The sequence below is a fragment of the Gemmatimonadaceae bacterium genome (assembly GCA_020851035.1).
Taxonomy (GTDB): Bacteria; Gemmatimonadota; Gemmatimonadetes; order Gemmatimonadales; family Gemmatimonadaceae; genus JACMLX01.
In genome coordinates this window covers 1-57,134 of the sequence record JADZDM010000010.1, presented here as the reverse complement: position 1 = coordinate 57,134, position 57,134 = coordinate 1, and the positions used below count along the sequence as shown (strand labels likewise).

51 protein-coding genes (1 of these 51 running past the window's edge) are annotated in these 57,134 nt (G+C 70.1%); 17 read left to right on the top strand and 34 right to left on the bottom strand.

Annotation, left to right across the window (positions count from 1 at the left end):
* On the bottom strand, positions 1-743 hold the 5' portion of the coding sequence (locus IT355_08145; protein MCC7053227.1) for a pyridoxal phosphate-dependent aminotransferase. It extends 472 nt beyond the left edge of the window; only the first 743 of its 1,215 coding nucleotides appear in the window; its start codon is at positions 741-743; the stop codon falls past the left edge of the window.
* Positions 744-912: 169 nt separating this feature from the next.
* On the opposite strand from IT355_08145, the gene IT355_08140 reads away from it, so the two are divergent.
* A complete protein-coding gene (locus tag IT355_08140; GenBank protein MCC7053226.1) occupies positions 913-3,498 on the top strand; it encodes an amidohydrolase family protein in 2,586 nt (861 codons plus the stop codon).
* A gap of 51 nt (positions 3,499-3,549) precedes the next feature.
* Positions 3,550-3,930 carry a hypothetical protein gene (locus IT355_08135; GenBank protein ID MCC7053225.1) on the top strand — a complete coding sequence of 127 codons (381 nt, stop codon included), beginning with the start codon at positions 3,550-3,552 and terminating at the stop codon, positions 3,928-3,930.
* Positions 3,931-3,948: 18 nt separating this feature from the next.
* On the opposite strand, the gene IT355_08130 is transcribed toward IT355_08135, so the two are convergent.
* The 3 genes from IT355_08130 to IT355_08120 all read right to left on the bottom strand — a co-directional run bounded on the left by IT355_08130 (position 3,949) and on the right by IT355_08120 (position 5,700).
* Complete coding sequence (locus IT355_08130) at positions 3,949-4,365, bottom strand: hypothetical protein (protein ID MCC7053224.1); 417 nt, start codon at positions 4,363-4,365, stop codon at positions 3,949-3,951.
* A gap of 161 nt (positions 4,366-4,526) precedes the next feature.
* A complete protein-coding gene (locus tag IT355_08125) occupies positions 4,527-5,432 on the bottom strand; it encodes a DUF808 domain-containing protein (GenBank protein MCC7053223.1) in 906 nt (301 codons plus the stop codon).
* A 58-nt stretch (positions 5,433-5,490) separates the two neighbouring features.
* Complete coding sequence (locus tag IT355_08120; GenBank protein MCC7053222.1) at positions 5,491-5,700, bottom strand: DUF4287 domain-containing protein; 210 nt, start codon at positions 5,698-5,700, stop codon at positions 5,491-5,493.
* A 726-nt stretch (positions 5,701-6,426) separates the two neighbouring features.
* Between IT355_08120 and IT355_08115 the strand changes: the two genes are divergently transcribed.
* A complete protein-coding gene (locus IT355_08115) occupies positions 6,427-7,830 on the top strand; it encodes a vanadium-dependent haloperoxidase (protein ID MCC7053221.1) in 1,404 nt (467 codons plus the stop codon).
* Between the two features lie 59 nt (positions 7,831-7,889).
* Here the strand turns inward: IT355_08115 and IT355_08110 are convergent, their stop codons facing one another.
* The 4 genes from IT355_08110 to IT355_08095 all read right to left on the bottom strand — a co-directional run bounded on the left by IT355_08110 (position 7,890) and on the right by IT355_08095 (position 11,579).
* Positions 7,890-8,546, bottom strand: coding sequence for a hypothetical protein (locus tag IT355_08110; protein ID MCC7053220.1), 657 nt, complete (start codon positions 8,544-8,546; stop codon positions 7,890-7,892).
* Positions 8,547-8,740: 194 nt separating this feature from the next.
* On the bottom strand, positions 8,741-9,127 hold the full coding sequence (locus IT355_08105; GenBank protein MCC7053219.1) for a nuclear transport factor 2 family protein: 387 nt from the start codon (positions 9,125-9,127) through the stop codon (positions 8,741-8,743).
* A gap of 119 nt (positions 9,128-9,246) precedes the next feature.
* A complete protein-coding gene (locus IT355_08100) occupies positions 9,247-10,095 on the bottom strand; it encodes a methyltransferase domain-containing protein (GenBank protein MCC7053218.1) in 849 nt (282 codons plus the stop codon).
* Positions 10,096-10,616: 521 nt separating this feature from the next.
* A complete protein-coding gene (locus IT355_08095; GenBank protein MCC7053217.1) occupies positions 10,617-11,579 on the bottom strand; it encodes a ketopantoate reductase family protein in 963 nt (320 codons plus the stop codon).
* A 407-nt stretch (positions 11,580-11,986) separates the two neighbouring features.
* Here IT355_08095 and IT355_08090 point away from each other — a divergent pair, with 407 nt between their 5' ends.
* Entirely contained in the window at positions 11,987-12,496 is a 510-nt protein-coding gene (locus tag IT355_08090; protein ID MCC7053216.1) for a hypothetical protein, read from the top strand.
* Positions 12,497-12,623: 127 nt separating this feature from the next.
* Here IT355_08090 and IT355_08085 read toward each other — a convergent pair whose 3' ends face one another.
* From IT355_08085 to IT355_08065, 5 genes are all read right to left on the bottom strand, one after another.
* Positions 12,624-13,010 carry a RidA family protein gene (locus IT355_08085; GenBank protein MCC7053215.1) on the bottom strand — a complete coding sequence of 129 codons (387 nt, stop codon included), beginning with the start codon at positions 13,008-13,010 and terminating at the stop codon, positions 12,624-12,626.
* 72 nt (positions 13,011-13,082) lie between these two features.
* Positions 13,083-13,535, bottom strand: coding sequence for a phage tail protein (locus tag IT355_08080; protein MCC7053214.1), 453 nt, complete (start codon positions 13,533-13,535; stop codon positions 13,083-13,085).
* 238 nt (positions 13,536-13,773) lie between these two features.
* Positions 13,774-14,124 (bottom strand): hypothetical protein, encoded by a 351-nt coding sequence (locus IT355_08075; GenBank protein ID MCC7053213.1) that lies wholly within the window; start codon positions 14,122-14,124, stop codon positions 13,774-13,776.
* 197 nt (positions 14,125-14,321) lie between these two features.
* Positions 14,322-14,771 (bottom strand): hypothetical protein, encoded by a 450-nt coding sequence (locus IT355_08070; GenBank protein MCC7053212.1) that lies wholly within the window; start codon positions 14,769-14,771, stop codon positions 14,322-14,324.
* 245 nt (positions 14,772-15,016) lie between these two features.
* Positions 15,017-15,583 (bottom strand): CZB domain-containing protein, encoded by a 567-nt coding sequence (locus tag IT355_08065; GenBank protein ID MCC7053211.1) that lies wholly within the window; start codon positions 15,581-15,583, stop codon positions 15,017-15,019.
* A 125-nt stretch (positions 15,584-15,708) separates the two neighbouring features.
* On the opposite strand from IT355_08065, the gene IT355_08060 reads away from it, so the two are divergent.
* Positions 15,709-16,812, top strand: a complete 1,104-nt coding sequence (locus IT355_08060) for a S9 family peptidase (GenBank protein ID MCC7053210.1) — start codon at positions 15,709-15,711, stop codon at positions 16,810-16,812.
* 33 nt (positions 16,813-16,845) lie between these two features.
* On the opposite strand, the gene IT355_08055 is transcribed toward IT355_08060, so the two are convergent.
* The 4 genes from IT355_08055 to IT355_08040 form a co-directional block, all read right to left on the bottom strand.
* Complete coding sequence (locus tag IT355_08055; GenBank protein ID MCC7053209.1) at positions 16,846-17,178, bottom strand: EamA family transporter; 333 nt, start codon at positions 17,176-17,178, stop codon at positions 16,846-16,848.
* A complete protein-coding gene (locus tag IT355_08050) occupies positions 17,171-18,637 on the bottom strand; it encodes an L-2,4-diaminobutyrate decarboxylase (GenBank protein ID MCC7053208.1) in 1,467 nt (488 codons plus the stop codon). Before IT355_08050 ends, IT355_08055 begins: the two co-directional genes overlap by 8 nt.
* 36 nt (positions 18,638-18,673) lie before the next feature.
* Entirely contained in the window at positions 18,674-19,207 is a 534-nt protein-coding gene (locus tag IT355_08045; protein ID MCC7053207.1) for a DUF1801 domain-containing protein, read from the bottom strand.
* Between the two features lie 61 nt (positions 19,208-19,268).
* Positions 19,269-19,760, bottom strand: a complete 492-nt coding sequence (locus IT355_08040; protein ID MCC7053206.1) for a GNAT family N-acetyltransferase — start codon at positions 19,758-19,760, stop codon at positions 19,269-19,271.
* A gap of 420 nt (positions 19,761-20,180) precedes the next feature.
* Here IT355_08040 and IT355_08035 point away from each other — a divergent pair, with 420 nt between their 5' ends.
* Positions 20,181-22,898, top strand: coding sequence for an HAD-IC family P-type ATPase (locus IT355_08035; GenBank protein ID MCC7053205.1), 2,718 nt, complete (start codon positions 20,181-20,183; stop codon positions 22,896-22,898).
* A gap of 96 nt (positions 22,899-22,994) precedes the next feature.
* Here the strand turns inward: IT355_08035 and IT355_08030 are convergent, their stop codons facing one another.
* Positions 22,995-24,125: a hypothetical protein gene (locus IT355_08030; GenBank protein MCC7053204.1), complete on the bottom strand. Its 1,131-nt coding sequence runs from the start codon at positions 24,123-24,125 to the stop codon at positions 22,995-22,997.
* A 181-nt stretch (positions 24,126-24,306) separates the two neighbouring features.
* Between IT355_08030 and IT355_08025 the strand changes: the two genes are divergently transcribed.
* Entirely contained in the window at positions 24,307-25,233 is a 927-nt protein-coding gene (locus IT355_08025) for a branched-chain amino acid transaminase (protein ID MCC7053203.1), read from the top strand.
* Positions 25,234-25,395: 162 nt separating this feature from the next.
* On the opposite strand, the gene IT355_08020 is transcribed toward IT355_08025, so the two are convergent.
* The 3 genes from IT355_08020 to IT355_08010 all read right to left on the bottom strand — a co-directional run bounded on the left by IT355_08020 (position 25,396) and on the right by IT355_08010 (position 29,007).
* Complete coding sequence (locus IT355_08020; GenBank protein MCC7053202.1) at positions 25,396-26,142, bottom strand: hypothetical protein; 747 nt, start codon at positions 26,140-26,142, stop codon at positions 25,396-25,398.
* 56 nt (positions 26,143-26,198) lie between these two features.
* The gene (locus IT355_08015) at positions 26,199-27,920 is read right to left on the bottom strand and encodes a M36 family metallopeptidase (protein MCC7053201.1); all 1,722 of its coding nucleotides are present in this window, start codon (positions 27,918-27,920) and stop codon (positions 26,199-26,201) included.
* Positions 27,921-28,020: 100 nt separating this feature from the next.
* The gene (locus IT355_08010) at positions 28,021-29,007 is read right to left on the bottom strand and encodes a hypothetical protein (GenBank protein MCC7053200.1); all 987 of its coding nucleotides are present in this window, start codon (positions 29,005-29,007) and stop codon (positions 28,021-28,023) included.
* A 244-nt stretch (positions 29,008-29,251) separates the two neighbouring features.
* Here IT355_08010 and IT355_08005 point away from each other — a divergent pair, with 244 nt between their 5' ends.
* From IT355_08005 to IT355_07990, 4 genes are all read left to right on the top strand, one after another.
* Positions 29,252-29,869 (top strand): PEP-CTERM sorting domain-containing protein, encoded by a 618-nt coding sequence (locus IT355_08005; protein MCC7053199.1) that lies wholly within the window; start codon positions 29,252-29,254, stop codon positions 29,867-29,869.
* Positions 29,870-29,986: 117 nt separating this feature from the next.
* Entirely contained in the window at positions 29,987-31,360 is a 1,374-nt protein-coding gene (locus IT355_08000; GenBank protein ID MCC7053198.1) for an APC family permease, read from the top strand.
* Between the two features lie 172 nt (positions 31,361-31,532).
* A complete protein-coding gene (locus tag IT355_07995) occupies positions 31,533-32,861 on the top strand; it encodes an MFS transporter (protein MCC7053197.1) in 1,329 nt (442 codons plus the stop codon).
* Between the two features lie 270 nt (positions 32,862-33,131).
* A complete protein-coding gene (locus IT355_07990) occupies positions 33,132-36,260 on the top strand; it encodes a choice-of-anchor D domain-containing protein (GenBank protein ID MCC7053196.1) in 3,129 nt (1,042 codons plus the stop codon).
* A 73-nt stretch (positions 36,261-36,333) separates the two neighbouring features.
* Here IT355_07990 and IT355_07985 read toward each other — a convergent pair whose 3' ends face one another.
* The 6 genes from IT355_07985 to IT355_07960 all read right to left on the bottom strand — a co-directional run bounded on the left by IT355_07985 (position 36,334) and on the right by IT355_07960 (position 41,081).
* Positions 36,334-36,816, bottom strand: coding sequence for a DsrE/DsrF/DrsH-like family protein (locus tag IT355_07985; protein ID MCC7053195.1), 483 nt, complete (start codon positions 36,814-36,816; stop codon positions 36,334-36,336).
* A gap of 32 nt (positions 36,817-36,848) precedes the next feature.
* Positions 36,849-37,157 carry a TusE/DsrC/DsvC family sulfur relay protein gene (locus IT355_07980; protein MCC7053194.1) on the bottom strand — a complete coding sequence of 103 codons (309 nt, stop codon included), beginning with the start codon at positions 37,155-37,157 and terminating at the stop codon, positions 36,849-36,851.
* A 38-nt stretch (positions 37,158-37,195) separates the two neighbouring features.
* Positions 37,196-38,443, bottom strand: coding sequence for an NAD(P)/FAD-dependent oxidoreductase (locus IT355_07975; protein MCC7053193.1), 1,248 nt, complete (start codon positions 38,441-38,443; stop codon positions 37,196-37,198).
* 124 nt (positions 38,444-38,567) lie between these two features.
* Positions 38,568-39,206 (bottom strand): hypothetical protein, encoded by a 639-nt coding sequence (locus IT355_07970; GenBank protein MCC7053192.1) that lies wholly within the window; start codon positions 39,204-39,206, stop codon positions 38,568-38,570.
* On the bottom strand, positions 39,203-40,474 hold the full coding sequence (locus IT355_07965; GenBank protein ID MCC7053191.1) for an ankyrin repeat domain-containing protein: 1,272 nt from the start codon (positions 40,472-40,474) through the stop codon (positions 39,203-39,205). Before IT355_07965 ends, IT355_07970 begins: the two co-directional genes overlap by 4 nt.
* Before the next feature lie 127 nt (positions 40,475-40,601).
* Positions 40,602-41,081, bottom strand: coding sequence for a DinB family protein (locus IT355_07960; protein ID MCC7053190.1), 480 nt, complete (start codon positions 41,079-41,081; stop codon positions 40,602-40,604).
* Positions 41,082-41,353: 272 nt separating this feature from the next.
* On the opposite strand from IT355_07960, the gene IT355_07955 reads away from it, so the two are divergent.
* Positions 41,354-42,997, top strand: coding sequence for a D-aminoacylase (locus IT355_07955; GenBank protein MCC7053189.1), 1,644 nt, complete (start codon positions 41,354-41,356; stop codon positions 42,995-42,997).
* Between the two features lie 232 nt (positions 42,998-43,229).
* Here the strand turns inward: IT355_07955 and IT355_07950 are convergent, their stop codons facing one another.
* The gene (locus tag IT355_07950; GenBank protein ID MCC7053188.1) at positions 43,230-45,161 is read right to left on the bottom strand and encodes a hypothetical protein; all 1,932 of its coding nucleotides are present in this window, start codon (positions 45,159-45,161) and stop codon (positions 43,230-43,232) included.
* A 272-nt stretch (positions 45,162-45,433) separates the two neighbouring features.
* Between IT355_07950 and IT355_07945 the strand changes: the two genes are divergently transcribed.
* Positions 45,434-46,135 carry an aspartate/glutamate racemase family protein gene (locus IT355_07945; GenBank protein MCC7053187.1) on the top strand — a complete coding sequence of 234 codons (702 nt, stop codon included), beginning with the start codon at positions 45,434-45,436 and terminating at the stop codon, positions 46,133-46,135.
* Here IT355_07945 and IT355_07940 read toward each other — a convergent pair.
* Together IT355_07940 and IT355_07935 are read right to left on the bottom strand one after the other, a co-directional pair.
* Positions 46,047-46,853 (bottom strand): endonuclease/exonuclease/phosphatase family protein, encoded by an 807-nt coding sequence (locus tag IT355_07940; protein ID MCC7053186.1) that lies wholly within the window; start codon positions 46,851-46,853, stop codon positions 46,047-46,049. The genes IT355_07945 and IT355_07940 overlap by 89 nt on opposite strands.
* A complete protein-coding gene (locus IT355_07935) occupies positions 46,854-47,351 on the bottom strand; it encodes a DUF1801 domain-containing protein (protein MCC7053185.1) in 498 nt (165 codons plus the stop codon).
* Positions 47,352-47,566: 215 nt separating this feature from the next.
* On the opposite strand from IT355_07935, the gene IT355_07930 reads away from it, so the two are divergent.
* Positions 47,567-49,654 carry a S9 family peptidase gene (locus IT355_07930; GenBank protein ID MCC7053184.1) on the top strand — a complete coding sequence of 696 codons (2,088 nt, stop codon included), beginning with the start codon at positions 47,567-47,569 and terminating at the stop codon, positions 49,652-49,654.
* A gap of 234 nt (positions 49,655-49,888) precedes the next feature.
* On the opposite strand, the gene IT355_07925 is transcribed toward IT355_07930, so the two are convergent.
* A complete protein-coding gene (locus IT355_07925) occupies positions 49,889-51,154 on the bottom strand; it encodes a FecR domain-containing protein (GenBank protein ID MCC7053183.1) in 1,266 nt (421 codons plus the stop codon).
* 396 nt (positions 51,155-51,550) lie between these two features.
* Between IT355_07925 and IT355_07920 the strand changes: the two genes are divergently transcribed.
* Positions 51,551-52,051, top strand: coding sequence for a hypothetical protein (locus tag IT355_07920; protein MCC7053182.1), 501 nt, complete (start codon positions 51,551-51,553; stop codon positions 52,049-52,051).
* Positions 52,052-52,114: 63 nt separating this feature from the next.
* On the opposite strand, the gene IT355_07915 is transcribed toward IT355_07920, so the two are convergent.
* The 3 genes from IT355_07915 to IT355_07905 all read right to left on the bottom strand — a co-directional run bounded on the left by IT355_07915 (position 52,115) and on the right by IT355_07905 (position 55,181).
* On the bottom strand, positions 52,115-53,506 hold the full coding sequence (locus IT355_07915) for an ankyrin repeat domain-containing protein (GenBank protein MCC7053181.1): 1,392 nt from the start codon (positions 53,504-53,506) through the stop codon (positions 52,115-52,117).
* A gap of 176 nt (positions 53,507-53,682) precedes the next feature.
* A complete protein-coding gene (locus IT355_07910) occupies positions 53,683-54,720 on the bottom strand; it encodes a creatininase family protein (GenBank protein MCC7053180.1) in 1,038 nt (345 codons plus the stop codon).
* On the bottom strand, positions 54,648-55,181 hold the full coding sequence (locus tag IT355_07905) for a DUF5110 domain-containing protein (protein MCC7053179.1): 534 nt from the start codon (positions 55,179-55,181) through the stop codon (positions 54,648-54,650). Before IT355_07905 ends, IT355_07910 begins: the two co-directional genes overlap by 73 nt.
* A gap of 463 nt (positions 55,182-55,644) precedes the next feature.
* Here IT355_07905 and IT355_07900 point away from each other — a divergent pair, with 463 nt between their 5' ends.
* Positions 55,645-56,004: a helix-turn-helix transcriptional regulator gene (locus IT355_07900; protein MCC7053178.1), complete on the top strand. Its 360-nt coding sequence runs from the start codon at positions 55,645-55,647 to the stop codon at positions 56,002-56,004.
* Positions 55,988-56,941: an SRPBCC domain-containing protein gene (locus IT355_07895; GenBank protein ID MCC7053177.1), complete on the top strand. Its 954-nt coding sequence runs from the start codon at positions 55,988-55,990 to the stop codon at positions 56,939-56,941. The genes IT355_07900 and IT355_07895 overlap by 17 nt, the downstream gene beginning before the upstream one ends.
* Positions 56,942-57,134: the final 193 nt, after the last annotated feature.

Sequence of the window (57,134 nt, the reverse complement as noted above, 5' to 3'; positions counted from 1 at the left end):
CCCATGATCGTGATCAGCGCCTCCGGCTGCGGGTCGCAGGCGCGGAGGTGCGTGTAGCTTTCGCCGGTGTAGAGCAGGCGGGAGTAGAGCTGGTCCACGATCAGCGTCACACCGTGCGTCGCGGCGAGTGCGGCGATCGCACGGATCGCATCGGCGGAGAACACGACCCCGGTGGGGTTGTTGGGCGTCGAGAAGACGAATACCGACGTCCCGCCCCGGAACGCCGCCTCGATGCGATCGAGATCGGGGCCGTTCTCCGAGGTCGCGCCGGTGTACCGCAACGGAATCGGCACCAGCTCACCACCGAAGAACGCCACCAGCTTGCGGTTGGCGAAGTAGTCGGGCTCCACCACCGCCACCTTCGTGCCGTGCGTGACGGTTGCACCAAGTGCGAGGAAGAGCGCACCCTGCGTGCCGGGCGTGATGATCAGCTCACTGCCCGCCGACACCGGGCGTCCGGTGAAGGCACCGAGCCGATCGGCCAGCCGCTCACGGATCCGTGCGGCGCCGCGATACTCGGTGTACGCCTGCTGCGCCCCGCGCGAGAATCCGTCGTTCCAGCACTCGGCCGAGCCGGGCGTGGGCGGGAAGGCATCCACGTCGCCGTGCGAGAAGTCCACCGGCACGCCGCCCAGCGTCTCGCCGCGCATGATGGTGTCGAGGTCGCCGACCCGCTGCCGGACTTCCTGACCGGGGGCGTTGTCGGTGGCAAGGGCCCGGAACTTCGCGTCGATCGTCTGCATGGTTCTCCCCGACTGGTGTCTCCGTCGCACGCCAGGGCGCGCAGATTCCGTACGAAACATACCTCCGGGTTGTGCGGAGGCGGCCCACCGGGCAGCGTCATTCCCAGCAGGCCGCATCGGCCCCGATGGCCGTGCCCGACGGCCGCTTCACCGTCATCGCACCTCCCCCATGCCCGCCTCTCGTCTGCCACACGCTGCCGTCCGCCTGGTGGTGCTCGCCCTGGTGGCGGCATGCCGCACCGCACCCGAGGCCGCGCCGGACCGGATCGTCTACAACGGGCGCATCTGGACCGGTGACTCGACGCGTGCCGAGGCCAGCGCACTGGCCCTGCGCGGTGACCGCATCCTGGCCGTGGGATCGGATTCCGCCATCCGCGCCCTCGCCACACCCGCCACGCGACAGGAGGACCTGCGCGGTCGCCGCGTCGTCCCCGGGTTCCATGACGCGCACTGGCACCTCCCCACGCGCCGCAGCGCCGACCTCACCGGCGCGAAGGATCCCGCCGAACTGGTGGCGCGGCTCCAGGCCTTCGCGGCCACGTTGCCTGCGGGCACCTGGGTCCTGGGTCGCGGCTGGACGCCGGACATGTTCCCACGGAATGCCGCACACCGGCGCTACCTCGACGCGGCCTTCCCCGATCGCGCCGTGCTGTTGACCGATCGCGACGGGCACCAGACACTCGCCAACCAGGTGGCGCTGTCGCGCGCCGGTGTCAGCGCGTCCACGCAGGATCCTGCCGGTGGTGCGGTCGGTCGCGATCCCGGCGGCGCGCCATCGGGATTGCTGCAGGAGACGGCGAGTGCCCTCGTGCGCACGCATCTCCCGGAGCCGACGACCGACGAGGTCTACGCCGCGCTGCGCTACGAGATGCACCGCGCGGCGGCACTCGGCCTGACCTCGCTGCAACTCGCGAACGGACTCGATCCGGCGGAACACGCCGCGTTCGTCCGGGCACTGGCCGACGATTCGCTGCTCGTGCGGTTCCGGGTGGCGGTGCCGTTCGAGCCGGGTGTCAGTGACTCCGTGCTGCGCGAATACCGTGCGCTCTCGACGACCTGGTCGGGGCCACTGCTGCGCGCGGGCATCGCGAAGGGGATGCTGGACGGGACGGTGGATGCCGGCACGGCGGCGATGCTCGCACCGTACGCCCGCGGCGGCGGGCAGGGGCTGCCGCGATGGACACCCGCCGAGCTCGCGAGTGCCGTGGCACGCTACGACAGTGCGGGGCTCCAGGTGGAGCTGCACGCCATCGGTGATCGCGCGATCCGCATGGCCCTCGATGCCTTCGAGCAGCGCGGATCACGCACCGCCCGGCATCGTGTCGAGCATATCGAGGTGCCGGATCCTGCGGACATCGCACGCTTCGCCCCGCTGGGCGTGATCGCGTCCACGCAGGCCATCTTCGCTGGCCCCGACAAGACCGCGCTGCAGAACTACGTGCCGATGCTGGGCGCGGAGCGCAGCGCACGGGCGATGCCGTTCAAGGCGTTCGACGATGCCGGCGCGATCCAGGCCTTCGGGAGCGACTATCCGGTCTTCCCGATGGATCCGCTGCTCGGCATGTTCATCGCCGTCACGCGACAGATGCCGGATGGCACACCCGAGGGCGGCTGGTTCCCGCAGCACCGCCTGACGCTGGAGGCGGCGCTGCGGCACTACACCTGGGGGTCCGCGTACGCCGCGTTCCGGGAGCGCGAACTGGGGGTGCTGACGGAGGGCATGCTGGCGGACTTCGTGGTGCTGTCGGAGGAAATCGTCGGTGCCGACCCGCGCGCGCTGCTGCGTGCGAAGCCGGTGCTGACCGTGATGGGTGGGCGTGACACGTACCGCGCGGCACCGGATCCTGGCGCCACCACCGCCGCCGCCACGACGACCGCGACCTCCGCCTCCACCGCGGCGGCCACGTGGTGTGCCGCGCTGCCGCGCGCGGCCAACGCCGCGTTCGAGGTGGTGGACACGGGCAGCGACTGGTTCACGGTGTACCGCGTGGAGCCCGGCCTGTTCGCGCTGGTGGAGTCACGCCAGTTCCAGGAGGCGATCTCGTACCTGCTCGTGGGCACGCGGCGCGCGCTGCTCTTCGACACCGGGATCGGGCTGGTGCCGATGGCGCCGGTGATCGCGACGCTCACGTCGCTGCCGGTGACGGTGCTGAACTCGCACACGCACTTCGACCATGTCGGGGCGAACGCCGAGTTCCGCGACATACTGGGGATGGACACGCCGTTCACGCGGGAGAGCGCACGCGGGCGTCCACACACCGACCTGGCTGACGAGGTGGCGGCAGGGAGCTTCTGCGGCGCCCCGCCGTCCGGCGCCGACACGGCGGCGTTCCGCGCGCGGCCCTTCACGGTGACGGGTCGTGTGGCGGATGGCGACAGCATCGACCTTGGCGGGCGTACGGTGGTGGTGCTCGCCGCACCCGGGCACACGCCGGATGCCATCGCGCTGCACGAGCCCGCGCGTGGCCTGCTGTTCACTGGCGACTCGTACTACGACTCCACACTCTGGCTCTTCTCGCCAGGCACCGACCTGGCCGCGTACGAGCGCTCGATGGCGCGGCTCGCGGCACTGGTGCCGGGGCTGCGCCGGTTGCTGCCGGCGCACAACACCGTCACAGCCGAGCCGACGCGGTTGCTGGCGGTGCTGGATGGCGTGCGGACGATGCGTACGGGTGGCGGCACGCGGACGGCGGAAGGCGGGGGACGCGTGTCGGTGCGTGTGGGCGATGTGACGTTCATGATCAGGGGCGAGTAGCCGGCGTCGCGGGCTCGTGGCACGCGGGATGCGCACAACAACCGGACCCAGATGGATCTCACGAGACTCAGGTCGATCCTGTTCAGCGCCGCGCGGGAGGTAGGCGGGCGCGTGACCGACATCGTCGAACCGGGCGTGACGCCGAACTTCGTGGCGGTGCGCCTGGAGCTGCCGGTGGGACACTGCTGGGTGCTCCGGTCGCACGCCGGCGACGTGGCCTTCGCCGCGGCGATCGAGCCGGCGCTGGCGCCGTTGCGGTTCGTGGACTGTCCCGCGCTGGCGGACGCGCTCGAGCGCGTGGGTGGCCTGCAGCCGCTCGGTGTGGTGCGGCTGGAGGAGCCGTTCGCGGGGCAGGCTGTCATCGCCGACGCCGACCTGCGCATCTGGAAGCCGCAGCGGCTGGGTGACGCGTTGTTCAACTGGTGGGATTGACGCCGTCGCCGCGCGTGGTCAGCGGGTTGGGCGACGCGCCCGGAGCAGCGCGACGAGGAGCAGCACCCACACGCCCGTCCGGAAAGCCATGGCCCGGACGCTGTCGATGGCGACGGTGCCGCCGTCGGACGAGTGGAGGTACGCGACGAAGAGCAGCACGAGCAGGTTCGCTCCCGCGATGCCGGCGGCGGCCGCGCGGTCCATGCGGGCGCGTCGCCAGGCCACGACACCGGCGCCGATGTACAAGGCACCCATCAGCGTGTTGAAGACCACCAGCGGGCGATACACCAGGTAGCCGGGATCACGTCCGGCGAGCACCGCACCGCCGGCCGCGAGCGTGGCGACACCGAAGACGACGGCGACGACGGCAACGACGGCAACGACTCGGGGGATCAGGGTGCGCGTGGCCTGCTGGTGCGGTGACACGGCCGCCATCGGTCTCGTGGGAAGCGGAGGACCTGCCCGGACGATGGATCATGTCATGGCGGCGGTGTTTGCGGTGCCGGGGAATCGTGAAGCATGCCGCGGTGATCGCCGGAGTGGGGCTGCGTGATCCGCCCGGGGCGCCGCAGTGGGCGATCACACACCGCGCGGCGTCAGTGGCCCTTCCTGCCCGCCACCAGGTGGTGCCCCCACACGATCACCGCACCCAGCGCCAGTCCGAACACGCCGCAGAGCGCGGCGTCCGTGATCCAGGCGATTGCACCACCGGTCAGGCCGAGCAGCTTGGCCGGGTACACGTGCAGCCCATGCAGGATGATCTGCCCGCCCACCCAGAGCATCGCTGCCGTGCCGATGGTCGAGAGCAGGTTGAACAACATCGGCATCCCGGTCACCAGCGCGCGACCGACGCCCCGTGCAGCACCACTCCTGCGCCGTGCCAGGCGCAGTCCGACATCGTCCATCTTCACCAGCAGGCCGACCACGCCGTACACGGCCGCCGTGATGCCGATCGCCACCGCGAAGAGGCTGCCGGCCTGCAGCGCGATACTCTTGTCCGACACCTCGTTGAGCGCGATCGCCATGATCTCGGCCGACAGGATGAAGTCGGTCCGCACGGCGCCACTGACCATCGTCGCCTCGTGCTCGGCGCTCGTCAGCGTGGCGACTTCCTGCGTCACGCTCTCCGCCGGCGCACCGCGGGCCTCCGCCAGGCGCTCGAGCACCTTCTCGGCCCCCTCGAAGCAGAGGTAGGCCCCGCCGAGCATCAGCAGCGGGGTGATGGCCCCCGGCAGGAAGGCGCCGAGCAGCAGCGCCACCGGCATGATGAACAGCACCTTGTTCCGGACCGACCCCTTGGCGATGCGCCAGATGATCGGCAGCTCGCGATCGGGGGTGAAGCCCGTGACGTACTGCGGCGTGACGGCGGTGTCGTCGATCACGACACCGGCGGCCTTGGCACCGGCCTTGCCGGCGGCCGCGGCCACGTCGTCCACCGACGACGCGGCCAGCTTGGCGATCAGGGCGATGTCGTCGAGGAGGGCGGCGAGGCCGGAGGGCATTGGTGCGTGGTGGCGGGGTCGGTGGGCCGTGCGGAAATATGCACTGGCGCCGGTCGACTCAGGCCTTCGCGAGGAAGGCGGCCACCAGCGCGTTGGCGTGCCCGTGCCCCAGGCCGTGATCGGCCTTCAGCATCGTGACCAGTTCGCCGTGTTTCCGCGGACCGGCCTGCCGGAGGATGTCCATCCAGTGCGAGATCGGCTGGCCATAGCGCTTCTCGATGGAGGGAAAGTAGGACGCGGGGCCCTTGACCTTGGGAGCGTCTGGCATGGACGTCGTGGCGGGAAGATGGGAACCGGAGCGTCACCGACCGCCGGTGACACGCATGGCAATGTGCACGCAACACGCATCGTCTCGCGGATGGGAGGGTCGTTGCGGACCATGCCCGTGCCGCTCCTGACAGGTGTGTCTGCAGTCCTCCGTGCCGGCAGGAATACGGCTGATCTATATCAGGAACGTCCCGATCCCGTCAACACTGCGTTCGCAGCTCCAGAACTGGCAGGGAGGGATGGGACAGTTCGGCCAGCATCCGAGATACGACGACAGCGCGATGCGCGGGGTACCTCGGCAACGAGGCGAACGTGATCTTCGTGCCACTGCGCGATCGCTTCCACGGTGTTGCCGCCTCCCCCGGCTGAAGGATGCTCGCGCATGTGCCGTGACGGGTTCCACGATCGGACGACTGGGGCTTCCTGCGGGTGCGCACCGCGATGAAAGGAGAACCCGCCACCCCGACGCGCGGACTGTGCACGCTGCCGGAACTGCTGGGGTAACTCCTCCGCATCGCGTTCCGCCCTGCCCGTATCGTTTCACGGGATAACGACCTCCACTGTTGTGGGCGCCCGCGCCGCACTCGCGTCCGGCACCTCGTCACGCACGGTTGAAGATCTGCACATGACCTCGGCAGCGGCATTCGCGCACGGCGCGCATGCGGCGCATATATGGCCCTGCACGACACCACCCGACGGCACTCCCCACCCCACGCAGGAGCACGCGATGAAGCCGCCCGACACGATCGTGAACAAGTGGAACGACACGATACTCCTCTCGCTGGAGATCGGCACCAACACCGCCGCGCTGCAACTCGGGCCGCCGATGGTGGCGCGCCTCGTGGCGATGACGTATTCGGCGGCGTTCCAGGCGTGGGCCCCGTACAGCGACACCGCGACGGCGCTGCTGCCGGGCGGCCCGCCGCGCCGGCCGGCGGGACAGCGCACGCTCGCGAACAAGAACATCGCGATCAGCTACGCGATCTATCGCGTGACGACGGCGCTCTTTGCCGACGTGCGGATCCGGGCGCTGCTGGATGCCCAGATGGCCGAGCTGGGGCTCAGCGTGACGGACAACACCACGGCCGGCAACTCCCCCGTCGCGATCGGCAACTCCGCCGCGCAGATGGTGCTGGCCTCGCGCACAGCGGACAACTCCAACCAGGCCGGCACGATGCCGGGATCCACCACACCCGGCAAGCCGTACGGTGACTTCACCGGCTATGTCCCCGTCAACCCGCCGGCGCTGGCGTTCGGCGACACGCACCGGCGGCACGTGGTCGATCCGGGGCGCTGGCAGCCGTTGTCGTACATCAACCCGAACGACGGCACGGTGGCCACGCCGGGGTTCATCGCACCGCACTGGGGACAGGTGACGCCGTTTGCGCTCACCAGCGGTGACCAGTTCCGGCCGTCACCCCCCGAACCGTTCACGTCGCAGGCGTTCCTGGACCAGGCCCGCTTCGTCATCGACATCCAGCAGCGGCTGACGACGGAGCAGAAGATCATCGCGGAGTTCTGGGCCGACGGCCCGAAGTCGTGGCTGCCGCCCGGGCACTGGTGTGAAGTGGCCGGCCTCGTGTCGCGCGAGCGGTTCCACACGGTGGACCAGGACGTGAAGCTCTTCTTCGCGCTGTCGAATGCGATCCTCGATGCGAGCATCGCGACCTGGGACGCGAAACGGCACTACGACTACGTCCGGCCGATCACCGCCATCCGGTGGCTCTACGACCAGTTCGGCTTCGCCGGCTTCAGCGGCAACGGCTTCGGCGCTGTGGAGGGCGAACGCTGGCGCCCCTTCCAGAAGGACACGTTCCCGACGCCGCCGTTCCCGGAGTACTCGTCAGGCCACAGCGCCTTCAGCATGGCGGCTGCGGTGGTCCTGAAGCGTGCGACGGGGAGCGACATGTTCACGCTGCGTCACACGCAGGAGGTGCCGCTGGCCGCACAACCCGACATCGCGGGGCTGCCGGTCACCATCACCTGGAACAGCTTCTCTGAGGCGGCCTTCAGCGCCGGTGAATCCCGCCTGTTCGGTGGCATCCACTTCTACCAGGGCAACGTGGCCGGCCTGGAGCTGGGCCGGAAGGTTGGCGAGGCCGCCTGGACGAAGGCGCTCAGCTTCTTCTGAGTATGATCGTGGGCGTCCGCGTCGGGGCGGGGGAGTGGGTCACCGCCCCGGCGCGTCGATCATGGTGCCTTGGTCGCCCCGTCCGGCCATGCGCAGAGGCAGACGCGGTTCCCCGCCGTGTCGGAGAGAGTCCAGTGCTGCGGTGCGTGCGACTCGTCGACGATGCGACCGCCGGCGGCGACGGCTGCGGCCAGTCGCGTGCCGATGTGCTCACGCGCCACCGACACGTCCACATGCATCGCGTGTCGCAACGGCCGGCTCTCGTCCAGCGCCTGCATCCAGACCGTTGACCCGTGCCCGAGCGGGTCGACCGCGTTGTCCTCCGACATCGGGGCATAGCCGAGCACCGCGCGCCAGAAGCCGACGTCGATGGTGGATGGCTTGGCGGCGATGGCGAGCTGCACCTCCTGGATGGCGGCACGATCGGGCACGGCGCCCTGTGCCCGCGCGGCTGACGACACCGCGCGAGCCAGCGCGATGTGGCTGGACTCCAGCGCCCACAGGTCACGCGTCAACCGGATGGTGACGCGTTCGTCCGCGAGCGTGAGGAGGATGCCGGCGCCCGCAACGCCGGCTGCGTTCGAGATCGCATCGGCCACCCGCACCGCGTCGCGAAGCGACGGGACCCGAAAGGTCGCTGTCGCCCCGCCATGCAACACGGCCCAATCGTCCACACCGTCCGCAGCCAGAAACTCGCGCCATCCCGTCTCGCTCATGTGCTCCTCGTCGCCGGTCGTGTGGAATGAGTGGCCGCAGGGGCACCGGCAGGTGAGCCGCGAGCCCCCCACCGGTCCACTCGCCCATGGACGGCAACCCGAGGAGCGCTGCATGGAGACGCGATGGCTGCCGGCACGTCCGTCAGCACCACTCCGCGCCCGGCGGCTGATTGCGGCGTCGCGGCGCGTGACATTCAGCTGCGGTCGGTGAGCCGGCCGATCCGCGCACCAGTGAACCCGAACTCCGACTCGCCGGTCAGTTCCAGCACCGTGCCGGCCGGCGGCCCACCAGGCACGTCCACGGCCAGCACCCCGCGGTACGCGATGGCAGCCACCGCCACACCGTCACGGAACACCACTCCCGTCACCCGCTGCTCACGCTCCCGGAACAGCGCCGTGGCCTGCTCGGCCAGCGCCCGGAACTCGGCCGCCCCGGACGCGGACGCCGTCACCACGCCTGCGGACAGGTTCTCGAAGCGCACGTCGTCGGCAACGAGGGCGAGCATGCCGTTCACGTCGAAGCGGTTGTACGCCGCGACGAACCGGGCGATCAGGTCCCGCTGCTCGGCTTCACCCATCATTGCGCCCTCCCGGATTCGAACGAACGGACCATGGTTCCACGGCAGCCCCTTCGGCTGCGCGCGCGTCGGTCCACACCGCACGGGCCGCGGTCGCGGCGGCATCCGGCGTGGCCAGGTGCCTACGTTCGCGGCGGCTCACCTGTCGCGAGCGGACGTCGGATGACGGCAAGTATATGCGAACCCGCATCGAGGCAGCCAGCCTGCCGGGTCGCCTCGACCTCCATCGCAAGCAGCTCGTCCCACCGGCGTGCGTCGGCGCGAATTGTTTCGAGCGGCGCACCCCACACCGTGGACAGGCAATTGGATGCGGAGATCGCGAGCAGCTCCCAGCCGGTGGCACCGAGCAGCGCGCGGAACTCGTCCGCCCGGAACAGGTGACACTGGTGGCGGTTGCCTTCCGTCGTGGCGAAGCGCAGTTCGCCGGTGGCCACGATCCGCGCGTTGTCGGTGGCGTCCGTCGTGAAGACGCCGGGCAACTTCTCGTGGATCGAGCCCCACAGCGACATCACGCTCATGAGGACGCATCCCCCTGGCTTCGTCACGCGGCACAACTCGCCGAGGGCATCGTCGCGGCGCTCGAACACGTAACTCAGCGGCCCCCCGTAGCAGACCACGGCGTCGAACGCGGAGTCGGCATACCGCGACAGGTCGCACACGTCCGCCTCGGTCCACTCGGTGACGGCGGCGGCGAACCCGTACGCGGATGCGTACGTCCGGTTCAGCGCGAGCTGCACGGGCGAGACGTCCGCGACCGCGATCGAGGCACCGAGTGACGCGAGCACCTGCGTGAAGCGGCCGGCTCCCGCGCCGATGTCCAGCACCCGCGCGCCGGTCGCGACGTATTGCCGCAGGTAGTGCGACTGGACATGCAGCTTGACTTCCGCTGCCGGGCTTTCCTGCAGTCGCGTCCATTCCCGGTCGCCGAACTCGTCGAAGTAGCTGGCGATCGACGCGCGGTCGTATGACATGACAACACCTCCGGCGAGGGGAACCGTGACGCGCGCTGGACTCTGGAAATGCGGAGGCGGCTCACGAGTGCGGTGCCGCTGGCTCTGCGATCAGCGGCCGGATCATGTCGAGACACGCGCGGCCATCCCCGTTCACGAAGCGCGGCGTCGCGCGGAATCCTCTCGATACTATAGTACCGACCGGCGCGCTGCTTCGCCTCGTCAACCCCACCCCAGCGCAGCACAGGCGTACCTCCGAGCTGGCCGGCAATCGCGAACGGGAGCGAGCGCCTGAATCACGCGGCGGGCGCTTCACACGAAATGTGATGGTGACTCACCCATATCCACGACCCGTGACGAACGGGCGAAGCGGGCCACGTGGTGAGGTCCGGTGACCTGGCTCCTCCGCGTTGATGACGACCACCACGGGCACGGGCAAGACTGAGGGACGGGATCACGAGTCGAGGGCCGCCGGGTGAACGGAATACGCCGCGGACCGGCCGCGGCGCCGCGGCGGCGCACTGCGATCCACTGCAACGTCGTCAGGCGCTGGCGTCGATCTGTCCCGCTCGAGGGATGAATGACCGCAGTTCATCGATCGCGGGAGTCGCGATCGATGCCGCCACGGTGAGGGCGCGGAACTCGTCTGCGAGCTGGCGCATCTCGTCGATTGCGGCCGCCGTGTGTTCCACCGCAACGACCCTGAAGTGGTTCGTGTCAGCCCAGAGCATCAGGGTCCGAACGAGCACGCCCATTGGTATCCATTCCCACAGTCGCAGCCTGGCCGGAGTGACCGAGAGCCCCAGCGTGCGCAGCACACTGAAACCTTCACGTACAGCCCGTACCGCCAGCCGCACGACGTGCGGGCTGCGTGCCAGCACATGGTTGTCGCAGTTGACCATGTAGAGTGCGTTCGCGAGTGGACTGACCCACCCGACATGCGTCTTCTGCCAGGCATCCATGCTGGAGGTCGACGACGTCGGGAATCCCGCCTCGCGAAACACCTGCATGAGTTCCCTCAGTCGGGGAGAGGTCGAGCCATCGAGTTCACCAAAGGTCGTCGGCTGGAGGAGGCGGGAGACCACCACATAGCGCACGACATGGCCGACCCGCGTTCCACCAGCCCCCGCGAAACCCAGCACAAGCCGATCGGATCCGACGGCCTTCTCCCAGTCGGCATAGCCGGACGGGTTGTTGACCATGAAGAGAATGCTCGGCGTGGCGGTGTGTGATGCGAGCATGGGCAACACCGACGCCACCTGGTTCTTCCGTACCAGGACCACGATCAGGTCGTAGCCATCGGTCTCGTGCAACCGTTCGATGACTGGCACCGTCACGACCTCCCGCATGCCGCTGAGCGCGTGCTCGAGCACGATGCCGTACTTCTTGATGTCCGCCAGTCGCGTGTTCCGGGCGAGCAGCGTCACGTCCCGTCCGGATTGCCTCAGTCGCGCCGCGTAGAGACTGCCGAGGACTCCAGCGCCAAGAACGAGAATCCTCCTCATGGGTGCTCCCTCGGATGGTTCGACGTACAGTGGCGCTGGCCCGCGGTCTCCCCCGGGGCGCGCTCACGGAACAGTCTGCGGTCGCGCCTGCTGCGTCACCGGAGTCACGTGACAGATGCGTCGCGTGAACGCCACCGTCCACGCGTCCACGAACGGTAGCCGGTGCGCTCCACCGAGGTACGATTCCTGACGGCTCGTTCGTGAGCACCGCTCCGAGCCGCCGCCGCCGGCAGCCCATGATGGCGCCACCCATGAACCCTGGTGCCCTTCGAATGACTGCGGCCTCGTGCGGCGGCGGACCCCCCGCGCGCTCGCGAGCGCGCGGGGATCAGCGTGCCGGTATGGCGACCGTCGGTCGCGGGCGGTGTATGATCCGGCGCGGCCGTCCCGCCCTCCAGCGTCACGCCATGCTGACTCCGATCACCCGGTACACCCTGGCCACGCACGACGGCCCCTATGCCGACTGGCCGCTGGAGACGCCGCTGCTGTGCGACGGCGTGCCGACGGGGTGCAGGGTGCCGGGCTTCGTGATCGAGGGGCAGTACCGCTGGGGCGACCACGTGTTGCTGATCAACTCGTGGGACTGCCCGTTCGAGGAGTCCTACGACTTCCTGCTGCTCGACACCGCACACCGCGTGGTCGCGCGCACGTCACTCGGCGCGCCATACGCAACGTACCTGCTCCATGCGCACTGGCCCGTGGACGCCAACTCGGTGCGGCTCCACTTCCAGGAGCGGTTCTGCTGTACGATCGTGATCGACGCGCCGTCCGGGTGGCTGCGGCGCCGGCATCGGGTGCGGCTGGTGCGTCACCTGACGGCGCCGTCGGACGAGCGGACGCAGGCGTCGATCAGGGCGTTGCAGGCGAGCCTGGAGGCGATCGCGCGGGTGACGGGGCCGGCGGCGCCTGACCGGTGATCGGGTGCACGCGGTCGGCTCCGGCGACAGCAGCGCCGCCGCTTCATTTGCCCGCGCCAGGCGGAATCACACGAGCCGGGCCACCGTCGGCGCGGACCGCTCCGACGCTGTCGCCCGCCGGGTGACGTCAGGGGACGTAGGCGATGCAGTCGATTTCCACCCGCAGCCCCACCCCAGGCAGGCCTGCCGCCTGGATCGTCGTGCGTGCCGGGCGATGGTCGCCGAACATCCGTTCATAGACCGCGTTCATGGCCGGGAACTCCGCCATGTCGAGCAGGAACACGCCGCAGCGCAACACGTGCTGCAGGTCGGTGCCGGCCGCCGTGAGGATCGTCTCGACGTTCCTGAGGCATTGCGCGGTCTGGGTGGCGGCATCGCTGCCGGCCAGCGCGCCGGTGGCGGGATCCGTCGCGCCCTGGCCGGAGACGAAGACGAGGCGTTCGAAGCCCATGCCGGGTGAGTACGGGCCGACGGGCTTGGGGAGGTTCGGGGCGTGGATGGGGCGATGGCTCATGGCGACAACGGGGCGATGGGTTGGCAGGTCCGTGTGCGGAACGTCCCGGCACGGTCGGTGGAGACAGTGGACTCAGCGCTCCCGGGTGCGCCGCGAGAAGGTGATCTCGATTCGCTCGACCAGCACATCCTTCGTCATCGACTGCGTCTGGCCCACGTCGAGCGCCACCGGAACGGCCTTCTCGAACACCCACGTGAAGACCGGGGCTCCCGTGTCACTGACCAGGGAGACGCGCACGGTCTGCGCGGTGATCGGTGCGCCGAGTGGAGCGTTGAGCGTCGTCGTGCACCAGCGCAGCAGCGGCGATGTCAGGGCAAGCACGCCGCGCTGGAGCACGAGGGTGGAACTCACCGCCGAGGGCCGTGCGTACGAATACGTGGTCTCACCGCCGAGGGGTAGCGTTTCCGTCGTGATCTCGGCGTCAAGGCCGCGGACCTCGTGGAACAGCGCAGACGCGCCGTCGGGTGCGGTTCCGATGGAGACACGGAAGGCGAAGGCCGCTGGCGGGTCTGGCGCGTGTGGCATGCGGACCGGGGGTGGGCAGGTGACCGCCGACGCGGATCGGGGAGCCGTGCACAGGGAGGGCGGCGGGGGGCGTGACGGGCCGTGGGAAGGTGCATGCGTGTGCACACGACCGCGAGGGCGGTCGTGGGGCGATGCGGCGTTCCGGATGCCGGGAGTCGGCAGTTCGATGGTCTTCGGATGTTCGTGCACCGAGTGTCACCGATGACCCGGTCTGGTCGGGCCCGCCTGACCAGAACTGTCAGCCAGTGCCCGGGCGCTGGGCGCCGAATGGCGCGCGTGCGAACCATGCGGCACCCAGCATCGAAACAAGCGATCCCCAGAACGAAGCCTCGACGACGACCTGGACCCACTGCGGTGCGGGCAGCCAGACTTTCGGCACTCCGACGCTGACACCCGTCAGCATCACGTACAATCCCATGAGCGTGGTCACGCGGCGATCAGGTGTCGCGCGGGACGCGAGCAGGATGACGCCCATCATGACACACGGCGCGAGTACCAACCAGCCACGCAGCGGACCGGTCGCGAGCAGCGTGCCTGCGAGCGCGACGAGTGCACAGACTACGCCAATGACATCTGCGCGCTTGCTCATCCCTCTCCTCCGAACGAATGAAGGGACTTCAGAGAATCGAGGTGCATGCTGCACCGCGGCCACCGGCACGATATACTGCTCACCACGCTCCGGCCCTGCTGTGCGCAGCAACCGGCGCCGGGTGACGCAGGCGAGGATGCCGGCTGCGGCACCGTGAGACTGCAGCACACGCCGGCCCTCCGCCAGCCCGCACGCCACTAGGGCAGTCGCACGGACCGGCGACCGAGGACCCTTTCGACCGTCGCCTGCTGCGGCGGAGCGATCCTCCGGCGATACTCGACACGGTACTCGCCCCTGGGGAGCAGGCGCACCACGGCGCGCACCGTCGCCGGAGTCTCGACCAGCAGGCAGAGGCGATTGGAGGGAATCTCGATCACCGTGATGACGAGCGTTCCCTTGACCTGGCCCGCCACCACGCTGTAGTCCATGCAGCCACTCGTGCCGAGCAGGGCGGAGGCGCTCACCGAATCACCCGACGCGGCAATGGCCAGGGTGTCTGCAGCGTCACTCGGCGGCGGCAAGATCTGCAGGGCAACGGGCAGGCCTGCCGGCGGGGCGGCCTTCGTCGCGTAGAACGGGCCTGTGGTTGCCTCGCCGCAGGACGCGGCGCACAGCGCGAGGGCCAGGGCACGGACGGTGTTGCGCATGTGACCTCGCGGGCGTGGTGCGTGGGTTGGTCTCAGCGTGAGTACTGGAAGATGCGTCACGGCGTCCCACGCGACCGTCGGGCTGCGGGGAGGCCGGTCAGCCCGGCAAGTGCCACGAGCGGCAATGCGACGCGAGTCATCGGTCGTTGCGGAATCGGGCTCGGCACCCTGCGGCCGCCAGCGGACGGCCCGGCGGGTGTCAAACCCGAGCCTGGTCGCCCGCCACGGCCGGACCCGCGCGAGGGTCAGACCCCCGCCGTCCTGCCCGCAGACTGCTTCACCCGCACGATCGCGACGCCGACCTCCTTCGACGCCCGCACGAAGGCGGAGTCCGCGCCGATCTGACGCTCTGCCTCGTCGAAGCGCTGGGCGTTGATCAGCGTCGCGACCTTCGCGGCTTCCGTGTGGAACCGCGCATGCGTCGCGACGAGGTGTGCAAAGCCGTCGCAGTTGCCGCAGGCGGCCCGTGCGCCGGTGTGCAGCCACTTGCCCAGCTCGCAGGCGTTGTCCTTGCCGATCGTCGCGACGTCCATCGGCTCGCGCCGCGCAATGGCGGTGCGAAGCTTCATGCGCCACTGTGCGTGCGCCTGAATGGCCTGTTCCAAATCCATGCTTTGCTCTCCAGGGTGTTCGGATGGGCCGTGCGGAGCGCGCGTCCGGGTTTCCGGACCGCGCTCCAGACGGATATTCGATTGAATGTCGGACGGAAGCGGATCGGGCTTGAGCCGCCAGGCAGCTCCCGGACGTCGTGCCAGGCAGGAGAGGCACGCGAGCGCGCCGGCGCTGCGTGATCGGATGCGCGATCGATCCACCCCCGCCAGCTCTCAACGGAGACGATGCGCCGCGCATAGAGCAGCAGGTGAGGCCTGGCGTCGGTATCCACCGTCCGCCCGACGCCCGCGCGCGGTTCCTCCAGCACCATCCCACCGGTCCCTTCATGCGCGTCCCCCTCGCCCCCCGTGTCCAGATCGTGCTCCTCCGGGCAGCGCTCCTGCAGTGCACGATGGCGGGCCTGCTGCCGGGGCAGGACGAGCGCGCCCGCCCGCGCCCGCGCGCTGCGGTGGATTCGGCACGCGCCGCCGCACTCTACGTGAGCAACGACCCCGCCGATCACCCCGTAGCCAACTACGCGCGCGCGATCGCCGCCAAGGCGGCCACCGACAGCATCTTCGCCGCCCGGAGTGCGGGGGTGATGAAGTTCTCCAAGGTGACGTACACCAGCCCCGTGGATGGCCTCGAGATCCCGGCCTCGCTGTTCGAGCCGCTCACCGCGCGCGGCCCGCGCACCCGGCCGGCCCTGGTCTGGGTGCACGGCGGCGTGCACGGGAACTGGGACCAGAACTACCTGCCGTTCATCATCGAGGCGGTCCGGCGCGGCTACGTGATCATCGCCCCGGATTACCGCGGCAGCACGGGGTATGGGAAGGCGTTCCACGAACGCATCGACTACGGCGGCACGGAAGTGGACGACGTCCTTGCCAGCGTGCAGGTGCTGCGCGCGAACGCGAACGTGGACACCACACGCATCGGCGTGATGGGGTGGAGCCATGGTGGCTACATCACCGCACTGCTCATGATGCGGCACGCCCGCGAGGTGCCGTTCCGGTCGGGCGCCGCGATCGTGCCCGTCACGAACCTGCTGTTCCGGCTCTCCTTCAAGGGCCCGTCCTACCAGCGCTCCTTCGCCACCCAGGCGGGACTGCGCGGCCTGCCCTTCGAGAACCGCGCCGAGTACGTGCGGCGCTCACCGTACTACTGGGTGGACAGCCTCCGCCGCCCGCTGCTCGTGCACGTGGCCACGAACGACGAGGACGTGAACTTCGAGGAGGCCCGTCCACTCGTCGACGCGCTCGTCGCCCGGAAGCCGCACCTGGCCGAGACGAAGGTCTACGTGAATCCCACGCCGGGGCCGGCCAGCGTCGGCCACACCTTCAGCCGCCGCGTGAACCGCGTGACGCTGCTGCGAGAGGATTCGCCGGAACAGGTGGACTCGTGGAACCGCGTCTGGGCCTTCTTCGCGCGCACCATGCCGTCTCGCTAGCGGCCCGTCGTGTGCGGGGCCTCCGCAAGGGCGTCACTCACCGGCCTTGAGCACCACGATCCCCGCCACCACCAACACCGTCCCAAACAACTGTGGCGCGTTCACCCGCTCGCCCAGCAGCACCACCCCCAGCGCGACCGCCAGCACGGCTTCCAGCCCGAGCACGATCACGTACGCCACGCTCATCTTACCGCCTGCCATGCCGAGCGCCTGCAGGCCGGCGCCGGCAATGAAGGCCACGAACACCAGCGCACCCGGTCGCCACAGCGTGAGCCCGGCGGACTGCTGCATCGCCACCCCGCCCAAGGCGTAACACACCGCTGCGGCACCCAGCAGCAGCAGCGGACGCAGGGCAGCGCTATCCACGCGACGACGCCCCGTGCGCCGCCGCCACCAGCGCATCACCGCGCGCAACCACCAGGTCCAGCACGGCATGCAGGTCGGACACGGAGGCCTCGGGGTGCAGGAGGGTGAGCTTGAGCGTGGCACGACCCGACACGCGTGTCGTGCCGATCACCGCCGTGCCGTCGGCCAGCAGGGTGTCACGGATGGCCTGGTTCAGCGCGTCTGCCACACGGTCGTCCGCACGATACCGGAACAACACGCTGGTGAGGTGCACGGGGGCATGCACCAGCTCAAGCGCCGGACGCGCCGCCACCGCCCGCGCGACCGCGCCCGCCAGGTCACAGGTGGCATCGATCATGCCGCCCAGCCGCCGGCGACCGAGTGCCTGGAACGTCAACCATACCTTCAGCGCGTCGAACCGGCGCGTGGTGGCGAGCGAGCGGTTCACGAGGTCTGGCACCCCCTGCTCGAGGTGCGACACGGGGTTCAGGTAGTCGGCATGCGTTGTGATGTGCGCGTACTGTGCGGCATCACGCAGCAGGAACACCCCGCAGCTCACGGGCTGCCAGAGCAGCTTGTGGAAGTCGAGGCCGATGGAATCGGCCCGCTCGATGCCGGCCAGCGCATGCCGGCGCGTGTCGGAGAAGAGCAGGGCTCCCCCGTACGCGGCGTCCACGTGCAGCCACGCGCCACACGCCTGCGCGGCATCGGCCAGCGCCGGCAGCGGATCGATCGCACCATGGTCGGTGGTGCCCGCCGTGGCGCAGAGCACGAATGGGATGCGCCCGTCGCGCCGCAGCGCCGCCAGCACCTCGCGCAGCGCCGCGGGATGCATCGCGAAGCCATCATCCACGGGCACCTTCACGACACTGTCGGTGCCGAGTCCAAGCTGCATGGCCGACTTGTCCACCGTGAAGTGCGCGACCTCCGAGCAGAGCATCACCAGCCGCCCCGCATCCGGCGGCAATCCGCGCGCTCGCACCGGCCAGCCGCGCGCGGCGAGGTGCGCATCACGCGCCAGCCAGAGGCCCATGGCGTTGGACTGCGTACCCCCGGACGTGAAGGTGCCGCCGGCGCCCGCCGGCAGCCCCGCACGGGCACAGAGCCAGGCGCACAGCTGCTCCTCGACCATCGTCGCTGCCGGCGCCTGGTCGAACGAGTCCATCGACTGGTTCAGCACCGACAGCACCACCTCGGCCGCCAGCGCCGGAATCAGTGGCGGGCAGTGCAGGTGAGCCGCGGTGCCGGGCAGGCCGACGATGATCGAATGCCGCACGATGGCGTCCATGCCGGCCACGGCCTGGTCGAGCGGCATCCCCTGCTCGGGGCAGGGATCGGCGGGCAGCTGCGCTGCGATGGTCGCGGGGCTCGCACCACTGTAGGGCGCACGGGGACGTGCACGCCGGAACAGGGCGGTGGCCGCGTCGATGGCGCGCGCCCAGGCGTCGTGACTGGCCGGGTCGTTCGAGAGGAAGTCCACGTGATGCGTGCGCCTGGGCCTGGGCAGGAACTGGGGCTACGACGCCGCGGGCGGCCTGCGTGCGGCAGAGCCCCTCTTCACCGCCGCTTTCTTCACCGCCGCCTGCTTCACCGCCGCCTGCTTCACCGCCGCTTTCTTCACTGCCGCCTTCTTCATCGCCACCTTCTTCACCGTCGTCGTCTTCCCGCCGGCATTCAGCGCGATCGCCGCCCGCACCAGCGCCGTGAACGCCACCGCGTCGACGACCTCGCCCTCCCGGATGTCGATCGCGCGGCGCGCGTTGCCTTCCAGGCTGGCGTTGAAGAGCCGCGCCGGATCGGCGAGCGACGCACCCTTGTGGAAGGTGAGCTTCACCACGGACTTGTAGGTCTCGCCGGTGCAGAGGATGCCGTGATGCGAGAAGACGGGGGTGCCCATCCACTTCCACTCCTCCACGACCCCGGGGTCGGCGTCGTGGATCAGTGTGCGCATGCGGCGCAGGGTCTCACCGCGCCAGTCGCCGAGGTCGGCGATGCGCTTCGTGATGAGGTCCGAGGCGGACGGGGTGCCGGGGGGCGTGGACGGTGTCACGGTGCCTGTCTCCGTTGTCCGGTGGAAAGCCTGGCGACCCACATCCGGTTGCGGGCCGGCCTCACGTCTCGCGGGCGCCGAGCACCCGCTCGAAACACAACGTGTCGGGCAGGAGGCCCGGCTGGTAGTGCGGAATGGGCTCGAAGCCAAGCCGCCCGTACAACGCGCGCGCGGCCAGCAGCTCGGGGGCGGTGTCCAGCCGCACACGATCGTAGCCCAGGTGCGCCGCCCGGTGCAGCAGCGCCCGGAGCAGCGCCTCGCCCACGCCGCGGCCGCGGGCGGCGGGGCGCACGTACATCCGCTTGATCTCCACGATGCCGGGCTCGAAGTGACGCAGGGCACCGCACCCCAGGGCACCACCGTCGTCCAGCGCCACCAGCAATGCGCCACGCGGTGCCACGAACGGCTGGGGGAGCGCCGCGATGTCGGCCGCGGCGTTCGACCAGCGCCCGACGGTGTGCGGCAGCGCCGCGTACTCGGCGACGAGCGCACGGGCGACCGCCAGCAGGGGCGCGCCGCCGTGTTCGGGGACGGTCTCGATTCGGACGCTCATGGTCCCTCAACAGTAGGCCGGAGGCCGCCCGCCCGGGCACCCCGTCGGGCGGGGGACCGGCGCTCTGACGGGTCATGAGCCGTTTCCGCCGCGTTTCTCGCTTTAGTGTGTGGGGAGGCAGCATACCGGGCTGCCGTCCCGCCCGGACGACCCCGCGCGGGGTTGCCGGACCCTCCCGCTGGACCCGGCCGGACGTCCCGGCCGGTATCGCTGGACCGAAGTGAATGGCCGCCGGTCGTGGGTGTGTGGCTGGGACACCGGCGGCAGGTCCGATGCTGTGCTGCGACGCGGCAGTGCAGCATCGAACGCGGGGGTGGCGCACGGCGTGCGTCGCCCCCGCGGATGCGCTTGCCGCAATCGCACGCGCTCGAGTTCGTCCCGTGGTGATGCAGGGGTACACTGCACGCAACACGGGAGACGATGACCGCACGAACCCGCATGCCAGCGGCGCCGGACAGCGCAGGCAAGGGACTCACCGCCGCGAAGGCGGCCGAGCTGCTGCAGTCGCACGGCCCGAACACCCTGCCGCCGGCCCGCCAGCGCTCATCGCTCGCGATCCTCGCCCACCAGTTCCGCAGCCTGATCGTGCTGCTGCTCCTGGTGGCCAGCGGGATCGCCTTCGCCATGGGCGACCTGAGCGAGGGGATCGCGATCCTGGTCGTGATCCTGCTCAACGCACTGATCGGCTTCGGCACCGAGTGGAAGGCGGGGCGTGCGCTCGATTCGCTGCGCAGCCACGAGGTGCCGGTGGCGCGGGTGCGCCGCGATGGCCACGAACGCCAGGTGCCGGCCAGCGAGCTGGTGCCGGGTGACGTGGTGCTGCTGCATGCCGGCGATCGCGTGCCGGCCGATGCGCGCGTGCTGCACGCCACGGGCCTGCACGTGGACGAGTCGTCGCTCACCGGTGAGTCGGTGGCGGTGCTCAAGGTGCATGCGCCGGAACCCGACGCGGGTGCCGCCCTCGGCGACCGCACGGGGATGGTGCACATGGGGACGACGGTGATGGCGGGACGCGGGTCGGCCGAGGTCACGGCCACCGGCGCCGACACGGAGCTGGGACACGTGGGCAGGCTGATCGCCGATGTCGCGGATCGCGCCACACCGCTCGAAGCGAAGCTGGCGGAGCTCAGCCGCGCGATGCTGGTGCTGGTCCTGGTGCTCTGCGCGGTGATCGTGGTGGCCGGCTGGCTGCGTGGCAACGACCTGCTGCGCATGCTGGAGGTGGGGGTGTCGCTGGCCATCGCGGCGGTGCCGGAAGGGCTGCTGGCGGTGACGACCATGACGCTGGCCGTCGGCATGCAGCGCATGGCGCGGATGAAGGCGCTGGTGCGGCGGCTGCCGGCGGTCGAGGCCCTCGGCGCCACCACGGTCATCTGCACCGACAAGACGGGAACACTCACGCAGAACGAGATGACGGTGCGCGTGCTGCTGGCCGGCCCGCGCCGCATCGAGGTCACGGGCCAGGGTTACGCGCGCGACGGGGTGCTGCACGACGCCGGCCACGAGGCGACCGTCCTCGCCGGCGCCACTGCCGGTGATCCGCTCGCGATCGCCCTCCGCATCGGCGCACTCTGCGGCGACGCCACCGTGCAGCGCACCGGTGACGCCGTCACGGTGCTCGGTGACCCCACGGAGGTCGCGCTGGTGGTGCTGGCCGAGAAGGCGGGGCTCTCGCGGGCGGCGCTGCAGGCGGCGTGGGTGCGCACGGCGGAGAGTCCGTTCGACAGCGCCACGAAGCGGATGCACACGGTGCACCAGCGGGCCGACGGATCGCGGGTGGTGTTCGCGAAGGGGGCCCCGTCGTCGATCCTCGCCGCGAGCGGGTGGGAGTTGACTGCGGAGGGCCGGTCCCCGCTCACCGATGACGCGCGGGCAGCCTGGGTCGATCGCAACAACGTGCTCGCCGGCCAGGCGCTGCGCGTGCTGGCGCTGGCATGCCGCGAACTGGACGCCGGCGACGACGCGCCGGTGGAGACGTTGGCGCACGACCTGACGTTCGTGGGCCTGGTGGGGATGATGGACCCGCTCAGCGACGGGGTGACCGAGACGGTGGCCGTCTGCCGTCGCGCCGGCATCCGGGTGGTGATGATCACCGGCGACCAGCTCGTGACCGCTGCCGAGATCGCGCGGCAGCTCGGCATCGACCACGCGGCCGACGGGCGGACGCTGCGGGTGGTGCACGCGCGCGAGCTGGCCGGCCTGGATGCGTCCGGCTGGGAGCGGGTGGTGGCCGACGCGGCGGTGTTCGCGCGGGTGACGCCGGAGCACAAGCTGCAGATCGTCGCGGCGCTGCAGCGCGAGGGGGCGGTGGTGGCGATGACCGGTGACGGCGTGAACGACGCGCCCGCACTCAAGGCGGCCGACGTGGGCATCGCGATGGGCATCCGCGGCACCGACGTGGCGAAGGATGCGGCGGACATCGTCATCACCGACGACCACTTCGCCACCATCGTCGCGGCGGTGGAACAGGGGCGCGTGATCGTCTCCAACATCCTGCGCTTCATCCACTACCTGTTCGCCTGCAATTTCGCCGAGATCCTCACGGTGTTCGCCGCGATCATGCTCGGCTGGCCGCTGCCGATCGGGGTGCTGCAGATCCTCTGGCTGAACATGGTGACGGACCTGTTCCCGGCGCTGTCGCTGGCGATGGAGCCGGCGGCGCCGGGCGTGATGCAGCAGCCACCGCGCGACCCGGGCGAGGCGCTGCTCACGCGCGGCTTCGCGTGGCTGATCGCGTGGCAGGGGATGCTCCTGGCCGCGAGCACGCTGGTCGCGTTCGCGGTCGGGATGCGCTGGCACGGGCGCAGCGGCACGGAGCTGGCCCATGCCGTGACGGTCGCGTTCATGACGCTCTCGATGGTGCAGATCGTGCACACCTTCAGTGCGCGGTCGCGCACCGCGTCGATCATCGGCGCCGGCTTCCTGGGCAACCGCTGGCTCTGGGGTGCGGTGCTGGGCAGCGCGGCGCTGCAACTGGCGGCGGTGGAGGTGCCCTTCCTGCGCGGGGTGCTGGACACCGTCTCGCTGACGTGGGCGGACTGGGGCCTGGTCGCGGCCTGCTCCGCCGCGCCGGTGATCGTGATCGAGCTGGTGAAGGCGGTGGGGCGCCGTCGCAGCGCGGTGCCCTGGCGGCGTTGAAAATCCTCGCAATACCGCCGGTATTGCTGCGGTTTTCGCCTGGCCAACCAGGCGCCCCATCCAGCTGTGTGCCATCCGAACTTCGATGACACGCCACTAGAACGGATACCGCACCACACACTGCCCCGTGCCGCTCATCGTCCCGGTGTAGCCCGCGGCGTTGCCGGCGGTGGTGAAGCTGAACGTGAGGAAGTCGGCGCCGTCGCTCTGCGTCAGCACGGAGCTCACGGTGAGCGTGATCGAGTTGACACCGGAGACCTGAGGCATGGACAGCGCGCCCGGCGTGGTGGCCGGCGTCGCGCCCTGCACGAACACGTCACCCGCCTTCACGCGGACGTTGCGCGGGGCGTAGAGGGTGACGTTGAACTGCAGGAAGGTCGAGAGCCGGACGGGGAACAGGTTCTGGTACACGCAGCTCACCTGCTCGGCGCCGGTGCCGGCATTCAGGTCCACGCGACCGAGCCCTCCCCCAGGCGACGTGTAGGCCCCGTTGCCGTAGTTGTTCTGGGCCCAGAGCGTGTTGGCGCCGGTGTTGGCCCACACCAGGCCGGGGAACACGAGCACTGGTGTGGAGGCCATCGCCACGACGGCACCCGACGCGTTCCGCACCTCGACCCGCACGGTGTCGGTGGTCGCACCGGCCGGCGAGACGTACGTGGCGTTGTTGACGGTCGTGGTCGCGGTGGTGGCGCTGCTGCCGCTGAAGAGGCCCGTCGTGGCACCGGCACCGGTGATCGTCCACCGATAGCTGCCCCCGACCGGGATCGTGCCGGTGGTGGGGGTCACGACGAGCAACTGGGTGCCCGCCCCCGTCTGGGACTCCACATGCGGAGAGACGGGACTGATCGCGACGGCCAGCGCGGTGCCGCTTGCCGTCCGCACGGGCGTCGCCCCGCCGCCCACGGGGGTGCTGCTGGCATCGAGCACCTGCACGGTGAGGGTATCCACGCCATCCGCCGCCGGCGCGACGTAGGTCACGCTGTCGCCGGCGGCCCCCGAGAGCGTGCCGCTGCCGAGCACCGCCCAGACGAGCCGGCCGCCAGCCGGCACGCTGCCGCTCACCGCGCTCGCCCTGAACACCTTGCGCTGGCTGCGGCTCAGGGTCGTCGAGTCGGGGGCGATCTTCATCGTCACGCGCGGCGTGGCGGGATCGGTCGGCGCGCCATCGCCACAGCCCGCGAGGGTGAGCAGGGCGGCGGTGACGAGGACCAGGAGTCGGGTGGACATCGCAGCTCCGCGGCTGAGGGAGACGGGTGAGAAGGGCCGGCGGGTGGGCCGCTCTCCCCTCACGCGCAGCGGGCGCCGGTTTCCTCTCATCGGCCGCCGCGGCCGGGCCGGCGGCGCCGGCAAGGCCCTACCTTTCCCCCATCCCCGCGCCGCACCGCACCAGCCGATCCCCGACCACGCCATGACCCCGCCCGCCACCCGCTTCGCCTACTTCGACAACCGCATCGTCCCCATCGGCGAGGCCACGGTCAGCGTGATGACCCACGGCCTCCACTACGGGACGGCGGTGTTCGGCGGCCTGCGCGGCTACTGGAACGAGGACGAGGGACAGCTCTACATCTTCCGGCCGCTGGACCACTACCGGCGCTTCCTGCAGTCGGCGGGCATGCTGCGCATGGCGCTGCCGCAGTCGGCCGAGGAGCTCACGGGGATCACGGCCGAGCTCCTGCGGGCGGAGGGGTTCCGCGAGAACTGCTACATCCGGCCGCTGGCCTACCTCTCGGAGCTGTCGATCCACCTGAGGCTGAACGACATGGCCTCGGCGGTGACGATCTTCAGCCTGCCGTTCGGCCGCTACATCGCCAATGAGGCCGGCGCCCACGTGGCCTTCTCGGCGTGGCGCCGCGTGGACGACAATGCCATCCCGGCGCGCGGCAAGATCGCCGGCGCCTACGTCAACTCGGCACTCAGCAGCACCGACGTGCGCCTGGCCGGCTACGACGAGGCGCTGGTGCTCAACGACGATGGCCACGTCTCGGAGATGAGCTCGGCCAACTTCTTCATCGTGCGCGACGGGGTCGCGATCACGCCGCCCGTGACGTCGAACGTGCTCGAGGGGATCGTGCGCCGGTCGGTGATCCAGCTCCTGCGCGAGGAACTCGGCGTGGAGGTGGTGGAGCGCAGCATCGACCGCAGCGAGGTCTACATCGCCGACGAGTGCTTCATGTGCGGCACCGGGGTGCAGATCGCCGCCATCACGCGCATCGAGCACCGCGCCGTGGCGGGGGGTGTGATGGGCGACGTCACGCAGCGCCTGCGTGCACTGTTCTTCGACATCGTGGCCGGCAAGGTGGAGCGGTACCGCGCCTGGCTGGTGCCGGTGTACTAGTGGCGTGTAATCGAAGTTCCGGAAGCAGTCGCCGGTCGGGGCATCCCGGCTGGCGGCGTTGAAAATCCTCGCAATACCGCTGGTATTGCTGCGGTTTTCGCCTGGCCATCCAGGCGCTCCATCCGGCTTCGTGCTATCCGAACTTCGATTGCACGCCACTAGCTAGCGGTCCGGGACCACCGTCTCGAGCCGCTTGTCCTGCAGGTTCGCGCGGTGCGAGAGCGCGCCGGTGGTGAGCACCTGCGCCACCGCCGTGCCGTCGAAGCTCACCGCGGCGTGGCTGGCCGTGTGCACTGCCGGGCGCTGGGTCATGCCCGCCACGTCCGAGAGCTCGAGCACCACCAGCCCCGTGATCGGCCACGGGAAGCGGGGATCGTTCACGAGGTAGCGCACGTCGGTGTAGCGGTTGACGCGCGTCACCGTCGATGCCGCGGCGCGGCCGGCGCCGGCCGCCGCCACCTTCACGATCGAGTCGGTGCCGCTCATCACGAGCCGTCCCTGCGCATCCTTCGAGAAATGGCGCACGAGGATGCGCGTCTCGGTCACGCCGTCGGCGGGTGAGGCCTGCACGCGCCGCACCTGCTCGATGGTCGACGCCGGCATGCCGTCGTAGACGCGGACCTCGGCCCCCGAGGCATCGGTGAACCGCACCGTCGAGCTGTCGCTGGCGCCGCAGGCCGGCGTGTCGTGGCAGGCCACCAGCGCGGCAACCGACGGCCGCTCGAATGCCACGCCCAGCCCGAAGTAGTCGATCATCTCCGGCGTGAGCTTCGTGGAGAGCGGCATGCCGTCCTGCGTGGCGGCCGCATGTGCAGCGGCCGCGCGCGGGGCCTGCGGGGTGAGGAGCACCACCGCGGCGCCGACGGCCGTGAGGGCGAGTACGCGGACGAACGGCTTGCTGGGCTTCATCGCCTGGGGACCGGGGAAGGTGGTATCCGCCTGTGACGACGCGCCCGCGCCGCAGGTCACCGCCGCAGGACGCCCCGGACGCCGAAGATCCCGCGGATCAGGACCGCGTTCCGGCCGGCACAGAGCTGCCGGTCGGTGGTGAGCAGCGCGTGCGCCGCATCCTCGAACGATGCCCAGCGATTGAGGAGGTAGTGGTGCGCGACCACCAGCCGCTCGGCCGCCTCCCGCCCGAGGGCGATGCGCAGCTGCCAGAGGCAGGCGCTCCAGATCTCGCCGTCGTCGTGCACCTCGCCCACGAAGTCGCGCGGGAAGCGCTTCCGGCTGTCGAGGCGGCGCAGGCAGGGCACGCCTCCCTGGGGCTCACACTCGATGCAGTCCCACCCGCTGAGGGTGGCACGGAGGCGCGCCGACTTCCGGTCGGCATATGTGCTCGCGGCGAGGAAGTCGCCGAACCCCTCGCCCATCGCGCCGGCTTCCACCGACTCGCCGAACCCCGGGATCTGCGCATCCTGCAGCGCGTGCCCGTACTCGTGGATCACGGTCTCGGCATCCTCGGCGTCGTCCACGCCGCCCGTGCCGAGCGCCACCGACCTGGCATCCGGGTCGTAGTACGAGTTGTCCTCGCGGCTGGCGGTGACGTTCACCGGGAAGGGGAAATCGAGGAGCCCCGTGAACCCCAGCGACTGCAGGTGCCGCTGGAGGCGGTCGATGTGGTAGTAGACCATCACCTCGCCGAAGCCGCGCTCGCCGCGACGGAAGTCGAAGCTCCCGCGCCGGCGCCGGACACGCCGTGGCGTGGGGCGGGTGGTCACGAACGGGCCGTCGAGCAGGCCGCTGCGCGACACGTCGGGCAGGGTGACCGTGCGATAGGCGGCGTCGGGGAGCACGCGGCGCGCGGCGCGCAGCGTGATGTCGTCGAGCGCGGCGACGGGGTTCGGGTCGAACACGCGCCCGGCGCGCGCACGATGCTTGAGCACACTGCGCTTCCAGAGCACCGCGCCGGTGAAGGCGTCGAGATAGAGCTTCCACTGCTGCCGCGGCCTGCTCACGTCCACCACGACCTTCCACGCCAGTTGCGGCGTGCCGGTGACGATGCGGTAGGTGAGTTCCGGTTCCGTCACGGTGGTGCGCGCGCCGGGCTCGCGGCGCACGGCCGCGCGGGCGAGCGCCGTCACGCGCGCGTGCGACAGCACCGCACCTTCGTCGCCCGGCAGCCGTGAACGCGTGGCGCGGGCCGCCGTCAGCGGCATCGCCGTGACCCGCGCCTGCATCACCTGGTGCGGCGTGGTGTCGTTCTGCACGTTGAACACGCGGCCGTCGGGCGCGATGTCCACGCGCAGCCAGGCACCGGAGATCTGCGTCAGCCCCACGTATTGCTGGAACAGCACGTGCGAGCCGAGGATGGTGGTCTTGGTGCGTTCGTACTTCAGGCCCGCCAGCTGCGGGTGGATGCCAAGGACGTGTGCGAGCCGCGTGATGAACGCGGTGGCGATCGCGCGCGGCGTGCCGGATGACGGCGGCGTGGTGAGGTCGAACACGCGACGTGCGACGGCGCGGCTGCGGCTCATCTCGACCAGGCCCTTCACCCCCCGCACACCGCGTAGCGCGAGCACCGGTCGCGGCCTTGGTGCGCGTCGCGCGACGTAGCGCATGAGGCACTCGTCGGGAACGCCGCGGATTGAGCGGATGCCCGTGACCCGGAACCGCTCGCTGGCCTCGAGCCGGTCGCGTTCCTCGTCGATGTTCAGCCGGTCGATCCGCTTCTCGAGCGTGCGCATGCGGGCGGCCTCCAGGTGCGGTGGCGTCAGGGATCGGCGGGTCGGGCCGTGGCCGGCGCCGACCGGCCGCGGGTGAAATCGACGCGGCCGCCTCCGTCTGTCAATCGCGCGCCGGGCGACCCTCCGGGTCCGTCGCGCGCCACTCCCCGGCCGAGATCGGCTCGGCGTCGTCGATCCAGTCCCAGAACTCGTGTCCACTGCGCAAGCCGACGGGCGTGTCGTTCAGTGCCGCGAGGGCAGGTTCGGACAGCGCCGAGAGCCACGCGCCCTGGTCGGTCCACAGCCACGCCAGGCGCAGCGGGCTCCCGGTGCGGCGCATGACGATGGCCAGCGCCACGTGCAGGTGCGTGGAGAGGTACTTCGCGTCGGGCTCCCAGATCACGGTGAGCGGCGTGCCGTTCACGCGCATCGTCACCGTGCAATCGGGGTGCGGGCCCGGGCCATCGGCGAGCCGCAGGTCGATCGAGATCTCCCGCACATCGAGCGCACCGCGTGAGAGCCGCGCGATGTCGGCGATCTGGGATCGCAGCGCGTCGGCGACCTGCTCGGCGTGACTTTGGTGGAACGCGAGGTTCTGCATGCACGACGCGGCGTCGAAGCCCGCATGATAGTACGCCGCCTCGTGCAACGCGGTGAGCACGAGGCCCTGCGTGACCGGAGCCCCCATGTCTGCCGCTGCCTCGTGGAGATGCTCCGGCCGTGGCGCAGCGGGGGCGAACACCCCGGTGGCCGCGAACAGCGCCACGATGTCGCGGACATCGCGCCGCTCCGGCTCGCCGAACAGATGCTCGGCGCCGGTCACGCGTTCCACCGGCTCGTTCGGCGGCGCGTCGTGCACCGTCTCGGCCGGTGGCGTCGGCACCGGCAGCGGAGCACGCACTGGCGTCGCGGTGCGGCCGGCCGTCATGTCGCGGCGCAGTGAGGCGAGGTCGCGCAGCGCCCAGAGTCCGTAGGCGAGCACGAGCCAGACGACGAGCAGGACCAGCGCGCTCCCCACCGGCCCGTCGTTGATCGGCACCAGCCACGCGACGAGGGCGGTCCCGACGGCGGAGAGCAGCAGGTAGGGCGGGCGGAGGAAGGCGGGCATTGATCCGGGGGAGCTGGGCGGATGCGCTGGCCGCGTACGCCGCGACACGAGGCCATTGTACCACACCGGCTGCACCCCCGATGTGCTCGCTGCCGACGACGCGCTCAACGGCTGAGGCCGGAGGACAGCGGCGCGTGCAGGTGCGCGACGCCGACATGGTGCGCCGAGGCTGGCGATTGCAGAAGTGGGCACTGTGCGCCTATGTGTAGTCGTGTCGACCCTCTCCCACCCCTGGAGGTCCCGCATGCGTCGTACTGCACTCCTGCTCGCCAGCAGCCTCGTGCTTGGCGTGCAGCCTGTTCTCGCCTTTCCGATCGCACCCGTCGGCACCGAGTGCCGCCTGGTGATCGCCGGCGGCTCGGCTCCCGTCGTGGCAACGTACCTCGGCAACTCGGCCACGTTCAGCAACAACCTGTTCCTGATGCTCACGGCTGGTGGCACGCCCGGTGACGACGGGGACAAGACGAACGACCTGTTCATCTTCAACAACCAGACGTCGGCCGTGAACAGCCAGGTGACGCTCGGCTCGTTCGCCAGCGGCACGGAGCTGATCTTCCGGCTCGAGGTCACCAACACGGGGAACAACTACTTCAGCGGTCCCTCGTCGCGGAACGCCGACGGCAAGTGCCATGCGCGGGTGCAGAACGAGTATGCGCCGGGCACGACGCTGGTGTCGTTCGAGGACCTCGAGAACACGCCGGAGGGTGACAGCGGGTACAATGACCTGAGCTTCTCGTTCACCAACACGGTGTCGTCGGCTGTCGTGCCGGAACCGGCGACGAACGCGCTGCTGCTGGTCGGGCTGGTGGCACTCTGCCGCGTGCGCCGCCGTCGCACACCAGCGGACGTGCCGCTCCCGTAGCTTCGCCACCCCGCCCGGCACCACGCCGCACCGGCCGCTGCGCAACACGCGTGGCGGCCGGTCGTGTTTCCGCCAGTGCCGGCTGCGGCGTGGGTGCGGCCCGATTACCGTGTGCGAATGCCCACGCCACCGCAGGCCGCACCGCAGGCCGCATCGCAGCCGACGCTCCGGCGCAGCCTCACGCTGCGCGACCTGGTGGTCTTCGGCCTGCTCTTCATCGGCCCGCTGGCTCCGGTGGGGGTGTTCGGTGTGCTCGATGCGCAGGCCGATGGGGCGGTGGCGCTGGTGTACGTGCTGGCGACGCTCGCGATGGCGTGCACGGCGTGGTCGTATGCGCAGATGTCGCGCGTGGTGCCGCACGCCGGCTCGGTGTTCGCCTACGCCACGCAGGGACTGGGCGCCGGCGCCGGGTTCATCGCCGGCTGGATGATCATGCTGGACTACCTGCTGATCCCGGCAGTGGCATACCTGTTCTCCGGGATCGCGCTGCATGCCCTCGTGCCCGGTGTGCCGGCGTGGATCTTCACGGTGGTGGCGTTCGCCATCACCACGCTGCTGAACCTGCGTGGTGTCGGCGTGGCGGCGCGGGCGGGGCGTGTGGTGCTGGTGGGCGAGATCGTGGTGCTGGGCATCTTCGTGGTCAGTGCGCTGACGGTGCTGCTGCAGGACGGGCCAGCGCGCCCGTGGCTCTCGCCGCTCACGGGAATGGGCTCGGCCGCGGCCGGCGCCGTGACGCCCATCGGGCCGGTGGCCGGCGCGATCTCGGTGGCGGTGCTCTCCTACCTGGGCTTCGATGCGATCGCGTCGTTCGCGGAGGAGAATGCCGGCGATGCGCGGCAGGTGGGGACGGCGATCGTGTTCTGCCTGGTGGTGGCCGGGGCGGCGTTCATCGTGCAGTCGTACCTCGCGGCGTTGCTGAGCACCGTGACACCGTCCCAGCTCGCGGCGCGTCCCGGGGCGCAGGGTACCGCGTTCTACGATGCAACGCGCGGCGCGATCGGCGCCTGGCTGGCGACGGTCCTCGCGATCACCAAGGCGATCGGTCCCGCGTTCTCGGCCATGACCGGCCAGGCTGCGGCGGCGCGGCTGCTCTTCGGCATGGCGCGCGATGGCCGGTTGCCGACGGTGCTGGCCGGCGTGGATGCGGAGCGCGGGGTGCCGACCGTGGCGCTGGGTGCCGCGGCCACGCTCACGCTGGTGGTGGCCGTCTGGGCGGCGCGGCGCGACGACGGGTTGTCGGTGCTCGTGTCGATCGTGGACGTGGGCGCGCTGGTGGCGTTCACGCTGCTCCACGCCTCGGTGGTGGGCTACTACGTGGCGCGGCAGCGGGCAGTGGCCCGCGTGTGGCACTGGGTGGTTCCCATTGCCGGCGCCGGCATCACGATCTGGGTGCTGGTGGAGGCGAGCCGGCTGGCGCTGGTGGTGGGCGCCGCGTGGCTGGTGCTCGGCGTGGTGGCGATGGTGCTGACACGGCGTGACAGCAGGGGGTGACCACCCCCTTCGCCACCGCGCGGCGATCACCGGCTGTCGTGACCACCGCACCCGGCTCCGGCGTCGACAGGTCACACTCGTGCGTGCCGCGGTGGACCTCACCGAGCTGTCGGGCACAGTGAGCCCTCATCGCGGCATGCCGGCTGCCGGGACCGCGCGCCATATTGGGCGCATGCCCCCCACGCCGGCGCCGGCCGCCGATTCCCCACTCGCCGCGCGGGCGTACCGGCGCGTCACGCTGCGCCTGATCCCGTTCCTGTTCCTCTGCTACGTGGTCGCGTACCTGGACCGCGTGAACATCGGGTTCGCCAAGCTCCAGATGCTGTCGGACCTGCGCATGAGCGACACGGCGTACGGCATCGGCGCCGGCATCTTCTTCATCGGCTACTTCCTGTTCGAGGTGCCGAGCAACCTGATCCTGCACCGCGTGGGTGCACGGCGGTGGATCGCGCGGATCATGGTGACCTGGGGCGTGCTCTCGATGCTCACGATGTTCGTCACCGGGCCGTGGTCGCTGTACCTGGTGCGCTTCCTGCTCGGCCTCGCCGAGGCGGGATTCTTTCCCGGCATCGTGCTGTACCTCACGCAGTGGTATCCCTCGTCACGCCGGGCGCAGATCATCTCGCTCTTCATGACCGGTGTCGCGATCTCGGGCGTGATCGGCGGGCCGCTGTCCGGCATGATCCTCGAGGTGATGGCGGGCCGGGGCGGGCTGGCCGGCTGGCAGTGGCTGTTCCTGCTCGAGGGGATTCCCTCGCTGGTGATGGGCGTCGCGGTGTTCTTCCTGCTGCCCGAGTCGATCACCACGGCGCGCTGGCTGCCCGAGGACGAACGGCGGCTGCTGCTCCGCAACCTCGAGCAGGAGGCCGGAGGCGTGGAGCATGCGAACGTGTTCGCGACGCTGCGCGACCCGCGCGTGATCCTCTTCGCCGGCATCAGCTTCAGCTTCGTGATGGGGTTGTACGGCATCTCGTTCTGGCTGCCGCAGCTGATCCGGACGATGGGGGTGGAGGATGCCGGCCGCATCGGGCTGCTGAGCGGCATTCCGTCGGCCGTGGCGGCGGTGTTCATGGTGCTGGTGGGGTGGAGCTCGGATCGGCACCGCGAGCGGCGCTGGCACCTGGTGGCGGGTGCGGTGCTCGGCGCGGCAGGGCTGGTCGCGGCCGGGAACTTCAGCACCAGCCTGACCATCGGGCTGGTGGCGATGAGTGCGGCGATGGCGGGCTCGCTGTCGAACATCGCGCTGTTCTGGACGCTGCCGACGGCCGCCTTGCGCGGGGCCTCGGCGGCGGCGGGCATCGCTGCGGTGAACTCCATCGGCAACCTGGCGGGCTTCCTCAGCCCGTACATCATCGGCGTGGCGAAGGATGCCACCGGCTCGGCGACGGCGGGGCTGTACGTGATCGCCGTGTTCCTGCTGATCGGCGCGGGGCTGGTGATGATCGCGACCCGGGCCGCGCCGGCCCGGCCTGCTGCGCGGCTGCGGGACACAGCCGCCTGAGGCTGCCGCGCCCGCGCCCGCCGCGAGCCGAACAATGGATGTGCTTGTCGCCTGTGACGGATCCGGGCATGACGCTGGCCACGGCCGTGCCTGCACGCTGCCCGCGCAGCAGGGTGAGCCGTGCGCCACGGATGAGTCGTGATGCAGCCACTGCAATCGGTGCGTTGAAGCTGCGGACGGCGATGTCCGCAGTGACGCGCAGGCGGCGTCGACCGTTCCCACCCAGCGCAGCGCACGCAGTCCCACGACCCACACGTCAGAGGAACAGCCATGGCTTGCACACCGCTCGGCACACCCACCGTCAGCTTGTTCGACAACAGTTCGCAAGGCACCTGGCTGAACGCGACCGAGACGAAGGGCGGCAGGACCGTCACGCACACGTCGTCGGGCGTCACCATCTCCGCCCCGAACGGCACGCTGAACTTTCCCGAGCCGGGCGGGCAGGTGGTGCGCCACAAGTTCTTCGGCACCGACAACTTCCTCGCCATCCTGACGTCGGAGACCACGAACCCCGGCAACCAGGCGATGAGCATCGTGGACTTCACCGGGCCGTCGCTCACCTCCACCAACGTGATGTTCATCTCGGCGATCGGGCTGCCGTTCCTCCAGCCCAGCCTGGGCAACGGTGTGGTGTGCCTGATCGGTGCGCCAACGCCGTCGGGCACCGGCGGGCTTGCGATCCTGCGGAGCGACACCGGCGCCGTGATCCTCGGTGGTCCACCTCCGTTCACGCCGGTGAACCAGGTGATCGGCGAGGTCGTGGCCGGTTCACCGCTGAAGGTGCAGATCAAGGACGGCGGTGCGATCAAGGCGGGACCGGTGGAGCTGCCGGCAGGCGAGGTCAAGCTGACGCCGTCGAACCCGACGACATTCTCCACCGTGAAGCTCGGTGGCTGCGCTGCCCCCACGTCCACCAAGCAGTTCACGCTCAAGAACGACGGTGACGACTGCCTGTCGATCGACGGGGTCGGCTCGGTGGCGCCGTATTCCGTCACTGCGCAGAGCCAGTCGTTCCCGGCCAAGCTCGCGAAGAACGAGTCCATGACGGTGACGGTCACGTTCGCGCCGGCAGCGGCGGGGTCGTTCAACAACGTGAGCCTGCCCATCACCCGCACGCCGGCCAACGGCGCGTCCAGCATCGTCTGCAGCGGGCAGGCCCAGACGGCGCAGCCTGCGTTCACGGTCACGGCGAATCCGCTCGACTACGGGCACAAGCTGGTCGGGACGCCGGTGAACGGGACCTTCACCGTCAAGAACACCGGCGACGTGCCGATCGCCTTCAGCGTCTCCGCCGGCAGCGGCGTGTTCGACTGGCCGGCGTTTGCGGGGACGTTGACGTGCGGACAGTCGCAGGTGGTGCCGGTGACGTTCACGCCCGCGGTGGAAGGCCCCGTGTCGTCCGTGGTGACGGTGGTCGGCACGCCCGGCGGCACCAAGACCATCACGCTGCTCGGCGACGGGTGCATTCCCAACGCCGTGATCTCCGTGCCGCCGGCGCCGTTCCCGGCCTTCGGCGAGGTGCGGCAGGGCTACCGCATGCCGCGCTTCATCACGGTCACCAACACCGGTGACGACACGCTGACCTTCACCGCGAGCATCTCGGGCCCCGACGCCGCGCTGTTCGGGCTCATGAAGGCGTCGCAGTCGATCACCGACGTGCAGGCCAGCCGGTCGTACATCGTGCACCCCGAGGAACACTGCGGCGGGGGCCAGACGGGTGACGGGAAGGAGGAAGTGGTGGTGGTGTTCCACGCCAACGACACGCCGCCGAAGACGGCGACGGCCACCCTCACGATCGACTCCCACAACGCCTCGAACGGGCCGGCGAGCTTCACGCTGCCGCTGACGGCGAGCGTGATCGCGGGCAACGTGGTGGATGCGGTGGCGGTGATCGACACCTCGGGAAGCATGGCGCAGGCGGTGCAGGGCGGCGGCAACAAGATGGGGGCTGCCATGCAGGCCGGCCGGCTGTTCGCCAGCCTCATCCCGCCCGACCTGGGGAACCGGATCGCGGGCACACGGTTCTCCACCGATGCGTCGACCTTCCTCGGCATCGGTGAGGTGACGGCCGGCAATCAGCAGTCGAAGGTGGATGCGATCAAGGATCCGCCGCTCACGCCGAACGGCTGGACGGCGATCGCGGCGGGCGTGATGACCGGCATCCCCGAGTTCGCGGTCCCGCGCACCGGGCCCGTGCCGGCGCTGCTCACCAAGTCCGTGGTGGTGCTCACCGACGGCATGGACAACACGGCGTTCAAGAACCCGGCGGACAACAAGTTCTACTCCGTGCTGGGTGGCATGGCGCGCGACCCGGGCAACCCGGCGGTGATGATCGCGACCCTGCCGTTCGTGCCACCGGCGGACGTGAAGATCTACGCCGTCGGCCTCGGGACCGGCCAGGACATCGACGCGTCGCAGCTGGCGCAGCTCTCGAGCGGGTCCGGCGGCAACTGGTTCGCGGTGGACCCGACGCAGCCGGCCACGGCGTACCAGCTCATGAAGTACTACACGCAGATCTACATGGATCTCTTCGATGCCTCGACGATCTCGGATCCGAAGGACCTGGTGTATCCCGGCAACAAGAACGTCTACGAGTTCGACATCCTGAACGGTGACGTCAACGCGATGATCGTGATCTACGACCTGGGCGGGCTGCGGCTGCCGTTCTGGCTCGAGAGCCCTGCGGGTGAGATCGTCGACGGCGGGTTCGTCCCGCCGGGCTTCCAGATGCGGAGCGGCTTCACCGAGACGTCCCGCTTCCTCGACTTCGTGATGCCGGCCAAGGAGCCCCAGCGCTATGCGGGGCGGTGGAAGCTTATCGTCATGCACGACGGCAAGGTCTGCCGTGGCAACCCGCCGCGGAAGCCGAAGTCGATCGGGTTCGCGGGTGCGGACTGCGGTGAGTACAAGGCACCGGTGGAGTTCGGCTATGCCATCGGTGTCGGGTCGAACTTCCGGCTCCAGGCCTACGTGACGGGCGCGCCGGTGAGCGTCGGGCAGCCGATCCGTCTCACCGGGATGCCCACCGAGGCGGGGCTGCCGGTGACCGGGTGCACGGTCACCGTGGACGCCGTGGCGCCCGACGGCCAGGCGTGGACCAACATCGTGCTCGCCGATGACGGTGCACACGACGACGGCGATGCCGATGACGGCGAGTACGCGCGCCTCTTCACGCACACGGCGGTGGCCGGCACCTATTCGTTCACCTTCCGCGCGAGCGGCTTCACGCGGGACGGCGAACCGGTGCACCGCGAGGTGATGCGGTCCAAGTACGTCGAGGGCACGATCAAGCAGCCCCCCGTCACCGGTGACCCGGGCGGGCGGGGCGGGGTGAGTGATGCCTGCTGCAAGAAGATCATCGCCCTGCTGGAGCGCATGCTGGAGGCGAAGCAGAAGTAGCGCGCCGCCAGTACGCGACGACGGCGGCAGTCCGGGGATCCGGGCTGCCGCCGCGTCGCGTCGGGACCGTGGGTCACACGAACAGCATGTGCGTCCCGAGTCCCGACCCCTGCTGGTAGAAGTCACCCACCGTCAGCACGCCGTCGACATCGTCGTACAGGTCGTCCTTCGTGAGGTGGAACATGTCCATCGCCAGCTTGCAGGCCCAGAGCTTCACGCCGGAGGCCTTCAGGATGTCGAGGAACTCATGCACGTCGGGCATGTCGATCTTCTCCATCTCGCGCTTCATCATCATCGTCGCGAGCGCCTCCATCCCCGGCAACCCGCCGAGCATCGTCGGCATGTGCATGGCCGGGTTGCCGACGGTGGCGGTGTGCAGGTGCTCCAGCTTCTGCTTGTGGATCGCCTCCAGCCCGAAGAAGGTGAAGAAGATCTCCGCCTCGATCCCCTCCATGCGGGCCCCGTTGGCGAGCACGAAGGCGGCATAGACGTTTTCCAGCGTCGCCTTCGACAGGATGATCATCATCTTGCGGATCTTGCCGTCATACTCCGTCATGACTGTCCCTGGTGCGGGTGGTCCGGCGCGCGTCAGATGCAACTGGCGGGCTTGGGGATGCCGGCGATCTTCGACGCCGTCTTGAGCGGCGCCACCGGGAAGAGCTGGTAGAACTCCTTGATGTCGGTCACGCCGCTCTTGCCGATCCGCCGGATGCTGAGGGGGGCATTGCTGCGGAACTCGCGCTGCAGGTACTCGAGCACGGCCCAGTGGCGGGGCGTGAGGGTGATGCCGGCCTCACCGGCCAGCGCCTCGCCGACCGACGGCGTCCACTGCGCCAGGTCGGTGAGGTAGCCTTCCTCGTTCACGGTGACGGTGGTGCCGGCGATGCTTCGGTCCATGGTCTTGTCCGGGGCGTGGCGCAGGAGCGGCAGCGGGCTCAGGAGAAGTCCTTGCCCGCTTCCTGCATCGTGGTGGTGACGAAGGGGATGTGGTGCCCCTTCAGCAGCATGTTCCAGTAGATCCAGCGGAAGGCCATCTTGCCCATGTGGTTCATGCGCGTCTCGGAGAGCAGGCGCATCGGGCCGACGCCGGGGAACGGGAAGGTGCCCGGCACCGGCTCGTGGGTGTAGTTGAAGTCGATCAGCAGCGCCTTGCCGTCGCCGGTCTCGACGAAGCAGTTGGCGTGGCCGTCGAACGTCTCCTGGAGCGGCTCGCCGCGCACGAACCGGAGGATGTTCTCCGTCAGCACCTCGGCCTCGAAGTGGGCCACCGAGCCGGCCTTCGAGGCCGGGACGTTGGTGGCGTCGCCGATCACGAAGATGTTCGCGTGCTGCACCGACTGGAGCGTGGCACGGTGGGTGGGCACGAAGTCGAGGTCGTCGCCGAGCCCGGAGCGGCCGATCACCGCATCGCCCCGGTTCACCGGGACCGTGACCAGCAGGTCGAATGGCAGCTCGCGTCCGCCGTAGTCCACGATCACCTTGCGCTCGTTGTCCACCCGCTCGATGGCGAAGTCCCCCTCGAGCCGCACGTGCTTCTCCTCGAGCAGGTGGTCGAGCGTGGCGGCGGCGCGCGGCCGGGTGAAGGCTCCGCTGAGCGGCGTGACGAAGGTGAGCTCGACCCGGTCGCGCATGCCGCGCAACCGGAAGTACCAGTCGGCGAGGAAGGCGAACTCCAGCGGCGCCACCGGGCACTTGATCGGCATCTCGGTGATGTGCACCAGCAGCCGGCCGCCCTGCCAGGTGCGCAGCCGGTCGCGCAGGGCGATCGCACCCTCGTACGTGTAGAAGTCGAGGACGCTCTGCTGCCACTCCGGTCCCAGCATCCCCTCCGTCTCCTCCGGCGCGATCTTGCACCCGGTGGCGATGATGAGCAGGTCGTAGGGCAGGGGCACGTCGTCGTCGAACAGGAGGCGCGACGCCGCGGCGTCGATGCGCTCGACCCGCTGGCGGAGCAGGGTGACACCGTCGGGGATGAACTCCGCGATCGGCTTGACCGTCTCCTCCGGCTGGTAGATGTCGAACGGCACGAAGATGAAGCCGGGCTGGTAGTAGTGCTCCACCCGCTCGTCCACGATGATGATGCGCCAGGCGCCGGGGTCGCCCTTCTGCACGAGCTCGCGTTGCAGGTGGTTGGCCATCATCGTGCCAGCCGTGCCCGCGCCAAGGATGATCAGGGTCTTCATCTGCGGTGGGTGAAAGTTCTTCACCGCAGTCTGGCCGCGCGAACACCTGACGAGCGTCGGGGGAATCGGTGCGGGGTCCTGCGGGAAACCCTGACGCGTGGGGCCGCCGGTCCGTCGAGTCCGGCTAGTCCCGCAGGATCTGCACGCCCGAGACCCGGCCGTTCGGCCCCAGCCGCACCCCCAGCCACTCGGAGTCGATGCGGATCAGCCCGCGCTCGGGGCCAAGCCAGTAGACGTAGTCCCACTCCCGGCTGAAGATCGTCTCACGCCGCGGCCCGAGCAGGGCGACGACGCTGTCCGCGCCGACGCCGTCCAGCAGGCGTCGCGCGAGCAGGTCGTCCACCATGGTGAGCCGCGCCGGCCAGTCCGTCCGCTCTCCGGCGTTGGCCTTCCACGCCGCCGATTCGAACCTCGTGCGGTGCATCCGGTCTGCGAACACCGGACCGGCGAACACCAGCACCAGCGCGACGACGTACGGCGTCAGGACACCGGCCGCGAACGCCACCGGTCGCACGACCGGTCCGCGGACCAGCCGCACGACCACCAGCCCGCCGAGCACCACCCACGGTGCCCATCGCAGGGCCGTCATGAGCGCCACCAGCCACGGCGGACGGGTGTCGAAGATCACGCCGAGCCGGAACGTCTCGTTCGCGATCGAAAGCCAGTTGGCCTCCAGCCACCCGCAGCCGGCGGAAACGAGGCATCCCAGCGCGAAGAACGCTGCGCCGCGCGTGCGCACCGCGCGCCCGAGCCGTCGGATCACTCCACCCCGCCGGCCGCCGCGATGAGCGCCAGCGCGCCATCGCTCACGAAGCGGCGGTCGTGAAAGCGCCGACCCCACGACAGCGCCGTCACGTCGCGGTAGTCGCGACGTGAGGCGTCACCGTGCCCCGGGTGGAGACGCTTCCAGAGCGACGCCCGCACCAGCGGATCGGCCCCACGCTCCAGCAGCAGCGCCGCGAAGGGGGTGCTGCCCCGTCCATCGTGCTGGTGGTTCAGCCAGAAGTTCGGCTGCGAGACGGCCGTGTGGAACAGCGGGGTCCATCCCCCGAAGCCGCTGGCACCGGTATGCGCGCGCACGTCGGGGCTCATGCCGCGATCCAGCAGCCAGCGCGCGATCTCCAGCTCGTCGTACTCCACACACATGTGCAGCAGCGTGCAGCCGTCCAGTGGCGTGCCGGTGGTGGCGTCCAGTGGATCGCGACACCCCATGTCGGCCGGGTAGATGTCGCGGTGGCGGAAGGTGCGGGTGAGCAGTGCCGGATCGCGTGCCAGGTGTGCCTCGAGCAGGTCGATGCGACCGCGGTGCAGCGCCATCACGGGCGTGTCGGGATAGGCCAGCCCCGCGGCTTCGTAGGCGGCGAGGATCGCATGCTTCGCGGCCGGGTTGCGGCTGTCGGTTTCCAGCACCACGGCCACCGGTGCGGTGCGCTCCCCCGACGCATCCACCACCGGCACGCCGAGTCCCAGCAGGAACTGCGTGCCCGGCACGCTGAGGGTGTACGCCGGTCCACCAAGTGAGTCCGCCGTCGGCACGGGACTGCCGAGCATTCCGTGGAGCATCACACCGGTGGCCACCTGGCCCTGCAACGCGGCACGCTGCAGCGCCTTCTCCAGGTCCGTCGCCCCGAGGGAGTGGAGCAGCCGGATGATCCCGTCGCGCCCGAGGTTGGCGGCGTAGCTGAGGGGCGGACCCCAGTTGCTGTCGCGCCGGATCAGCGCAGGTTCGTGGAGCAGCGCGGGGTGCGCCGACACCAGCGCCCGCACGGTGTCGATGTCGTCGTTCCAGATCGCATCGACGAGGGTGACGGCCTGCACCAGCCGCGTCCAGCCGCTGCCCTGGTAGCTGCGGCCGAGGACTTCGCGCGCGTCGTGCAGGGTGGGCGGTCCGGCATCGCGCCGCCCTGGCAGGAACTCCTGCAGCTCCGCGCACGCCGCCACATCCCCCGCGCGCATGGCCGCCAGGAGTGACTCGGCCTCCGCCTCGATCGCGCGCCGGTCGGGGCGGACGGGCAGGCTGCGTGTCGGCACGGTGCTCCCGGTGGCGTGCGGGGTGGATAAGGGTCGTCAGAGCGGGCAGGGCAGGTCGCACGCCGACGCGCACCGCGTGTGATGGGTCGTGCCACACGCGATCAACGACGTACGCTAGCCCCCGACCTCACGGCGCGGAACTGCGCCGCGCCGCCTCGATCCGGCGCCGGTGGTGCCGGAGGTGATCGCGCACCACCTGCAGGTGCTCGTCAGGCGCGTAGTCGCGCGAGCCCTTCCGGTACGGGATCATGGTGCCCGGGGGCAGGACGCCGATGTGTGCCGCGATCACGCCCTGCGCCTGCCGCAGCCGCGCCGCGATCGCCGCCACCGCCGCGCCGCTCGACTGCTCGACGCCGCGCCGGTTGAGCTCCGCGTAGCTGCCACGCAGCACATCCGGCACTGCGCCTGCCGACAGTGCCCGCACCGTGCGGGCGAAGCTCTCGTGCCAGAAGGTGACGTGGGCCAGCACGTCGGTGGCGGACCAGTCACCAACGCGGAGCGCGCCGGGCGCCGGCAGCGACTCCACGGCATGGATGATCTCCTCCACCGCAGCCGCGGCCTCCAGCAACAGGTCCCGTGTCGAGCGGTTCAGGAGGTCCTCCGGCAAATGCCATGCGTTCCTGCCCGTCGGCGCGAACTGCCCATGACCACATTTCGCATCGCAGGCTCCCGGTGGCGGATGTGCCACATGGTACGGGCCGGCCGCGCGTGGCGAGTCGGCGGCGGCCGCACTGCGCTGTCCGGGTTCGCCGGACCGTTGACGAACCTCGCATGCGTCTGCGCCGCGCGTACCGATGCGTGAGATTATGGTGGCTTTTGTTCGGTCCGTGACATTCCGGTCACGGCACGTCATCCCTTCCGGCTCACGCCCGGCCACATATGAGACTGCGCCTTCCTGCCGCCGCGCTAATCACGAGCCTGCTCGCCAGCCTGCTCGCCGTTGCACCCGTGGCGCGGGTGGAGGCGCAGCGCGGTCCTGCCTCCTACGACGTGCTGATCACCGGCGGGACACTGGTGGATGGAAGCGGTGGTCCGCGGCGCGCGGCGGACATCGCGTTGCGGGGCGGGCGTGTGGTGCGCGTGTCTGCTGCGGCGCTGCCGGCCTCACGCGCGAGGAGGGTGATCGACGCGCGCGGGCTGATCGTCGCCCCGGGTTTCATCGACCTGCATGCGCACCTCGAGCCGATCCTGGCGATGCCCGACGCGCAGAGCCACGTGCGACAGGGGGTGACGCTGGCGCTTGGCGGGCCCGACGGGGGCGGTCCGTGGCCGTTCGGTCCCTATCTCGATTCGGTGCGCGCGCGCCGGCTCGGGATGAACGTCGCGTTCCTGGCGGGGCACAATTCCATCCGGCGCGCCGTGATGGGCACCGAGAATCGCGAGCCGAGCCCGGTGGAGCTCGTGCGCATGCAGGACATGGTCGCCCATTCGATGCGCGATGGCGCGTTCGGCCTGAGCACCGGGTTGCGGTACCTGCCCGGTACCTACTCGAAGACCGACGAGGTCATCGCCCTGTCGCGCGTGGCGGCGGACAGCGGCGGGATCTACACGTCGCACCTGCGCGAGGAAGGGGTGGGCCTGATCGAGGGCGTGTCCGAGGCGCTGGAGATCGGGCGGCAGGCGCGGATTCCGGTCGTGCTCACGCACCACAAGGCGGTGGGGCGGCTGATGTGGGGCCGGAGCGTGCAGACGCTGGCGATGGTGGACTCGGCGCGCCGCGCCGGCACCGACGTGATGCTCGACCAGTACCCATACACCGCCAGCTACACGTCACTGTCGGTGCTGGTGCCGACGTGGGCGCTGTCGGGTGGAACTGCGGCGCTGCGTGAGCGACTCGCCGATCCGGAGCTGAAGGACAGCATCGTGACCGGTATCGTGGAGCTGCTCCGCAACGACCGTGGCGGCGGCGACCTGCGGCGGGTGCAGTTCTCGCGGGTGGAGTGGGACCCCGCGCTGAACGGGAAGACGCTGCACGACCTGCTGGTGATGCGAGGTGTGGCGCCGACGCTCGAGAACGCGCCGCCGTTCATCCTCGACGGGGTGCTGCGGGGCGATGCCGGCATGGTGTACCACGTGATGGACGAGTCCGACGTGCGGCGGATCATGGCGCACCCACAGACCATGATCGCGAGTGACGGACGGATCACGCAGCTTGGCGCCGAAGTGCCGCACCCGCGCAACTTCGGCACCTTCCCGCGGGTGCTGGGGCGGTACGTGCGGGACGAGCGCGTGCTCACGCTGGAGCAGGCGGTTCGCAAGATGACCGCGATGCCTGCCGCGCGGCTTGGCCTCCGTGATCGCGGCTGCCTGGGCGTCGGCTGCGTGGCCGACGTGGTGCTGTTCGAGGCCGCCACGGTGCGCGATGTGGGGACGTTCGAGGATCCGCACCACTATCCCGAGGGCATCCCGTATGTGCTGGTGGCCGGGGTGCCGGTGGTGGACAACGGGGTGTTCACGGCGGCGCGGCCGGGGAAGGTGATCGTGCGGCGGGCGGGCACACGCCGCCCGCCCCGAATTCGGTGACACCCGAATTCGGTGACAGTGCACAATTCGGGAAATCGGTGACAGTGCACGCGCGAAGTCCGGTGACAGTGCACGAATTGCTGTCAGAAATCCGCGAAATCCGGTGACAGTGCACGAATTGCCGTCAGAAATCCGGTGACAGTGCACGATTCCGCGAAATCCGGTGACAGTGCACGAATTGCCGTCAATGGTGTGCACTGTCACCGGATTCCGTCCGCCGGATTCCTGCGGCTCAGTCCGGCTGCGCCCCGTACTCGGGCACCGGCGCGAACTCGGCGCGCAGCCGCTCGAGTGAGCCGCCGAAGGCGAGCAGCAACTGCGCCGCGGCGCCGCCGTCGTCCTCGAGGAGCGCGGTAGCCAGGTGACTCATGCTGACGGCGTTGTGGTCCCGTTCGCGCGCGATGGCGTGGGCGCGCTCCACTGTGCGCGTGACCTCGTCGCTCCGCGGCGGGGTCGCAGCTGCGGTTGCGTCCTCGTCGGGCCGGATGCGATCCCCCAGGTGGGCCCGAAGGCGCAACACATCCACGCCACCGTTCGCGAGCACCATCGGCATGAACTCCTGGCCCCAGCAGATGAGGCCCACCATGAGATGCTCGCTGCCGACTGTTGCACTGCCCATGCGCTGCGCGTCGAGACCCGCCGCCTCGAGCGCGCGCGTCACCGGGTACTCATCGACGAGAGGCGCTTCAGGCGGTCGCTGCCCGACGACACCACACAGTCGCGCGATCCGCCGGAAGCGTGGCGAGCGCCCGTGTGGCACGGAGTCCAGCATCTGCGCGGCCAGTTGTCGCGCGGTCGGCATCTGGCCGCCGACGGACACGTCGAGATCCGCACCGCGCCGCACGAGCACCTCCACGATCGTGTCCATGCCGTGATGGATCGCGAAGTACACGAGCGTCTGGTCCAGCCAGAAGCGGTGATCGACCGGATAGCCCATGTCGAGCAGCAGTTCGAGCACCGCCACGCGACCATTCATCGCGGCGACGAGTGCTGCCTCCGCCATCACCTCCACGTCGTCGGGTTCCGGCAGCGTGGGCACCGCCAGTGCGACGCTCATCAGCTCCAGAGGCGGCCGGTCGCGGTACGCATCAGCCGTGAGCGTGCCATCCGTGCCGAAGAACCGGCGGACACCGGGCACGTCCCCCAGCCCGGCCGCAATCCAGAACGCGCGGCGCGAACGCACCCGCTGCGCGATGAGGTCCACCGCCTGCCCGTTCCAGTACTGCACGATCGCATGCTCCAGCACCGTGAGCCCGGTCGGCGCGATCCAGGACGGGTCGGCGCCCCGGTCGAGCAGCCGGCGCACGGCGGCGACGGTCCACGGGCGACGCTCACGCACGAGGGCGCGGTTCAGGCTCGCCTGCACGTCGAGCCCTTGCGCTGCAAGCCAGTCCGCAATGCCGCGCGCGTCCACCCGGCCATCGGTCGGCTCGAGCTCGATCGCTTCCGCCATCAGCGACCAGCCCACGCGTTGCAGCTCGGCTTCGGGCTGCAGCAGCTCCGGGTGCGCGCGCACCAGTGCCTGCAGGCCAGGCAGGTCGTGAGCCCTGATGGCGCGGCAGGCCCGCATTCGGGGCGTCTCCTGTCGCTCCCACGGGTCCTGTTCCACGCGTGGCCGCATCGCCGCGGCGTGTGCCAACAACTGCTCCCAGTTCGTGCAATGCCGCATTCGCACGACGACCACCTTCGCATCATCGAGCGTGACCTCCGCCGCCCGCACCTCCGCGATCGACTGTCCCACGAATCGAGGCACGTACGCCGCCAGCTGGCGCGCGGTCCACGCCCATCCATGCTTGTGCATCATCAGGAGTCGCTGCGCCTCGCGCTCGTACGATTGCGCATCACCGAGGTTGAGCGACCGGTTGGCGCTGATCCCGCGCTCCAGTGTCGACAGGTAGCGGCTGAATCGCGGCCAGCTGCTGAAGCCGTACTCCCGCGCGATGATGAGCTGCGCTTCGGACAGCGTCGCGCGATCCGGCGTGCCAGCCGGAAACGACGGATGGCGTGCCTGTGCCCGGGCGAGCGCCTGGGGATCGCCTGCCTGCAACTGGCGGAGCAGGCGCCTCGCCTGCTTCTTCTCGAACTCGAGGCTCGGCTGCGGCGGGAGCGAACGGATGTCGCCGGCGTTCGCGGCGACGGGACGACTGGTGCGGTTCTCGGACACACTGCCTCCTTTCGTGGTGGCTCGTGTCCGCGTCGTGAGCCCGAAAAGAGGTGTGTTGTCTCGTGCGCGTCGTCGTGCGTCGGATGGGACACTCCCTGCCCGCGGACCGGGGGCGCTCCGACGGCGCCACCCCCATACCATCACCGCGGTGCGTGGCGCTGTCAAGCGCTTCCTCATGCCGCGGATATCTTCCTGATCGCTCCGCTCGCCCGCGCCTTCCGCGCGAACGCTGTTGACGATGCCGGCCCGACACCGGCGCTTCGAGACACGCAATGCACATCGGCCTGATCGGCGGCATCGGCCCCGCCGCCACCATCGTGTACTATCAGCGCCTCTGCGCCCGCATGCGCGAACTGCAGGCGCCGCTGGAACTCACCATCGTGCAGGCCGACGTGAACGTCCTGATCCGCAACAACCTCGCCGACAAGCGCGAGGAACAGGCCGCAGTCTACGCGGGGCTCATCGGGCGACTGCAGGCGGCCGGTGCCGACTGCGCCGCCATCACCTCACTCGGCGGGCACTTCTGCTTCGACGAGACGGTGCGCATGTCCCCGTTGCCGCTCGTCTCTGCCGTGGCACCTCTCGACGCCCACTTCGCCGCCGCCGGCATCCGTCGCGTCGGTCTCCTCGGCACGCGCGTCGTCATGCGCACCCGACTCTACGGCCAGCTGCACCAGACCGAGGCCGTGGCCAGCGACGACGACATCGAGATTCTCGGCCAGGCCTACCTGGACGTGGCGGTGAGCGGTGTGTGCACCGAGGCGCAGCGCCAGATGATGTTCGATGCCGGCACCCGCATGGTGCGTGAGCAGGGCGCCGAGGCGATCGTGCTGGCGGGGACGGACCTCGGGCTGGCATTCGACGGGTACGCGCCAGGCTATCCCGTCATCGACGCGCTCGACGTGCATGTGGCGCTGCTGGCCGAGCTGGCGGCGGATCGTCGGGACCTCGCCGGGGTTGCCGCGACGCGGTGACGTCGACAGCCGGCGGTGTGAAGTCCATGATCAGCGGCCGGTGATCGCTGTGGCGCATCCACCGCTCATGCGCGCCGATCGTGACGGCGGAGAGTCGCGACAGCCATGACGATGGCGCGAAGCAGTAGTCGAGGTGGTAGGGGCGCGAGGCGTGCCGGTACAGGTGAAAGGTCGGTGTGGACTCGGCACCGTGGGACTCGCCAGTGGCCCGGTGGTAGCAACTGTGCAGGCCGAGCGCGGCCAGCTGGCCCACCAGCGCACTGTGGTTGGTGGTGGTGGGATGCTCGCGGTCCCAGACGGTGTTCGAGTTGAAGTCACCGAGCACGAACATCGCGCCACGCGCCAGGCGCGCGCGGTGCAGCTCCACCGTGCGGACGACGGCGCGGACATAACGGAGCGGGCGGTCGTTCATCGCCCAGATCGCGAGCAGCGAGAACTGCTCCGGCCCCCGGATCGACACCGGCAATGCGTACCGCGGGGCGCCGTCAGGTGCAGGCAGCCGCCGGAGACGATACTCGCCGCGCGCAATGACTGCGACGCCCTGGCGCGGCGTGTCACCAAGCCAGCGGAACTGGTCCGATTGTCTTGCCGGCTTCGGACATTCCTGCAACACCGCGATGTCGGCGTGCAGCGCGTCGAGCGCCGCCAGCTTGGCGGCGAGCGGCCCGCGGCAGCAGTTCCAGGTGACGAGGCGCAGTCCCCGCGCAGTGGGGCTCACTCAATCCGCCGGACTGCCACCCCATCCGGGGACCTTCGACGCCTGCCGGATCCAGCGGGTGAGTTGCTTCTCGTCGAAATCATCCTCGTGGATGTCGATCCAGCGCGCCTCCTTCGCCGCGCCCCCACCCGGTGGCGGCGTGAGCGACGTGCCCTTGAAGAAGGTCACCTTCACGTAGCGCGTGAACACGTGAAAGCTGAGGAACCACCCCTTGCCTGCGACACCGTAGAATGGCGAGTTCCACTTCACGGCCTTCACCACCGTCGGCACCGTGCGCGTCACCAGCGCGTCGAGCTGCGCACCGATGTCGCGCTTCCAGCCCGGCATGGCGGCGATGTACGCCTGCACCGGCGCATCACCGTGTGCCTTCGCCACCTGCGGGTTGCCGCCCTTGAGCAGGCTCGGGGTCGCTGGTGCGGCGACCTTGCTCGTGCTGACCTTCCTTGCGGTGGCCCCCTTCGTCGCCGCCCGCTTCACTGGTGCCTTGCGCGCTGCCATGGCTCCCCCTGTCTGCTGCACGTGACTGCGTCGACCGGCCCCGGGAGCACCCGTTCCGGTACGACTCGGTGAGGCCGTCCGCGGGCCTTGCGGCGGCCCCGGGCGGCGTGGAATATCGGCCGACGCACCAGCTGCCAACACTCCCGGCAGCACCGCGCGTACCATTCGGGATACCCGGGACCCGCCAGCCACGCCCACCCCCGACCGTCACACCCATGACGACGTTCCGCCGCTCCCGCGCCATCCTCCTCGTGGCCGTCACGCTCGCGGCCCATCCCCTGCTCGCGCAGCAGCCTCGCGGCCTGAGCGACGCCGACCTGCTCCGGATGAAGGCCGTCGGCGGCGTGGCCATCGCGCCAACCGGTGACCGCATCCTCTATACGGTGACCGGCTGGGAGCATCCGAACGCCAAGGCCGACACCGCGCTCGGCGACAAGCACGACCGCCGCTCGCACGTCTGGATCGTGCCGTTCGCCGGCGGTGACGCCCGGCAGCTGACCTTCAGCGAGCGCGGCGAATCGCAGCCGGCGTGGTCACCGGACGGCCGCACGATCGCCTTCGTGTCGGCGCGCGGGACCGGCACCGGCGACGACGCGCCGAAGCCGCAGGTCTGGCTGCTGCCCGCCGACGGCGGCGAGGCGCGGCAGCTCACCACACTGCGTGACGGGGTGGTGGCGTTCGCCTGGTCTCCCGATGCCAGCCGGATCGCCGTCGTCACCCCCGACACGCTGACGCGCGAGCAGGAGGCGCGCACCCGTCGCCGCGACGATGCGAAGGTGTTCGAGGCCGACTTCCGCCTCAACCACCTCTGGGTCGTGACGGTGGCGTCAGGGGCGGCGGCGAAGGTCACCAGCGGGGCCTTCACGGTGCGTGGTGCGCCGTCGTGGTCGCCTGACGGCACCCGCCTCGCGTTCGACGCCTCGCCCACCCCGATGATCCGCGACGAGCGTCGCGATGCTTACATGGTGGAGATCGCGTCGCAGCGGATCGACCGCCTCACCACCACCAGCGAGGTGCAGAGCACGCCGCAGTTCTCGCCCGATGGCCGCACGCTGGCGTTCACGATGCTGCGAAAGGAGTTCGCGGCCCACAAGGACGGCATCGCCGCCCGAACGCTGCGCAACGACCACCTCGTCACATACGATGTCGCCACGAAGGCGATCACCGACCTCGCGGTGCCGACGTTCGACGTGAGCCCGGGCCAGCCGCGCTGGTCGGCCGACGGCGCGTCGCTCTGGTTCACGGCCAGCGATCGCGTCTACAACACGCTCTACAGCTACACGCTCGCCAGCCGGCGCTACACCACCATGACGAAGGACCTCATGGTACAGGGTGCCGTCGCCAGCCGCGATGGCGCGAAGATGGCGTTCGTGCTGGACTCGCCGATGTGGCCGGCCGAAGTCTTCGTGCAGGACGCGTCGCTGCCGGAGCCGAAGCGGATCACGACGACGAACGCCTGGCTGTCGGATCGCGCGCTGGGGGAGACGCGCGTGATCGGCTGGAAGTCGAGTGACGGTCGCGCGGTCGAGGGCATCCTGCTGCTGCCGGTCGGGTACCGCGAGGGTGCGCGCGTGCCAATGGTGGTCTCGGCGCACGGTGGACCCACGGCGGCGTGGACCAACGGCTTCAAGGGCAGCACCGGCGCACCCGGCCAGACCTGGGCCGCACGTGGCTGGGCGGTGCTGTACCCCAACCCGCGCGGCTCCACCGGCTATGGCGAATGGTGGATGCGCGCCAACACCGGCGACTGGGGCGGGGGAGACTATCGCGACATCATGGCCGGCACCGATGCCGTGGTGCGGCTCGGGATCGCCGATCCCGAGAAGCTGGCGTTCGAGGGCTGGAGCTACGGCGGCTACATGACGTCGTGGGTCGTGTCGCAGACCGGCCGCTTCAAGGCGGCGATGATGGGTGCGGGGCTGCCGTCACTGCTCTCGATGGCCGGCACCACCGACATCCCCGGCTACATCAACACCTTCTTCGGCGACCCGCAGTACGATGGCTCGATCGTCAACGCGAGCGTTCGCAAGTACCTCGAGCGCTCGGCCATCAGCTACAGCGACCGCATCACCACGCCGCTGCTGATCCTGCACGGCGGAAACGATGAGCGCGTGCCGATCGGCCAGCCGATGGAGTTCTACCGCGCCCTCAAGGACCGCGGCAAGGCGGTGGAGCTGGTGTTCTACCCGCGTGAGGGGCACGGGCTGTCGGAGTACTACCACCAGGTCGACCGCATGAAGCGCGAGTACGACTGGATTGCGCAGCACACCCTCGGCACCACCCGCGCGACGGTGCAGCCGTAGCGCGATCGGTGAGCGCGAAGTCGGCGGCGCGAAATCGGTGACAGTGCTCGACTTGCCAGACAGAAATCGGTGACAGACAGAAATCGGTGACAGTGCACGAATTGCCAGATGGGAATTCGTGCACTGTCACCGGTTTTTCCCACCGGTTTTTCCCCGGTTTAGCCGATTTCTGTCCAATTCATGCACTGTCACCGGTTTTCCCGACACTGCCGTCCCGTTACCGATCCGGACGGTTCAGCGCTTCGTCGCCGACGCCCCCTTCGGCGGGGCGTCCACGATCACCGTCTGCCCGTTCACCCAGATCCGCTCCACGTTCGCCGACTGCTGCAGCGCCACGATCGCGCTGTCGCCCTTGTCCACCGGCACCGAGATCGAGACCGGTCGGTCGAGCAGCTTCACCTCCGGACGCAGGTCCATGAGGTACCAGCGCCGGAACACCGGCAACGAGGCCTTGAGCGTGCGGTTCGCGATCACCAGGCGACCATCCGCCCACTGCGCCGTCTCCGCCACCTGCTCCGGTGTGGCGTCGGTCAGCACGCTGTCGGCCGACAGCTGGAGACCGGCGCCGGCGGCCACCTCGCGCGTCTGGTCGCCGACCGTCACCGTCACGCTCCCCTCCTGCACCGCCACCGACACCGGCTCGTCCTTCCACGCGCTCACGGTGAAGGTGGTGCCCGTCGCGACCACGTGCATGCGACCGGCGAAGGCGTGGAACGGCAGCTTGGGGTTGGGGGCGACGGTGAACCGGGCCGCGCCCGTGACCGAGACGGCCCGCAACTCGCGATTGAATCCCGCTGCCACCGTGATGCTGTCGTCTGCCGCCATGGTCACCTGCGTCCCGTCATCGAGCTTCACGGTTGCTCGCTGCCCGGAGCCGGTGGTGATGGCATGCGCATCCTTGCTGGCAATGGCCTGCTTCAGCCGCACGTCCATCCCGGCGCGGTCCATGCCCCAGAAGATCGCCGACGCGAGTGCCACGAAGCCGATTGCACCGCCGACGAGGACCTTGCGTGGGATCCCCTCGCCGACATGCGCGATGTGCTCCGCCGCACCGTGCTTCGACGCCTCGAGTCGCGCCTCGGCAGCCCGCGTGGCATCGTCACCGGTGTGGTCGAGCTGGGCCGTCACACGCGTCCAGCCGGCCGCCACGTCGAACGGCGCATGCGGGGCCGCCGTCGGCTCGCGGTGGATATGCTCGCGCTCCTCGAAACGGCGGAGCCGCGCGCGGCGGGCGAGTTCGCGCGCCGACAGCGCCTGCGACTCGCGGACCAGCCAGTCGTGCAGCGCATCCGGTGACGTGAACGTGGCGCGCTCGTGCCACGCCTCGAGGAAGAGCGCGTCGATGATGTGCGACGTGGCCGAGTCGGCGCCGACGTTCTCGTCGACTGCGGCGGCGAGGGATGGCGCGAAGCTGTCGAACAACCGGCGCAGGGCGTCGCGCTCACCGGCGACGAGGCCCGTGAAGACGTCCGGGGCGACCGTACTTGGCAGGGCCTGCATCTGGCCTCCGGGGATGGGGAGATCCGCCTGGGCACGTGCCGACCGGGAACCGGCAGGATGGCGGGAGTGGCAGGTGCCTCATCCACGGTGGGTGCGGGGCATTCCGCGCGCCATAGAGGGAAATCCCCTACATCAGGGGGAATCACTGCCCCCGGCGGCACCCCGGAGCCGCCACCGCCGGCTCGGCGGCGAAATCAGTGCACTGTCACCGGATTCCTGGGAATGAGTGCACTGTCACCGGATTCCTGTTGTCACCGGATTTCTGTCACCGGATTCCGGGGAATGGGTGCACTGTCACCGAATTCGGTGAATTCGCCGATTGCCATGCCTGCTCACCCTGCCGAAATTTCGCGGAGTTCCGACCTCAGCTGCCCGCCTCGATCTCCTGGAGCCTGCATGACCGTCCGCCAGCACGCCCGCACCCTCACCGCCTCCGCGGTCCTGCTCGTGGCCTCGGCCACGTTCGCCGGCGCGCTCTCCGCCCAGTCGCAGTCGCCGCGGCCGGCCACCCCGCGCCCCGCTGCCGCCGCCGAGGCGCATGAGGGAGAGGAACACGGCATCGCGTGGAAGGCACTCGACACGTATCACACGGTGATGGCCGCGAGCTGGCACCCGGCCAAGGATCGAAACGACCTGGCCCCGTTCCGTGCCCGCGCTGCCGAACTCGTGGCTGCGGCCCGCGCGTTGACCACGGAGCCGACCCCGGCGACCTGCGGCGGGACGGCTCGCACCGCCGATCTCGAGGCCCTGCTGCGCGCCTCGGAGGAGGCTGCGCGCGCGGCCGGCACCCGCAGCGTGCCCGACGAGCAGGTGAAGGCCGCCCTCAAGCTCACCCATGACCGGTTCCACACGGTCGAGGAAGCCTGCTCGCCGCGGGCCGGCGCCGCAAAGCAGTAGGCCCGCGCACGAGTCATCACGGCCGCAGGCGTTGCCCAGTGCATCGCCTGCGGCCGTCCGGTGTCAGCCCGTCGATTCGCCGGTGAGGAACCCGCGGTCACGCAGCACCGCCGCCACGCTCGGCCGTGCCAGGCTCTCCGGCGGCTCGCTCCAGTGGTTGAACGACGCGGCCCGCGTGGCGCCCGCGTCGAGCAGCAATTCGGCAATCCGCGGATAGTCCTCGTCGTTGGCGCGGTCGCAGAACCGCGACCCGTGCGCGACCCACGCGATGGGTGAACTCCCGTAGCGCGTGTCGCGGAGGTTCACCGGCGCACCATGCGCCAGCAGCATGCGCACGATGTCGGTCCGGCCCTGCCATGCGGCCCAGTGCAGCGGTGTCCCGCCCCATTCACCCTCCTGGTCCATCGGCCACCCGATGGCGCACATCACGCGCACGGCCTCGAGCCGTCCCTCGCCGACGGCGCGACCGAGGGCGTCGCGGTCGCCGGTCGGCAGGCCCAGCAGCAGACCGGGATGTGCATCGAGCTCGGCGCGCGCCGCCTGTTCGTCGCCCCGGTGACAGGCCGCGAGCAGCGCGTCGATGGCGGTGACAGTGGTGTCGGCGCCGACCGACGCGAGCGCGGCTGCCGCGGCGACATGCCCCCCGCGCACGGCGAGCTGGTAGGCGGTGGCGCCGTCGTCGCGGCGCTGGTCGGGCCGGGCTCCGTGCCTGACCAGGCGCGTGAGCACGTCGGTGCCATGCCCGACCGCCGCTGCGCGATGCAGCGGCGTCTCCCCCGCCTGCGGATGCGCCGTCATGCCGGCGAAGCTCGGCACAGTGGGATCGGCGCCCGCTTCGAGCAGCCACGACATGCCACGCGTCGCCGCCGGCGTGACCGGGTTGTCCGGCGTGTGTGACGCGAGGAAGTGGAGCGGCGTGTTGCCGTGTTCCGCGGGACCTCGGTGCAGGTCGGCCCCGAACTCGCGCAGCAGCGCGAGGCAGGTGCGATGGTCGTGCTGCGCGGCGTGGTAGAGACTCTCGCCGTCGGTCGGGTTGGCGCCGTGTTCCAGCAGCAGCCGGGCGACGGCGGCGTTGCCGCGCACACAGGGGAAGTACAGCGCCGGGATGGTCTCCGACACGTCCGGCAGCGGGGCCGCGGCGTTGGGGTCGGCACCGGCGTCGAGGAGCAGGCGGACCGTCTCGAGGTGCGCCGCCGCGGGCACTGCCAGCGCCGACTTCAGTTCATCCGCCACTGCGAAGAGCAGCGGCTCGACACCGGTGCCGTCCAGCCGCGCCCGCGCGAGGGCGCGATCGGTGGCGAGGAATGTGCGGACGGCCTCCGCGTCAGCCACTGCCGCGGCGGTGTGGATGCAGTGACGGCCCAGCGCAGGTTCGGCCGCGAGTTGGCCCAGCGCAGCGGTCGTATCACCGCGTTGCAGTGCGGCGAGAAGGGTCGCGACTGCCACATCGCTCATGCGTCTGTGCCCTCGCTGGCATGGGAGGCAAACCGGGCCGTGGGCCGCCGGCCCGCCCGCGCATCTCGCCCGAGGAGCAGTCTGGCGCCGGAGTGCCCGGAGCGCGACGGCGAGGTCGGCCTGGTCAGTGCCGGTGCCTCAGGCGGCGATGGCGCGCGCGCACTGGTCGTTGGCCTTCACCATGATGGCGACGCGCCTGGCGCGTGCGAGCCGCCTGGACCATCCGGTGGCGTTGGCGTCGCCTGACGCGTCCGCCGCGCCATCCAGTCGGCCAGATGCCGCGCGGCGGCCGAGTCACGCGCCATGGAGCTGTCCATCCACGCGCGATACTCGGGCAGCTTGCGCAGGTAAGTGAGGTAGCGCGGAATCGTCGCCGGATCCTTGCCGTCGAGGATCTCGAGTGATGTCTTGAGCGTCGCCGCACTGAAGGCGCGCCAGATGCGCCGGCCGAACGCTGCGGTTGCAAGGTGTGGCGCGCCGAGGTAGCCCGGCCAGCCCTCGCGCGCGGCCACGCTGAAGTCCTCGGCATACGTGGTGCCCGAGACCACCGGTGCAGTGCGGAAGTCGCGCGCGACCAAGTCAGGGCGGAGGAACAGCATCAGGCTGTGCTCGTCCATGCCGGCATGCAGGGAGAGGCCATCCGCGACCTTCTCGGCCGGCGACATCACACTCATCGCCCCGCCCCAGCCGCCGAGCACCGGCAGCAGGCCCCACAGGTTCACCATCGTGCCGCCGAAGCTGTCGTGGAAATAGTCCGACGCGTCGTCCAGCGCGCCGATGTGCAGCGGTGATCCGTGCACGTGGACGACGAGCACCCACCGGAATCCCTGGGTGCCGAGTTCATTCGCCAGGTCGGCGAACGCCGCACGCAGGGTCGACGGGCGCACGGCGTAGGTGCCAGCGAAGGAGTACTGGCGGCCGATTTCGTTCGAGCCGCTGGCGCCGGCCGACACCGGAGGGAACACCAGCACCGTCCATCCCGGACGTGCCACGGCAATGCCGGCGGCGAGCTCGTTGGTCAGTCGCGCGCTGAGGATGCCGTCGGTGAAGGCGGGAAGGTACGGGCCGTGTTCCTCCAGCATTCCACCCTGCAGGATGACGACGGTCTTCGTGCGGTCGAGGGCGCGAATCTGGCGCGTGTTCAGGTCGCCAACCTGGCGCACCTGGGCGGCAAGCAGCGGTGCGAGCACGAGTTCCAGTGCGAGAACAGGCACCAACAGCAGGCAGTCTCGACAGCGCATGTCACACTCATGGTGGAGGACAACTGGCGGAACTGAACGGCGGCGCGCGCGTCCGTCAACGGGGGCGCGCATCGCCCGATCACCTGCACCAGCCCGGTTGCCGGTCGTGCCGGCGCCCGGTCGCCGCCGGTGCCCGTCAGCGTGCCGGTGGCGTCGTTCCAGTGCAGTCGCGTGGAGACGCCCGTGCCGCGTTCGTCGCCGTACGACACGCCGTCGTCTTCGTACAGCGTGAAGTCGCCGTCACGCCCGGCGTACCGTCGGCGGAGTCCGCGTGCAACCGGTGAGTTCGGCGTAGCCGGTGTAGATCGCCTCGGGCGTGTCGCCGGTGATGACGAAGAAGCTGACCCGCTCGCCGACCCTCGACTGGAACGCGGTGCGGCCGTTGATGCCGGCGATGAATTGCGTGGCCGACGGGTTGTCCCAGACGATGCCATACCCTTTCGACGACATCATGAACGACACGCACACCGTCTCGCCGGCGGGGGCCGCGAAGGTCGCCCCCACCTGCCAGGTGCGCTCGCCGTTCACGGTGTGCGGCGCCATCTCCCAGCCGTCCATCGTCAGGATCGTCTCGCCACGCGCACTGCGTCCCTGCAGCCCCACCGGCGCCAGCGACGGCACGAAGTATTTCCCGGCCTGCGACGGCAGGTGCGGCGGCGGGGCCGGGCTCACGTGCAGCGTGAGCGACATGGAGGGTGGGCGAGTGTCGGGCGTGAGGGCCTGGCCCGGGCCTTGGTGACGGTCGGCCCTGCCCCGGGGGTAGGGTCGGGGAAAGAAGCGCCGGGGAGGGGGTTCCTGCCATCAGGCGGGCGGGGTGCAGGGTGGCGGCGCGGCGCCCTTGACGACCCGATGGACCCCCGTAGTTTACCGAAGGGCTAATTAACTCACTGGTAAAGCATGCCGGATACCCTCAGTCGCACCTTTTCGGCGCTGGCCGATCCCACACGTCGGGCGATCCTCGCCCGGCTGCGGGAGGGGGAGGCGACAGTGACGCAGATCGCGGCGCCGTTCCTTGGGCAGATGACGCTGCCGGGGGTGACGAAGCACCTGAAGGTGCTGGAGACCGCGGGGCTGGTGACGAAGGGCCGCGAGGCGCAGTGGCGTCCGTGCACCCTGAATGCCGAGCCGTTGAAGGACGCGGCGGCGTGGATGGAGGAGTATCGCGTGTTCATGGAAGCCAGCCTCGACCGCCTTGGCGAGTACCTGCAGAGCCTCACCACCCCCGCACCGGGCCAGACTGATGACGACGGCATTTGAAGCGGCGAACGAGATCCGCATCACCCGCATCTACGACGCCCCGGTGGCGATGGTGTGGGAGGCGTGGACGGACGTGACCCAGGTGGGGCATTGGTGGGGCCCGCGCGGCTTCACGATCACGACGCACGCGAAGGAGCTGCGCCCGGGTGGATTCTGGGAGTACACGATGCACGGTCCGGATGGCAAGGACTGGCCGAACTACACGCGCTACCACGTGGTCGAGCCGCGGGCGCGCCTCGAGTACGACCATGGGGCGTCGTCGGCCGATGCGGCGCCGATGTTCCGGGTGGTGGCGACGTTCCGCGACGTGGGCGGGAAGACTGAGCTCGACATGCGCATGATCCTGCCGACGGCCGAGGCGGCGGCGCAGACGCGCACGTTCGTGAAGGCGGCGGGCGGCAACGGCACGTGGGATCGCCTGGCAGAGTACCTGGAGCACCGCGTGTCGTCGCGGGAGGTGTTCGTGATCAACCGGAGCTTCAGCGCGCCGGTGGATCGTGTGTTCGCGGCGTGGACCACCCCGGACCAGCTGGCGGCCTGGATGCCGCCGACGGGGATGTCGATGCACGTGAAGGAGGCCGACATCCGTGCGGGGGGGCGGAACGTGTTCTCGATGTCGAACGACGCCTTCACGATGTATGGGCGAATCGACTACGAGACCGTCGAGCCGCCGTCGCGCCTGGTGTACCAGCAGCGCTTCACGGACGCCGACGGGAACACCTCGCGCCATCCCGGCGCACCCGTGTGGCCCGAGGTGATGCACGTGACGGTCACCTTCGTGGCGGAGGGTGCGGCGCGGACGCGCGTGACGGTGCTGTGGCAGCCGCACGGGGAGCCGACGGCGGCGGAGGTGGCGGCGTTCGTGACCGAGCGGGCGGGGATGACGCAGGGGTGGAGCGGGTCGTTCGACAAGCTGGACGGCGTGCTGGCGGGCTGAGGGTCGGTTCGAACCGGTTCGAGCACACGTTCAAGGGGACGGGGATCTCGAGTTCAAGGGGACGGGGATCTCGAGTTCAAGGGGACGGAGATCTCGAGTTCAAGGGGACGGAGATCTCGAGTTCAAGGGGACGGAGATCTCGAGTTCAAGGGGACGGAGATCTCGAGTTCAAGGGGACGGAGATCTCGAGTTC

Bases quoted from the DNA above. Each gene is read 5' to 3' on its own strand.
- IT355_08125 (MCC7053223.1), bottom strand. From the start codon at position 5,432: ATGCCCTCCGGCCTCGCCGCCCTCCTCGACGACATCGCCCTGATCGCC.
- IT355_08070 (MCC7053212.1), bottom strand. From the start codon at position 14,771: ATGCGCAACACCGTCCGTGCCCTGGCCCTCGCGCTGTGCGCCGCGTCC.
- IT355_08085 (MCC7053215.1), bottom strand. From the start codon at position 13,010: ATGAGCCATCGCCCCATCCACGCCCCGAACCTCCCCAAGCCCGTCGGC.
- IT355_07905 (MCC7053179.1), bottom strand. From the start codon at position 55,181: ATGGCATCGTCTGGGACAACCCGTCGGCCACGCAATTCATCGCCGGCA.
- IT355_08010 (MCC7053200.1), bottom strand. From the start codon at position 29,007: ATGCCCGCCTTCCTCCGCCCGCCCTACCTGCTGCTCTCCGCCGTCGGG.
- IT355_07990 (MCC7053196.1), top strand. From the start codon at position 33,132: ATGGCTTGCACACCGCTCGGCACACCCACCGTCAGCTTGTTCGACAAC.
- IT355_08025 (MCC7053203.1), top strand. From the start codon at position 24,307: ATGACCCCGCCCGCCACCCGCTTCGCCTACTTCGACAACCGCATCGTC.
- IT355_08130 (MCC7053224.1), bottom strand. From the start codon at position 4,365: ATGGCGGCCGTGTCACCGCACCAGCAGGCCACGCGCACCCTGATCCCC.
- IT355_07980 (MCC7053194.1), bottom strand. From the start codon at position 37,157: ATGGACCGAAGCATCGCCGGCACCACCGTCACCGTGAACGAGGAAGGC.
- IT355_08060 (MCC7053210.1), top strand. From the start codon at position 15,709: ATGCGCGTCCCCCTCGCCCCCCGTGTCCAGATCGTGCTCCTCCGGGCA.
- IT355_07935 (MCC7053185.1), bottom strand. From the start codon at position 47,351: ATGGCAGCGCGCAAGGCACCAGTGAAGCGGGCGGCGACGAAGGGGGCC.
- IT355_08095 (MCC7053217.1), bottom strand. From the start codon at position 11,579: ATGAGGAGGATTCTCGTTCTTGGCGCTGGAGTCCTCGGCAGTCTCTAC.
- IT355_07955 (MCC7053189.1), top strand. From the start codon at position 41,354: ATGAGACTGCGCCTTCCTGCCGCCGCGCTAATCACGAGCCTGCTCGCC.
- IT355_08100 (MCC7053218.1), bottom strand. From the start codon at position 10,095: ATGTCATACGACCGCGCGTCGATCGCCAGCTACTTCGACGAGTTCGGC.
- IT355_07895 (MCC7053177.1), top strand. From the start codon at position 55,988: ATGACGACGGCATTTGAAGCGGCGAACGAGATCCGCATCACCCGCATC.
- IT355_08115 (MCC7053221.1), top strand. From the start codon at position 6,427: ATGAAGCCGCCCGACACGATCGTGAACAAGTGGAACGACACGATACTC.
- IT355_08140 (MCC7053226.1), top strand. From the start codon at position 913: ATGCCCGCCTCTCGTCTGCCACACGCTGCCGTCCGCCTGGTGGTGCTC.
- IT355_07900 (MCC7053178.1), top strand. From the start codon at position 55,645: ATGCCGGATACCCTCAGTCGCACCTTTTCGGCGCTGGCCGATCCCACA.
- IT355_08035 (MCC7053205.1), top strand. From the start codon at position 20,181: ATGACCGCACGAACCCGCATGCCAGCGGCGCCGGACAGCGCAGGCAAG.
- IT355_08075 (MCC7053213.1), bottom strand. From the start codon at position 14,124: ATGAGCAAGCGCGCAGATGTCATTGGCGTAGTCTGTGCACTCGTCGCG.
- IT355_08105 (MCC7053219.1), bottom strand. From the start codon at position 9,127: ATGATGGGTGAAGCCGAGCAGCGGGACCTGATCGCCCGGTTCGTCGCG.
- IT355_07925 (MCC7053183.1), bottom strand. From the start codon at position 51,154: ATGCAGGCCCTGCCAAGTACGGTCGCCCCGGACGTCTTCACGGGCCTC.
- IT355_08120 (MCC7053222.1), bottom strand. From the start codon at position 5,700: ATGCCAGACGCTCCCAAGGTCAAGGGCCCCGCGTCCTACTTTCCCTCC.
- IT355_08005 (MCC7053199.1), top strand. From the start codon at position 29,252: ATGCGTCGTACTGCACTCCTGCTCGCCAGCAGCCTCGTGCTTGGCGTG.
- IT355_07915 (MCC7053181.1), bottom strand. From the start codon at position 53,506: ATGAGCGATGTGGCAGTCGCGACCCTTCTCGCCGCACTGCAACGCGGT.
- IT355_08000 (MCC7053198.1), top strand. From the start codon at position 29,987: ATGCCCACGCCACCGCAGGCCGCACCGCAGGCCGCATCGCAGCCGACG.
- IT355_08040 (MCC7053206.1), bottom strand. From the start codon at position 19,760: ATGAGCGTCCGAATCGAGACCGTCCCCGAACACGGCGGCGCGCCCCTG.
- IT355_07945 (MCC7053187.1), top strand. From the start codon at position 45,434: ATGCACATCGGCCTGATCGGCGGCATCGGCCCCGCCGCCACCATCGTG.
- IT355_07930 (MCC7053184.1), top strand. From the start codon at position 47,567: ATGACGACGTTCCGCCGCTCCCGCGCCATCCTCCTCGTGGCCGTCACG.
- IT355_08135 (MCC7053225.1), top strand. From the start codon at position 3,550: ATGGATCTCACGAGACTCAGGTCGATCCTGTTCAGCGCCGCGCGGGAG.
- IT355_08020 (MCC7053202.1), bottom strand. From the start codon at position 26,142: ATGAAGCCCAGCAAGCCGTTCGTCCGCGTACTCGCCCTCACGGCCGTC.
- IT355_08110 (MCC7053220.1), bottom strand. From the start codon at position 8,546: ATGAGCGAGACGGGATGGCGCGAGTTTCTGGCTGCGGACGGTGTGGAC.
- IT355_08090 (MCC7053216.1), top strand. From the start codon at position 11,987: ATGCTGACTCCGATCACCCGGTACACCCTGGCCACGCACGACGGCCCC.
- IT355_08030 (MCC7053204.1), bottom strand. From the start codon at position 24,125: ATGTCCACCCGACTCCTGGTCCTCGTCACCGCCGCCCTGCTCACCCTC.
- IT355_07920 (MCC7053182.1), top strand. From the start codon at position 51,551: ATGACCGTCCGCCAGCACGCCCGCACCCTCACCGCCTCCGCGGTCCTG.
- IT355_07985 (MCC7053195.1), bottom strand. From the start codon at position 36,816: ATGACGGAGTATGACGGCAAGATCCGCAAGATGATGATCATCCTGTCG.
- IT355_08080 (MCC7053214.1), bottom strand. From the start codon at position 13,535: ATGCCACACGCGCCAGACCCGCCAGCGGCCTTCGCCTTCCGTGTCTCC.
- IT355_08015 (MCC7053201.1), bottom strand. From the start codon at position 27,920: ATGCGCACGCTCGAGAAGCGGATCGACCGGCTGAACATCGACGAGGAA.
- IT355_07975 (MCC7053193.1), bottom strand. From the start codon at position 38,443: ATGAAGACCCTGATCATCCTTGGCGCGGGCACGGCTGGCACGATGATG.
- IT355_07995 (MCC7053197.1), top strand. From the start codon at position 31,533: ATGCCCCCCACGCCGGCGCCGGCCGCCGATTCCCCACTCGCCGCGCGG.